47 protein-coding genes and 1 pseudogene (2 of these 48 cut by a window edge) are annotated in these 57,545 nt (G+C 68.9%); 8 read left to right on the top strand and 40 right to left on the bottom strand.

Translation table 11 applies throughout. The annotated features are described in order from the left end of the window. The 9 genes in view from DZG09_RS15780 to DZG09_RS15740 are tightly spaced (at most 56 nt apart) and all read right to left on the bottom strand, a layout consistent with a single transcriptional unit that may run on beyond the window. Positions 1-311, bottom strand: the beginning of a protein-coding gene (locus DZG09_RS15780) for an SDR family oxidoreductase (protein WP_119698712.1). 463 nt of this gene lie to the left of the window's left edge; 311 of the gene's 774 nt are visible here — the first part of the coding sequence; its start codon is at positions 309-311; its stop codon lies off the left edge, out of view. Further along, positions 308-1,630 carry an aspartate aminotransferase family protein gene (locus DZG09_RS15775; RefSeq protein WP_119698711.1) on the bottom strand — a complete coding sequence of 441 codons (1,323 nt, stop codon included), beginning with the start codon at positions 1,628-1,630 and terminating at the stop codon, positions 308-310. Before DZG09_RS15775 ends, DZG09_RS15780 begins: the two co-directional genes overlap by 4 nt. Beyond that, entirely contained in the window at positions 1,627-2,772 is a 1,146-nt protein-coding gene (locus DZG09_RS15770) for an ABC transporter substrate-binding protein (protein WP_119698710.1), read from the bottom strand. Before DZG09_RS15770 ends, DZG09_RS15775 begins: the two co-directional genes overlap by 4 nt. Before the next feature lie 56 nt (positions 2,773-2,828). Then, positions 2,829-3,614: an ABC transporter permease gene (locus DZG09_RS15765; RefSeq protein ID WP_119698709.1), complete on the bottom strand. Its 786-nt coding sequence runs from the start codon at positions 3,612-3,614 to the stop codon at positions 2,829-2,831. Continuing rightward, positions 3,611-4,426 (bottom strand): ABC transporter ATP-binding protein, encoded by an 816-nt coding sequence (locus DZG09_RS15760; RefSeq protein ID WP_205529214.1) that lies wholly within the window; start codon positions 4,424-4,426, stop codon positions 3,611-3,613. Before DZG09_RS15760 ends, DZG09_RS15765 begins: the two co-directional genes overlap by 4 nt. 2 nt (positions 4,427-4,428) lie before the next feature. Further along, a complete protein-coding gene (locus DZG09_RS15755) occupies positions 4,429-5,385 on the bottom strand; it encodes an ABC transporter permease (RefSeq protein WP_119698707.1) in 957 nt (318 codons plus the stop codon). Next, positions 5,382-6,398, bottom strand: a complete 1,017-nt coding sequence (locus DZG09_RS15750) for a TIGR03842 family LLM class F420-dependent oxidoreductase (protein ID WP_119698706.1) — start codon at positions 6,396-6,398, stop codon at positions 5,382-5,384. The genes DZG09_RS15755 and DZG09_RS15750 overlap by 4 nt, the downstream gene beginning before the upstream one ends. A gap of 11 nt (positions 6,399-6,409) precedes the next feature. Further along, positions 6,410-7,846, bottom strand: a complete 1,437-nt coding sequence (gene hydA / locus DZG09_RS15745; protein ID WP_119698705.1) for a dihydropyrimidinase — start codon at positions 7,844-7,846, stop codon at positions 6,410-6,412. A gap of 22 nt (positions 7,847-7,868) precedes the next feature. Beyond that, positions 7,869-8,717, bottom strand: a complete 849-nt coding sequence (locus DZG09_RS15740) for a nitrilase-related carbon-nitrogen hydrolase (RefSeq protein ID WP_119698704.1) — start codon at positions 8,715-8,717, stop codon at positions 7,869-7,871. Between the two features lie 187 nt (positions 8,718-8,904). Here DZG09_RS15740 and DZG09_RS15735 point away from each other — a divergent pair, with 187 nt between their 5' ends. Beyond that, positions 8,905-10,275 carry an aminotransferase-like domain-containing protein gene (locus DZG09_RS15735; RefSeq protein WP_240424105.1) on the top strand — a complete coding sequence of 457 codons (1,371 nt, stop codon included), beginning with the start codon at positions 8,905-8,907 and terminating at the stop codon, positions 10,273-10,275. Between the two features lie 32 nt (positions 10,276-10,307). On the opposite strand, the gene DZG09_RS15730 is transcribed toward DZG09_RS15735, so the two are convergent. Beyond that, on the bottom strand, positions 10,308-11,549 hold the full coding sequence (locus tag DZG09_RS15730) for a cell division protein PerM (protein ID WP_119698702.1): 1,242 nt from the start codon (positions 11,547-11,549) through the stop codon (positions 10,308-10,310). A 111-nt stretch (positions 11,550-11,660) separates the two neighbouring features. Next, positions 11,661-13,127: an HNH endonuclease gene (locus DZG09_RS15725; RefSeq protein ID WP_119698701.1), complete on the bottom strand. Its 1,467-nt coding sequence runs from the start codon at positions 13,125-13,127 to the stop codon at positions 11,661-11,663. A gap of 74 nt (positions 13,128-13,201) precedes the next feature. Here DZG09_RS15725 and DZG09_RS17120 point away from each other — a divergent pair. Continuing rightward, positions 13,202-13,936, top strand: a pseudogene (locus DZG09_RS17120) (AarF/ABC1/UbiB kinase family protein); the annotation flags it as partial. A 92-nt stretch (positions 13,937-14,028) separates the two neighbouring features. On the opposite strand, the gene DZG09_RS16945 reads toward DZG09_RS17120, so the two are convergent. The 16 genes from DZG09_RS16945 to DZG09_RS15640 all read right to left on the bottom strand — a co-directional run bounded on the left by DZG09_RS16945 (position 14,029) and on the right by DZG09_RS15640 (position 37,993). Then, positions 14,029-15,123, bottom strand: a complete 1,095-nt coding sequence (locus DZG09_RS16945; protein WP_119698700.1) for a nitroreductase family protein — start codon at positions 15,121-15,123, stop codon at positions 14,029-14,031. Further along, on the bottom strand, positions 15,120-17,051 hold the full coding sequence (locus DZG09_RS16795; RefSeq protein ID WP_205529207.1) for a GNAT family N-acetyltransferase: 1,932 nt from the start codon (positions 17,049-17,051) through the stop codon (positions 15,120-15,122). Before DZG09_RS16795 ends, DZG09_RS16945 begins: the two co-directional genes overlap by 4 nt. 1 nt (position 17,052) lies before the next feature. Then, complete coding sequence (locus DZG09_RS15705; RefSeq protein WP_119698699.1) at positions 17,053-18,615, bottom strand: phenylacetate--CoA ligase family protein; 1,563 nt, start codon at positions 18,613-18,615, stop codon at positions 17,053-17,055. A 156-nt stretch (positions 18,616-18,771) separates the two neighbouring features. Next, the gene (sucD, locus tag DZG09_RS15700) at positions 18,772-19,674 is read right to left on the bottom strand and encodes a succinate--CoA ligase subunit alpha (protein ID WP_119698698.1); all 903 of its coding nucleotides are present in this window, start codon (positions 19,672-19,674) and stop codon (positions 18,772-18,774) included. A 28-nt stretch (positions 19,675-19,702) separates the two neighbouring features. Further along, positions 19,703-20,869, bottom strand: coding sequence for an ADP-forming succinate--CoA ligase subunit beta (sucC, locus tag DZG09_RS15695; RefSeq protein WP_119698697.1), 1,167 nt, complete (start codon positions 20,867-20,869; stop codon positions 19,703-19,705). A 297-nt stretch (positions 20,870-21,166) separates the two neighbouring features. Beyond that, on the bottom strand, positions 21,167-22,213 hold the full coding sequence (locus DZG09_RS15690; protein ID WP_119698696.1) for an ABC transporter permease: 1,047 nt from the start codon (positions 22,211-22,213) through the stop codon (positions 21,167-21,169). Beyond that, a complete protein-coding gene (locus DZG09_RS15685; protein ID WP_119698695.1) occupies positions 22,210-23,268 on the bottom strand; it encodes an ABC transporter permease in 1,059 nt (352 codons plus the stop codon). Before DZG09_RS15685 ends, DZG09_RS15690 begins: the two co-directional genes overlap by 4 nt. Further along, positions 23,265-24,830, bottom strand: a complete 1,566-nt coding sequence (locus DZG09_RS15680; protein ID WP_119698694.1) for a sugar ABC transporter ATP-binding protein — start codon at positions 24,828-24,830, stop codon at positions 23,265-23,267. Before DZG09_RS15680 ends, DZG09_RS15685 begins: the two co-directional genes overlap by 4 nt. A 102-nt stretch (positions 24,831-24,932) precedes the next feature. Next, on the bottom strand, positions 24,933-25,931 hold the full coding sequence (locus DZG09_RS15675) for an ABC transporter substrate-binding protein (protein WP_119698693.1): 999 nt from the start codon (positions 25,929-25,931) through the stop codon (positions 24,933-24,935). A gap of 160 nt (positions 25,932-26,091) precedes the next feature. Continuing rightward, a complete protein-coding gene (locus DZG09_RS15670; protein ID WP_119698692.1) occupies positions 26,092-27,639 on the bottom strand; it encodes a sugar ABC transporter ATP-binding protein in 1,548 nt (515 codons plus the stop codon). Then, complete coding sequence (locus tag DZG09_RS15665) at positions 27,636-28,658, bottom strand: LacI family DNA-binding transcriptional regulator (protein WP_119698691.1); 1,023 nt, start codon at positions 28,656-28,658, stop codon at positions 27,636-27,638. Before DZG09_RS15665 ends, DZG09_RS15670 begins: the two co-directional genes overlap by 4 nt. Before the next feature lie 175 nt (positions 28,659-28,833). Continuing rightward, positions 28,834-31,794 (bottom strand): immunoglobulin-like domain-containing protein, encoded by a 2,961-nt coding sequence (locus DZG09_RS15660; protein WP_162893361.1) that lies wholly within the window; start codon positions 31,792-31,794, stop codon positions 28,834-28,836. A gap of 172 nt (positions 31,795-31,966) precedes the next feature. Then, the gene (locus DZG09_RS15655) at positions 31,967-34,864 is read right to left on the bottom strand and encodes a LamG-like jellyroll fold domain-containing protein (RefSeq protein WP_162893360.1); all 2,898 of its coding nucleotides are present in this window, start codon (positions 34,862-34,864) and stop codon (positions 31,967-31,969) included. A gap of 82 nt (positions 34,865-34,946) precedes the next feature. Beyond that, positions 34,947-36,422, bottom strand: coding sequence for a hypothetical protein (locus DZG09_RS15650; RefSeq protein WP_119698688.1), 1,476 nt, complete (start codon positions 36,420-36,422; stop codon positions 34,947-34,949). 86 nt (positions 36,423-36,508) lie between these two features. Beyond that, positions 36,509-37,144, bottom strand: a complete 636-nt coding sequence (locus tag DZG09_RS15645) for a hypothetical protein (RefSeq protein ID WP_205529206.1) — start codon at positions 37,142-37,144, stop codon at positions 36,509-36,511. 651 nt (positions 37,145-37,795) lie between these two features. Then, positions 37,796-37,993 (bottom strand): hypothetical protein, encoded by a 198-nt coding sequence (locus tag DZG09_RS15640; protein ID WP_119698686.1) that lies wholly within the window; start codon positions 37,991-37,993, stop codon positions 37,796-37,798. A 284-nt stretch (positions 37,994-38,277) separates the two neighbouring features. Between DZG09_RS15640 and DZG09_RS16690 the strand changes: the two genes are divergently transcribed. Further along, positions 38,278-38,421 (top strand): hypothetical protein, encoded by a 144-nt coding sequence (locus DZG09_RS16690; protein WP_162893358.1) that lies wholly within the window; start codon positions 38,278-38,280, stop codon positions 38,419-38,421. Positions 38,422-38,609: 188 nt separating this feature from the next. Further along, complete coding sequence (locus DZG09_RS15635; RefSeq protein WP_119698685.1) at positions 38,610-39,566, top strand: hypothetical protein; 957 nt, start codon at positions 38,610-38,612, stop codon at positions 39,564-39,566. Between the two features lie 279 nt (positions 39,567-39,845). Here DZG09_RS15635 and DZG09_RS15630 read toward each other — a convergent pair whose 3' ends face one another. From DZG09_RS15630 to DZG09_RS15610, 5 genes are all read right to left on the bottom strand, one after another. Further along, complete coding sequence (locus DZG09_RS15630) at positions 39,846-40,760, bottom strand: aldose 1-epimerase family protein (RefSeq protein WP_119698684.1); 915 nt, start codon at positions 40,758-40,760, stop codon at positions 39,846-39,848. Then, complete coding sequence (araA, locus tag DZG09_RS15625; RefSeq protein WP_119698683.1) at positions 40,760-42,283, bottom strand: L-arabinose isomerase; 1,524 nt, start codon at positions 42,281-42,283, stop codon at positions 40,760-40,762. The genes DZG09_RS15630 and araA overlap by 1 nt, the downstream gene beginning before the upstream one ends. Beyond that, the gene (locus DZG09_RS15620) at positions 42,280-43,881 is read right to left on the bottom strand and encodes a xylulokinase (protein ID WP_119698682.1); all 1,602 of its coding nucleotides are present in this window, start codon (positions 43,879-43,881) and stop codon (positions 42,280-42,282) included. Before DZG09_RS15620 ends, araA begins: the two co-directional genes overlap by 4 nt. Further along, positions 43,878-44,597 (bottom strand): L-ribulose-5-phosphate 4-epimerase, encoded by a 720-nt coding sequence (locus DZG09_RS15615; protein ID WP_119698681.1) that lies wholly within the window; start codon positions 44,595-44,597, stop codon positions 43,878-43,880. Before DZG09_RS15615 ends, DZG09_RS15620 begins: the two co-directional genes overlap by 4 nt. 280 nt (positions 44,598-44,877) lie before the next feature. Continuing rightward, positions 44,878-45,057 (bottom strand): hypothetical protein, encoded by a 180-nt coding sequence (locus DZG09_RS15610; protein WP_162893357.1) that lies wholly within the window; start codon positions 45,055-45,057, stop codon positions 44,878-44,880. Positions 45,058-45,281: 224 nt separating this feature from the next. On the opposite strand from DZG09_RS15610, the gene DZG09_RS15605 reads away from it, so the two are divergent. From DZG09_RS15605 to DZG09_RS15595, 3 genes are read left to right on the top strand one after another with little or no spacing between them, the layout of a single operon-like run. Next, positions 45,282-46,508: an acyl-CoA dehydrogenase family protein gene (locus DZG09_RS15605; protein ID WP_119698679.1), complete on the top strand. Its 1,227-nt coding sequence runs from the start codon at positions 45,282-45,284 to the stop codon at positions 46,506-46,508. Positions 46,509-46,558: 50 nt separating this feature from the next. Then, positions 46,559-48,010: a phytoene desaturase family protein gene (locus DZG09_RS15600; RefSeq protein ID WP_119698678.1), complete on the top strand. Its 1,452-nt coding sequence runs from the start codon at positions 46,559-46,561 to the stop codon at positions 48,008-48,010. 55 nt (positions 48,011-48,065) lie between these two features. Continuing rightward, the gene (locus DZG09_RS15595; RefSeq protein WP_119698677.1) at positions 48,066-49,124 is read left to right on the top strand and encodes an ATP-dependent DNA ligase; all 1,059 of its coding nucleotides are present in this window, start codon (positions 48,066-48,068) and stop codon (positions 49,122-49,124) included. A gap of 21 nt (positions 49,125-49,145) precedes the next feature. On the opposite strand, the gene ligD is transcribed toward DZG09_RS15595, so the two are convergent. The 3 genes from ligD to fdhA all read right to left on the bottom strand — a co-directional run bounded on the left by ligD (position 49,146) and on the right by fdhA (position 52,000). After that, complete coding sequence (gene ligD / locus DZG09_RS15590) at positions 49,146-50,150, bottom strand: non-homologous end-joining DNA ligase (RefSeq protein WP_119698676.1); 1,005 nt, start codon at positions 50,148-50,150, stop codon at positions 49,146-49,148. 198 nt (positions 50,151-50,348) lie between these two features. Further along, positions 50,349-50,753, bottom strand: a complete 405-nt coding sequence (locus DZG09_RS15585) for a GlcG/HbpS family heme-binding protein (RefSeq protein WP_119698675.1) — start codon at positions 50,751-50,753, stop codon at positions 50,349-50,351. A gap of 26 nt (positions 50,754-50,779) precedes the next feature. Next, complete coding sequence (fdhA, locus tag DZG09_RS15580) at positions 50,780-52,000, bottom strand: formaldehyde dehydrogenase, glutathione-independent (protein ID WP_119698674.1); 1,221 nt, start codon at positions 51,998-52,000, stop codon at positions 50,780-50,782. Between the two features lie 122 nt (positions 52,001-52,122). On the opposite strand from fdhA, the gene DZG09_RS15575 reads away from it, so the two are divergent. Then, positions 52,123-53,385, top strand: coding sequence for a helix-turn-helix transcriptional regulator (locus DZG09_RS15575; protein ID WP_119698673.1), 1,263 nt, complete (start codon positions 52,123-52,125; stop codon positions 53,383-53,385). Positions 53,386-53,493: 108 nt separating this feature from the next. Here the strand turns inward: DZG09_RS15575 and DZG09_RS15570 are convergent, their stop codons facing one another. The 5 genes from DZG09_RS15570 to DZG09_RS15550 all read right to left on the bottom strand — a co-directional run. Then, the gene (locus DZG09_RS15570) at positions 53,494-54,636 is read right to left on the bottom strand and encodes an SseB family protein (RefSeq protein WP_119698672.1); all 1,143 of its coding nucleotides are present in this window, start codon (positions 54,634-54,636) and stop codon (positions 53,494-53,496) included. 46 nt (positions 54,637-54,682) lie between these two features. Next, positions 54,683-55,354 carry a methionine ABC transporter permease gene (locus DZG09_RS15565; protein ID WP_119698671.1) on the bottom strand — a complete coding sequence of 224 codons (672 nt, stop codon included), beginning with the start codon at positions 55,352-55,354 and terminating at the stop codon, positions 54,683-54,685. Beyond that, complete coding sequence (locus DZG09_RS15560) at positions 55,351-56,382, bottom strand: methionine ABC transporter ATP-binding protein (protein WP_119698670.1); 1,032 nt, start codon at positions 56,380-56,382, stop codon at positions 55,351-55,353. The genes DZG09_RS15565 and DZG09_RS15560 overlap by 4 nt, the downstream gene beginning before the upstream one ends. 70 nt (positions 56,383-56,452) lie before the next feature. Continuing rightward, on the bottom strand, positions 56,453-57,364 hold the full coding sequence (locus tag DZG09_RS15555; RefSeq protein WP_119698669.1) for a MetQ/NlpA family ABC transporter substrate-binding protein: 912 nt from the start codon (positions 57,362-57,364) through the stop codon (positions 56,453-56,455). Positions 57,365-57,508: 144 nt separating this feature from the next. Continuing rightward, positions 57,509-57,545: the final stretch of an ATP-dependent helicase gene (locus DZG09_RS15550; RefSeq protein ID WP_119698668.1), read on the bottom strand. It continues 2,372 nt past the right edge of the window; the window shows 37 of its 2,409 coding nt (coding positions 2,373-2,409); its start codon lies off the right edge, out of view — the gene reads right to left on this strand; its stop codon occupies positions 57,509-57,511.

Here is a 57,545-nt window from a genome sequence, read left to right as displayed (position 1 = left end):
GTCTCGACGGGTTCGAGGCCGAAGGCGTTGCCCGCGTTGTTGACGAGCGCGTTGAGCCCGCCCGAGGCGACGATGTGGTCGCGCAGGGCGTCGATGGCGGCCGGATCCGTCTGATCGGCGACGAAGGTATCGCATCCGGTCTCCGTCGCTAGCGCCTCGAGCCGGTCGGCGCGGCGCCCCGTGGCGATCACCTGCCAGCCCTCGGCGCGAAGGCGGCGCACGGTCGCCGCGCCGATTCCGCTCGTGGCTCCGGTGACGAGCGCGCGCAGCTGGTCGGTGTGGGTGGTCTCCGTCACGTGAGGTCCTTTCATACGATCTCGCGCAGGGCGTCGTCCAGCGCGGTGAGGAAGGTGCTGATCTCATCCTGCCGGACGTTGCACGGCGGCACGACGTGGACGCGATTCTCCTGGACGAAGGGGAGGATGCCGCGATCGAGAAGCAGCGCCTTGAGCTCGGCCATGGCCGCGGCGGGAAGCGGGTCGCGGGTCGCTCGATCCGCGACGAGCTCGACCGCCCAGAACACGCCGAGTCCTCGCACCTCGCCGATCACGTCGTGCGCATCGGCGAGCGCCGCCAGTCCTGGACCGATGACGTGCTCTCCGATGTCCCGCGCCCCGTCGACGATCCCCTCCTCCGACATGGCGTCGATGGCCGCGACGATCGACGCCGCCGCGAGCGGATGCCCCGAATAGGTGAGCCCGCCGGGGAAGACCGTGTCGTCGAAGTGCGCAGCCACCTCTGGCGACGGCAGCACCCCGCCGACCGGCACGTAACCGGAGTTGACGCCCTTGGCGAAGGTGACGATGTCGGGCACGATCCCGTCCGGGTTGACGCGCTCGCCCTGCCAGGAGAACCACTCGCCCGTCCGGCCGAAGCCGCTCATCACGTCGTCGACGATGAGCAGGATGCCGTGGCGGTCGCACAGTTCGCGCACTCCCGTGAGGTATCCGCGCGGCGGCACGAGGACCCCTGCCGTGCCGGGCACGCCCTCGAGCAGGATCGCCGCGATGGAGCCAGGGCCCTCCGCGGCGATGACCCGCTCGAGATGGTGCAGCGCGCGTTCGCACTCCTGCTCCTCCGAGGCCGACCAGAACTCCGAACGATATGCGTACGGACCGAAGAAGTGCACGTGGCCGCGGGAGTATTCGTTGGGCAGGCGCCGCCAGTCGCCGGTCGCCGCGATGGCGGCGCCCGTGTTGCCGTGATAGCTGCGGTAGCGGCTCAGCACCTTGTCGCGCCCCGTGACGACCCTGGCCATCCGGATCGCGTTCTCGTTGGCATCGGCGCCGCCGTTGGTGAAGAACACCTTCTCGAAGCCGCTGCCGGCCCGCGCGAGGATGCGCTGCGCGGCTTCCCCCCGCGTCAGGTTCGCCGTGGCCGGGCCGATCGTGGCCAGCTGCGCCGCCTGACGCTGGATCGCCTCGACGACTCTGGGATGGCCGTGGCCGATGTTCACGTTGACGAGCTGGCTGGAGAAGTCGAGGTAGCGGCGCCCCTCGTAGTCCCACACCTCGGTGCCGCTGCCGCCGGCGATCACCATGGGCGAGAGCCCTCGCTGCGCCGACCAGGAGTGAAAGACGCCGCGGTCGAGTTCGAGTGCGCGCGAGGTGAGCTCGACCGCGCCGGTCACTCGCCGCCCTCCGTGGGAACGACCTCTACGGGCTCGAAGGACTCGCCGCGCACGTCGACGCCCTCGTCCTCCAGGCCGGAGATCGCCTCGTCGATGTAATCGTTCGAGTACGCCCCGGCCGGCGGTTCCGCCGTGATCAGGTGCGCACCCTGTTCGTTGACCGCGCTCAGCGCGCCGTCGACCGTGCGGTCCCACGCCGCCTCGTCGATGTGGCCGATGCCGTTCTCGGCCGGCCAGATGAGCTTGTTGGTCTCGTTCGCCATCCACAGCTCGTGGGTCGGCGGCCATGCGGATCCGGCTTCCACCGTGAGCTCCGCCGCTTCTTCGACGTTGTCGCGGGCGTACGCCCAGCCCTTGATCACGGCGCGCAGGAACTTCACTGTGGTGTCGGCGTACTTCTCATCGCTCTCCAGCCGCTCCGTGTCAGCCCAGATCGCATCCTGCAGCATGGCGCCTGCCGTCTCTTCGTACGAGACGACGGTGAAGTCGTCCGGCTGATAGAGTTCGCCGGTGTCGGGATCCACCGTCTCGAGCAGCAGCGCGTACTCGTTGTACGTCATCGCCTGGGCCGCATCGATGTCGCCGGAGAGGAAAGCGTTCATGTCGAAGCTCTGCGTGATGACCTCCACGCTGGAGGCGTCGAGCCCCTCGGCCGCCATGGCGGCGAAGATCTCCCATTCGTTGCCGAAGCCCCACGAGCCGATGCGCTTGCCCTCGAAGTCGGCCACCGATTCGATTCCGGAGTCCGCCCACGCGATCTGCAGTGTGCCGGAGCGCTGGAAGATCTGCGCCACGTTCGTCACGTCGGCGCCCTGCTCGATCGAGCCGAGCACTTTGGGCACCCAGGCGATCGCGTAGTCGGCGTCGCCGTTCACGAGGGCATCCTGCGGCACGATGTCGCCGCCGGACTCGACGATCTCCACGTCGAGCCCCTCGTCTGCGAAGAAACCCTGGTCCAGCGCGGCATAGTAGCCGGAGAACTGCGCCTGGGCGAGCCACTGCAGCTGCAGTGTGACGGGGGTGAGTTCGCCGTCGGATTCGGCGGATGATGGCCCTCCCGCGCCGGAGCAGGAGGAGAGGGCGAGTGCGGCGGCGCCGATTGAGGCGCCGGCTGCGAGGCGGAGAGCGGAGCTGCGGTTCATGGTGTGTGTCCTTTCCGGGACGGTTCCAGATGCTTCGGGACGAACGGAATGTGGGATCAGCCGGCGCGGTGCCGGGAGGCGAGCCGCTCGAGGCCCGCTGTGACGAGGTAGAACGCGACTCCGAGCAGAATCGCGCCGATCACGAACGCCCAGCTGCGGGCGTAGGCGCTCTGTGCCGCGTACGTCGAGATGAGCCCGCCGAGGCCCCCTCGCGGCCCACCGAAGTACTCGGCGACGAGCGCCGAGATCACGGCGAGCGAGCTCGCGATGCGCAGGCCGGTCGAGATGTGCGGCAGCGCTGTGGGAAGGGTCACGGTGCGCAGCGTCTGCCATCCGGTTGCGGCGTACACCCGCATCAGGTCACGGTGCACCGGCAGCGCCTGGCGCAGGCCCCGCAGAGTGCCGAGGAACACGGGAGTGAAGGCCGCGACGCCCGCGATCACCTGGCGGCCGATCTGGCTGTCCGCGCCGAACATGGTGTTCAGCACGGGGGCGAGGGCGACGATCGGCACGACAGCGAGTGCGGCGACTATCGGGGCGAGCATGCCGTCGACGGGTCTGGCGGCCTGCGCGAGCGCGGCCAGGAGCACGGCGACGGCAGACCCGACCGCGAGCCCGAAGAACGCATTCAGCCCCGTCACCGCGGCGCCGGACGCGATCGCGGGCAGGAAGGCGGAGAACTCGCCGGCGATCGCGGCGGGGCCGGGCAGCAGGTACTCCTCGACGATGCCTGCTCCCACGAGCAGCTGCCACACCGTCAGCCCCACCGCGCCGAGGGCGACGGGGGCGACGACGACGGCCCATGCCTCATGCCTGCGACCTGTCGCAATCGCGGCGCTCATCGCGTCTCCGTCCCCCGCACGACGGCCTCGCCGCCGTGCAGCGACTCGCGCACGACGGTGATCATGTCGAAGTAGCGCTCGTCCTCGCGCAGCAGGTCGGTGCGGGACGACGTGTCGTCGAGACGCATCGCTATGATCTCGCTGATCCGGCCGGGCCGCGGCGACATCACCACGACGCGGTCGGAGAGATACACCGCCTCGGGGATCGAATGCGTCACGAACACGACCGCGGCACCGGTCTCGGCGCAGATGCGCAGCAGCTCCGATTGCATCCGCTCGCGCGTCATCTCGTCGAGCGCGCCGAAGGGCTCGTCCATCAGCAGCAGCCGAGGGCTCTCGGCGAGCGAACGGGCGATCGCCACGCGCTGCTGCATGCCGCCGGAGAGCTGATCCGGATGCCGTCCGGCGAAGTCTGCCAGGCCCACCATGTCGAGCAGCTCGGCTGCGCGCTGTCTCCGGCTGCGAGTGCTCCAGCCGTGCAGCTGCAGCGGGAGCGCGACGTTCTCCGCCACCGTGCGCCACGGCAGCAGACCGGCCTGCTGGAACGCGATGCCGTAGTCCTGGTCGGCACGCGCCCGAGAAGCGGGCTTCCCGAACACGCTGACGGTGCCGGACGTCGGCCGGTCGAGGTCGGCGATCAGCCGCATCAGCGTGGACTTGCCGCATCCCGAAGGTCCGATCAGCGAGACGAACTCGCCGGGAGCCACGGTGAGGTCGACGTCGCTGAGTGCGTGCACCTCGCCGGTGCGTGTGGCGAAGATCTTGTCGGCGCCGGAGACCGTGACGGCGTCGGCGCTGCTGGTGTCGTTCATGGTCATGCGGATGAGACCTCCACGCGTCGGTAGTCCTTGAGAAGCCATCCGGTCGCGGCAAGCGAACCGGCGGCGAGGAGTCCAAGGGCGACGGCACCGAAGATCGGTGCCCATGCCTTGGGCGGGTCAGACGAGGCCTGGCCTGCGAACTGGATGATCATCCGCCCGATGCCGCCCCGCGACCCCGTCGACACCTCGGCCACGACGGCGCCGATGATCGCGTTCGCCGCGGCGAGGCGAAGGGCTGTGAGCAGGTGCGGCACCGCCGCGGGCAGCCGCAGCCTGACGAACACTCTCCACCAGCCGGCTGCGTAGGTGCGCATGAGTTCGACGTGCACTCGATCGGGCGATTCGAATCCGGCCAGAGCGCCGACCGCCACAGGGAAGAAGGCCAGGTAGCTCGCGATGAGCGCAACGCTCATCCAGTCCTGCCATTCGAACGCACCGATCGTGAGCTGCGAGCCCCACGAGCGGACCATCGGGGCGAAAGCGATCAGCGGGACCGTCTGGCTCAGCACGATCCACGGCAGCAGCGCCCAGCGACCGACGCGGAACGCCAGCATCAGCAGGGCGAAGCCGAGCCCGACGATGACGCCGACGACGAAGCCGACGGCCGAGGTGCCGCCGGTGACCAGCGAAGCCTGGGCCACAGCGAGCCAGAGCGGCTCCGACGTGCTCGACCTGGTCTCACCCGAGAACAGCCGTGCGATCATCTCCGCCACGTGCGGCATCGCCAGGTCGCTCGCCCGAGGCAGCAGCCGCAGTTCTCCGAGCACGAACCCGTCCACTGGCCCGACGAGGCGGTACAGCTCCCAGATCGCCACCAGCACCGCGATGCCGACGACACCCCACAGCCACGGCGCGAACCGCCTCGGTCGCGGGGTGCGCCGCTGCGGCGCCACCTGCTGCTGCCCCGCTGACTCCGGCGCCGCGCGTCGCTGCTCGAGCACCGCGGTCATGAGGTGGCCGTGACCCTCTCGCGCATCGCCGGGATGATCTTCTCGCCGTAGGCCCGCAGCGTCTCCTCCTTGCCGTCGTGCTGGAGATACCCTGCGAACTGGTCGACGCCGATCTCGCGCAGCTGTTCGATCTTCGCGATGTGCTCATCCGGAGTGCCGAGCACGCAGAACCGGTCGACGATCTCATCCGGAACGAAGTCGACGTGGTCGTTGCCCGCCCGCCCGTGCGAGTTGTAGTCGTATCCCGTGCGGCCGGCGACATAGTCGGTGAGCGCCTGCGGCATCGCTCCGTCCCCGCCGTACCGGCGCACCACTTCGGCGACGTGATTGCCCACCATGCCGCCGAACCAGCGCGTCTGCTCGCGCATGTGCGCCAGGTCGTCGCCGACGTAGAACGGCGCGGCCACGCAGAACCGGATGGCGTCCGGGTCGCGGCCGGCTTTCTCCGCCGCTTCGCGCACGGCACCGATCATCCACTTCGCAATGTCGACATCGGCCAGCTGCAGGATGTAGCCATCGGCGACTTCGCCGGTCAGCTGCAGCGCCTTGGGTCCGTATGCCGCAACCCACATCTCCAACTCGCTGCCGGTCGACCAGGGGAAGCGCAGGGTCGCCCCGTTGTGCTCGACGGGGCGCGAGTTGGCCAGTTCCCTGATGACGTGGATCGCTTCGCGCAGCTCGGCCAGGCTCGACGGGCGCCCCTTCAGCGTGCGCACGGCGCTGTCGCCGCGGCCGATGCCGCACACCGTGCGGTTGCCGAAGGCGTCGTTCAGCGTGGCATACAGCGATGCCGTCACGGTCCAGTCGCGGGTGGCGGGGTTGGTCACGAAGGGACCGACCTTGACCTTCCGCGTTGCGGCGAGGATCTGGCTGTACACGACGTACGGCTCCTGCCAGAGCAGGTGCGAGTCGAAGGTCCACACGTGGCTGAATCCGTAGTTCTCGGCCTTGACCGCGAGTTCGACGACGCGGGATGCGGGCGGATCGTTCTGCAGGACGACTCCGAAGTCCATGGCGTGCTCCTTCAGCTCAGGTACTGGGTCAGGCCGCGCTTGATGTAGGAGCCGTGCCCCTTGCGACCGATATAGCCGGTGTCATCGACGATCACGGAGCCTCGCGACATCACGAGGTCGACGTGCCCGTCGATCTCGAAGCCCTCCCAGGCGGAGTAGTCGATGTTCATGTGGTGCGCCTTGCCCATTCCGATCGACGTGTGCCCGTTCGGGTCGTACACGACGATGTCGGCGTCGGCGCCCGGCTGGATCACCCCCTTGCGGCCGTACATCCCGAACATCCGCGCCGGTGTGGTCGAGGTGATCTCGACCCAGCGCTCGAGCGTGATGCGCCCGTCGACGACGCCCTGGTACATCAGATCCATCCGGTTCTCGACGCTGCCCATCCCGTTCGGAATGGCGGCGAAGCTGTCACGGCCGAGCTCCTTCTGCTCCTTCATGCAGAACGGGCAGTGGTCGGTCGAGACCATCTGGATGTCGTTGGTGCGCAGGCTCTGCCACATCGCGTCGTGATGGCCGTCGTGGTGCGAGCGGATCGGCGTCGAGCAGACGTACTTGGCGCCCTCGAAGTCGCCCCACTGCTCGCTCCTGGCCGCAAGATGCTCCTCGAGCGAGAGGTAGAGGTACTGCGGGCACGTCTCACCGAACACGTTCATGCCTCTGTCACGAGCGGCAGCGATCTGCTCGACGGCCTGTTTGGCGCTCACGTGCACGACGTACAGCGGTGCGCCGGTGAGGTGCGAGATCATGATCACCCGGTGCGTGGCCTCTGCCTCCGTCTGCCATGGGCGGGTGAGGCCGTGCCACTGCGGCGACGTGTGCCCCGCCTCGAGCGCCTGCTGCTGCAGCACGTCGATGATCGAGCCGTTCTCCGCGTGCATCATCATCATGGCGCCGTTCTGGGCGCCCTTCTGGAAGGCGCGGAAGATCTGTCCGTCATCCGAGAGGAAGACGCCCTTGTAGGCGGTGAACAGCTTGAAGCTGGTCACGCCCTCCGTGATCAGCTCGTCCATCGCGGTGAGGGAGTCGTCCTGCACGTCGGAGAGGATCTGGTGGAAGCCGTAGTCGACGGCGCACCGGCCTGCGGCCTTCTCCTGCCACAGCTGGTGCTGGTCGAGAATGTTCTGGCCGGGGTGCTGCACCGCGAAGTCCACGATCGTGGTGGTGCCTCCCCACGCCGCGGCGCGGGTTCCCGTCTCGAAGGTATCGGAGGCGAAGGTGCCGCCGAACGGCATCTCCATGTGCGTGTGGGCGTCGACGCCTCCTGGGATGACGTACTTGCCCGTGGCGTCGACGACGCGGTCGACCGAGCCGGTCAGGTCGCTGCCGAGCAGTTCCGATCCGGGTGCGAGCACGGCGACGATGCGCTCGCCGTCGACCAGCACGTCGGCAGGGGTCCGGCCCGTCGCACTGACGACGGTGCCTCCGGTGATCAGTGTCGTTGTCATGCTGCTCCTCTCGTGCCGGCAGTCAGGGCGCGGTGATGGCCGCGTAGGAATCGGGGCGGCGGTCGCGGTAGAACTGCCAGCTGTCGCGGGCCGTCCGAATGAGCGACAGGTCGAGATCCCTGATGAGCAGCTGCTCCTCGGTCTCCGAGCCGTAGTCGCCGACGATGTTGCCGCGGGGGTCGCAGAACTGGCTCTTCCCGTAGAAGGTGACCGCCTCATCGCCGTATTCGTTGTCCTCGCGGCCGACCCGGTTCGCCGCGGCGACGAAGTACTGATTGTTCGCCGCAGCAGCCGGCTGCTCGAGCTCCCAGAGCCGGTTCGACAAGCCGGGTTTGGTGGCGTTCGGGTTGAACACGATCTCCGCGCCGTTCAGGCCGAGCTCCCGCCAGCCCTCGGGGAAGTGCCTGTCGTAGCAGATGTACATGCCGATCCGACCGACCGCGGTGTCGAACACCGGATAGCCGAGGTTGCCTGGACGGAAGTAGAACTTCTCCCAGAACTTCTCCACGTGCGGGATGTGGTGCTTGCGGTAGGTGCCGAGAACGCTGCCGTCAGCGTCGACGAGCACGCTGGAGTTGTAGTACACCCCGGTCATCGCCATCTCGTAGACGGGCAGCACCATCACCATGCCGAGCTCCTTCGCGAGCGCGGCGAAGCGCTGCACTATGGGGCCGTCAGCGGGTTCGGCGTAGTCGTAGTACTTCGCATCCTGTGTGATGCCGAAGTACGGCCCGTAGAACAGCTCCTGGAAGCAGATCACCTGAGCGCCCTGCGAGGCGGCGTCGCGGGCGAACTGCTCGTGCCTGTCGAGCATCGAAGCCTTGTCGCCCGTCCAGGTCGTCTGGGTGATGGCTGCTCGGACCTCTGTCATGTCGTCTCCTCTGAGTGCGGGCAGGTGCGCGGCTGCTGTGCGGGAGTGCGTTCCGCCTCGTGTTGATTGCGTTATCGTCACGCCTGAACATTTCGCCCAAATTTCTCTTTCTTCCCGGCACGTAAATTCGTCTCCGCCCGTCGCCGTTTCGAGCACCCAGCGGCTTCCGGCACGACATGATCGATATGTGACCTCCATCACGAGCGCCGGCGCGCTGGCCGCCCGCATCGATGGCACGACGCCGTCGGACATCGCCAGTGCGCTTGCCGTGCTGGTGGCTGACGGCACTCTCGCGCCAGGCGACCGGCTGCCGACGGTGCGCGAGATGGCGATGTCGCTGCGCGTGAGCCCCGCAACGGTCTCGACCGCGTGGCAGGCGCTCTCCGGCGCTGGCACGATCATCTCGCGGGGGCGGGCCGGCTCGTTCGTGTGCGACACGACCCGCCGCGACACCGCCCCGCACACCAGACGATTGGCCGGCCACATCGAGGCGACGAGGCTCGATCTCTCACGCGGCACGCCCGATCCGCGCCTGCTGCCGCATCTCGCGAGAGCGTTCGCACGCGCCGCGCCCCACGCGGCGACCGCAAGCTACCACGAAGACCCGGTGCTGCCGCGGCTGAGACGGCTTCTCGAGGAGCAGTGGCCGGCACCGGAGCACAGTCTCACCGTGGTGAGCGGCGCCCTCGACGGCATCGACAGAACACTGCAGCAGGTGACGCGGTTCGGCGATCGGATCGTGATCGAGCAGCCGACGTTCCCACCGCTGTACGACCTCATCGATGCGCACGATCTCGTCGCCGTTCCCGTCCCGATCGACGCGGAGGGGATTCTCCCTGAGGCGCTGGCGGAGGCACTCTCCTCTCGCCCCCGCGTGATCCTGCTGCAGCCGAGGGCGCACAACCCGACGGGTGCGTCGATGACTCCGGCCAGAGCGGCCCAGCTCGCCGAGGTGATCCGAGCATCACCGCGCGGCGGCGACGTCATCGTGATCGAGGACGACCACTCCGGCGCCATCGCGCGGGCTGAAGAGGCCACCATCGCGAGGCATCTGCCGGATCGAACGGTGCTCATCCGGTCGTTCTCGAAGTCCCACGGCCCCGACCTGCGGGTCGCCGCTCTGGGCGGCCCGGCATCCGTCGTATCCCAGGTGGAGACGCGGCGCAGCCTCGGCCCGTGGTGGGTGCCGAGGCTGATTCAGCACGTGCTGACGGAGCTGCTCACAGACGGCGAGTCGGTTGCGGAGGTGTCCCGTGCGCGCGCGGCGTACGCCTCCCGGCAGCGGCGCTTCGCGCAGGCGCTGCGGGCACGGCTGGGCGAGCGCGCCGGGGTCGGAGCGTCCGACGGCATCAACGCCTGGCTCCCGGTCGACGATGAGCGCGCCGCCCTCGTCAGCCTCGCCGCCGCCGGCATCCGGGTCGCCGCGGGGAGCACCTTCTACCCTGAACAGGCGGCAGCGGAGGACGGACGCGACCGCATCAGGGTCACGGTCGGCATGATCTCAGGCGACGTCGACGAGGTCGCACAGGCCGTGGCCCGCGCGACACCTGCCGACTGACGGCGAGGCTGCGCCCGGCTGCTCGCGGGGAGTCAGTCTTCGGTGACGTCGCGCCGCGCGCGGGGGCTGAGCAGCACGATCGCCGTGCCCAGCAGCACCTCGAGCCCCACGGCGAGCGCGACGGGGCCCGCGGACGGTCCGACGTCGACGAGGCGACCGGGGCCCATCGATCCGGATGCCATCACCGCCAGCAGCGCGGCGGCGCCGGCAGTGAGCACCGCAACCGAGGCGGCGAGCGCGATGCGCGGCAGGTACGGCTCGGTGTCGTCGCCGAGCATGCCCTCAGCGCGCCATTCCTGTGCCAGCATGCCGCGCAGCGACAGTGCGGCGAGCGCGCCGACGGCTACGGGGGCGAGCATCACCAGCAGCAGGAACGGAGAGCCCTGCTCCGGCAGCAGGCCGAGCAGCGGCAGGCTCGGCACGACGCCGAGATCGACGTTCGACGGCGCGACGGCGGTCGCGGTGCCGACCGAGAAACCGGGCCCCGCCATCCAGGAGATCGCCCACACCAGCAGCGTCGGCAGGTACGCCAGGTGCGCGACCGTGAGGCCCGTCGCCCCGACGGCGTCGACCTGCGCGGCTTCGAACAGCGTGATCATCTCGCCGCCGCGGGTGATCACCGAGGCCAGCAGCGCGATGCCGCCGAGTCCGATGAGGCCGACGAGCGCGATCGCCGTGCCGCGCACCGCCAGCGCCGGAACGGCGCGCCATGCAGGCGAGAGTGCGTCGACGCGGTCGTGCAGCTCGTCGATCAGGCTATCGTCGCCGTCGCCCCACGCCGTGGTGACTGCACCGACGAGCGCACCCCCGAGATAGAGCGCCGTCGGGAGGAGAATCGCCTGCCACGAGGCGACCGATGCGATGGGAGTGCCGGATGTCATCAGCACAACGGTGGCGACGGCGCATGTGACGACGGTGCCGGAGACGACGCCCACCATCCACGCGCCGGCGCGTGCGGCACGGCGGCCGGAGCGAGCGGCGAACAGCAGCACGAAGCCGGCCAGCGCGAGCGGCGCGAGCGAAACGACGAACTCGGCGGCGTCGGGGGCCACACCGGACGACGATACGAAGACGTCGTCGAGGCTCAGGTGCACCGGCACCAGGTTGCCGAGCTGCCAGATGCGGGCGCCCGTCGGCCAGAGAGAGGCCCAGTCCGCGCCCGAGAACGCGGTGAACCAGCCCAGCACGAGGGGAACGAGAACGACACCGAGGCCGATGACCGCCGCGACGACGGCATCGACCGCGGCGAGAACGGTGACGAGGAGGCGATTCATGATCGGACTCGAGAATACGTCGCCAGACGCTCGCGGCCGCTGCGCGCACGCCGATGGCGGGTGCGGATGTCCTGTGAACCGCCTGCGGCCGCGCGATCGGGCGCGGACGCGCTACGCGGCCAGGCCGAAATGCGCGCTCATCCCGCGGCGCGGCGTCTGAGCTCGGTCGAGCCACGGCGGCGGCACGAACCACACTTCTCCCCCGGTGCCTGAACCACGCACGTCGATGCTCCAGCCGTCGTCGTGCACGCGATGATGGCATCCGGTGCACAGCAGCACCCCGTCGGAGAGGTCCGTTCTGCCGCGATCGCGCCCCCACCACTCGATGTGGTGCACCGAGCACATGCTGGGCGCTGCTCCGCAGAAGGCGCAGCCTCCGTCGCGCTCGGCGATGGCGAGCTTCTGAGCGGGAGTGAACAGCCGCTTCGCCCTGCCCCAGTCGAGAACCTCGCTCTGCGAGCCGAGCACGGCCGGGATGACCTGCGCATCGATGGCGATGCGGCGGGCCGCCGCGGCCGATACGGGCCGGTCGAGGCCGTCGATGGTGGCCCTGCCCGTGCGGTTCTCGAGTTCGGAGAGCGTCATCCGCACGATCACCGTGGTGGTCGGCCCCGTCGCGACCTGCTCGCAGCCGAGCGCGTGCCTGCAGATGTCGACGAACGCGTCGGCCTGCATCTGCTTGCGCGTGCGGGCATCGACGAGGGGCGCGATGTCAGCACCGTCGCCGAGCGCGGCGCAGTCACATGTGGTTGTGCTCTGGGGCGCGTCGCCTGGCACCGACCCCTCGCGCGAGCCGTTGCCCTGGCATACGTGCCCCGTCTCCTGCTCCTGGGTGCTCGCCGCCCGCCCGCGCGTGCGCATCGTGTTGGTCACCATGCCGTCGATCAGCGCTTTCACGGGCGCACCGGAGACCGGGTCGAGCGACCCCTTCAGGCTGATCGAGCCGTCACGCTCCTCGCGCACGATGAGGAACCGGTCATCGCGGAGCCTGTCTTCTGCAGGCTCCAGCCCGTCAGGATCGAGATGCGCCTCGGCACGCACGATCAGCTTGCGCACCTGATCGGGCGTCAGCCCCGGCGCAAGCTCGACCAGCTGCTTCTCCGCTTCGTCGATCATCTGCCGCGACGCACGCAGTTCGACGGCGTCGAGCATCTTGGAGATGTCGTCCGCCACCGTCACGCCGATTCGCCCCGACGCGAGCGCATCGGCGACGTACGGATGCTTGGCCGGGAGCTCCTCGCCGGAGAGCGCCTGCTTCGGCTTCGTCGCCTCACCCACACGGATGAGCTTCAACGACTCCCCGATGCTCCCGCCGCCGGTCGTCGCGATCAGCGATGCCGGAGTGGAGTATCCCTGCTTCTTCGCCAGGGAGTCACTGCCCAGTTCCCGCCTCGACTGCCGCGCGACCTCGGCGGCGACCGGCGCCTGCGCTGCATCGATCTGCCTGCGAAGCGCACCGTAGGCAGCGCTCACGGCGATGAGCTCAGCGGGGCTGAGCGCCTCGACCGATCGCCCACCACCGGCAGAGCGGAGCGCGTCGAGCGCTTCCTCGACTCCTGCCAGCGGGTTCGTGTCCATACGTATACTCTACTCGATCGGATCACGTATGTATAGAACAAACTTCCTATGTTCTCCTCGGTAATGAACCGCCGATGCGCGCTCTGAGCGATCCCGATCGGTCACCCGAACAGAGAGAGACGAGCATGCAGAATGCCGACATTCGATTCTTTGTTCCAACTGGAGTGTGGGGCCGCTCCCCCGACACGATCCTGCAGTCGTTCGCGTCGGAGCCTCTGACCGCGGCGTCGCTCGCCCAGGTCCACGCTGCGGTGCTCTCGGACGGCACCGACGTCGTCGTCAAGGTGCGTCGTCCGGGGGCTGCGGCGGATGTGCGGGTCGACTGCGACATCCTGGGCCGCTTCGCCGAACGGGCTCAGCGTCGGTGGGCGTGGGCCCGCGCGATGGACGTCGAGGCGCTGGCGACTGGACTCTCCGGTTCGCTGCTCGAGGAGCTCGACTACCGCCGGGAGGCGGACAACACCAGAACCGTTCGCGCGACGACCGCGCGACACCCCCTCATCGAGGTGCCGCAGACCGTCGACGATCTCTCCGGCGAGGCCGTCATGGTGACGACCAGGCTGAGCGGCGTGGCGATGGCAGAGGGACGGGACGCCCTCACGGAGGCGAAGCGGACGGAACTCGCCGAGGCCCTGATCTCCTGGGTGCTGAAGAGCGTATTCGTCGACGGGGTCTTCCACGCCGACCTGCATCCGGGCAACATCATGCTCCTGGACGATCAGCGGATCGGCATCCTCGACCTGGGGGCCGTCGGCGTGCTCGGCACCGAGCGGCGCCAGCTGCTGGCGCTGCTGCTGTTCGCCGTGCTGGGCGACGACGATGTGGCCGCGACGACGTCGCTGACGATGGTGTTCTCGGTCGGACCCGGCCGAGTGCTCCGCTGCGGCTCAGTGTGCACGGATCACGTCGATCCGTGGACAGGCAGCCGGGGTGAGCGGGGCGGCGTTCCGGATGGGACTCCCGCCGCGAACACCGCCAGCGCGACATCTGCGACTCGAAGCCCGAGTCCGCGCCGGAGCGCGGCGTGCGCGCGGGGCGCATCGATGACCTGCGAAGCGGGGGCGACTGCGACGCCTGCGCGATGGGCGACCAGCCACGCACGCATCTGCGCACGGCCAGCCGCGATCATCCGGTCGGCAGGCAGTCCAGTCGGGTGCGCCGCTGAGCCTGCCACGCCGTGCGCACCGAAGCGTCGCCCGTCCGCGACGAGCACGAACAGGCCGGGGTGCGAACGGTTCAGGATCGCGGCGACGGGCGCCGCGCGCGCCTCCAGAGTGAGCGCGTTCTCGAGCACCGCCCTGCCCGCTCCCGACCGCGTGAGCGCTCCGGCGAGCGCGGCAGCGGCAGCAGGGAGCATCAGCGTCGGGCCGGTGAGACCGTCGCGGTCGAACCGCGGATCGCTCGGTGTGAACCGGATCCAGTCGACGGCCTCTTCGGTGACGGCTCGGCGTCCGAGCGTGCCGGCATCGCCGAGCGCCACCAGGCGCGGCGCACGCTTTCCCGGCACGCGCACGAGCCTCAGCCAAGGCTCCCCCAGCGCCGCCCCCATTCCTGCGTCACCCGCGATCGGTGCGAGCCGGCCGCGGTGGACCGAGCGCCCCTGCACGTCGTAGCTCGTGAAGGGAACGTGCTGATCCGAGTCATCCGGCACCGCCGCGGGGTCGATCGCCGGCTCCCCGCCCGCGGCGAGCCGCAGCCGGATGAGCGGACTGCGCGGTGCCGTGGTGGGATCCGCTGAGAACGCCGCCAGCCCGTCATCGCTGCGGATGTCGAGCCCGACACCGGCCTCGCGAGCCGCGATCGCCGCGGCCTCCACCCAGCAGCCGAGCCCGAGCAGCGCGTCTCTGCCGGTGGGGTCGCCGGCCTTCAGCAGGCGCTCGTCGTGCAGCCCGAGGTCGATGCCGTCGCGCACTCGTTCCACCCGCCACGGCTGCGTGTTGTGAGCACTGGGTGCGCGTGCGGCGATCCGGATGATCCGCTCGATGACGTCGTTCATCGTGATTCCCCGTCCGTGGTGCCTTTCCGCGGCTCTCCCCCGCCGTCGTCCTGCCCGGCGACGCCGACGGGCCGCCGGTAGAACGTGTACCCGTGCAGCGGTTGCCCGCCGAAGCGTTCGAACTGGCGCGCGGACGCGGGGTTCTCCCGTCCGACGTACGTCGAGCGCAGGGTGCGGTAGCCGCCGTCGCGCAGACCGTGCTGCAGCTGCCGGCTCAGCAGCGTCATGATGCCGCGGCCCTGCGCACCGGGGTGCGTGCCCTGGATGATCAGGATGGCGTCGCGGAGGCGCCTCCGCCGCGCGAGCAGGCGCAGCAGCGTGACGGGTCCGAGCGCGCCACCGGAACGCTGCAGCTCCTCGGTGATGTCGGGGATGACGACGACGAACGCGACCGCCCGACCGGCGTCATCGCGCGCGAGCAGGAGCAGGCGCTCGTCGAGCAGCTGCGCGAGGCCGTCGGTGGCGGCCGCCATCTCGTCGGGGGTGATCTGGGTGTAGTACGGCAGCTGTGCGAACGAGGCGTTGACCAGTTCGCGCAGCTCCGGCAGGAGCGTGCGCATGTCTCTTCTGCGCGCCTGCTCGATCGTGATGCCCGCCTCGGCGAGTTCTGCCTCGCTCGGCGGCGCGGGATCGCCGTTGCCCGCCACGTCGACGCGCCAGGTGTCGCCCTCGTACCACCTGTCGAACCCCGCCCCTTCGTACACTCGCGGCACCCACTCCGGGTTCCACGCCGAGTCGACGAAGCCGCGCCTGTCGAATCCGGAGGTGACGACGCCGCCCGCCTGGTTCGGCAGCAGCGAGACCGGGCCGATCAGCTCACGCGCACCGGCATCGCGCGCCCGCCGCTCCAGCTCGGGCAGCAATGCGGCGAGCGCTTCGCGACCCGTGCGCTCGTCTCGGCCGAGATCGGTCGCGCCGAACAACAGCACGCTCGTGCCGAGCTTCGCGTCGAACCTCGCGTCGGTGTGCACCGTCGTGCGCGCGATCACCCGGCCCGAGGCATCGCGCACCAGCAGCAGCTCGACCGGTTCGGGGTGCGGGCCGGAGCCCCTCCACCAGGAGGCGAGGGTCGATCGCAGCAGCGGCACGTCGAGTGCTCGCTCCCCCTCCAGGCGGGAACGCCGCGGCTGCTCGACGAACTCGCGGAATCGGCGGCGCGAGCCGACGGTCTCCACGCTCGCGCCATGCAGGTCGGCGGCATCCGGCTCTTGGGCCGGAACAGGGGCGTAGAACCGGATGAACCCTGCGCTCGCCCAGCGGTTCGATGCGGTCAGCCACACCATCAGCTCGCGGTGCTCCGGCCCTCGCGACATCGCCAGCATGGCGTCCTCGCTGTCGAAGAAGGCGATGGTTCCCAGCGAGAACGGCCAGGTCCAGTAGACGCGATGCCCACGATGACCGCGCATGCGCACCATCCGGGCGACCAGGCGCACCCATCGCCGCGAGAACGCCAGCCACGACAGCGGCGAGGTGTATCTCGTCTCGCCGAAGAACAGCGCACCCGCCTCCATCGGCCCCGGCCTGTCATCGGCTTCGGAACGGGCTCCGCGCCGCTGGGCCCGCGTCGGCTTCGCCGCGATGCCGCCAGGTCGGTGCACCGCGGGAGCCTGCCTGCCGTTCGCCCGCTCGGCCGAGGTCGGAGTGAAGCGCTCGATCGTCGCGAGCTCGCCGACTGCCGTGTAGGTGCCGTTCGCGTAGCCGTGCGGCGCTGCGCGCCACAGCGTCGCGCCCTGCGTGCGCCGAGCGAAGCGGCGCGCGTCGTCGAAGGAGCCGAACATCGTCATCCGGAGCCTTCTCGATCCGTCGCGGATCGCGAACTGCTTGCCGCGGCCGTCGCGCCTGCGCGCTCTGCGCTCGGTCGCCGGGGCGAGCACCATGCCGTCGTACCTGGAGTGCGATGGTGCGTGCGAGAAGTCGTCGGTGCGCATGTCAGTGGTCGGTCAGGTAGACGTTCTTGATCTTCTTCTCGCCTCCGGCGAAGGGCCCTGTGCCGAAGTCGTGCACCTCGACCCTGATGTCGCGGGCGGAGGCGTCCTCCTCGAAGGACTGCGCGATGTCGCGCGACGCTGATGCGAGGTGGGTGAGCACGCCCTCCGCAGAGCGCTCTGCGAGCTCCGCGCGCTCGGCCTCGGCGAGCTCCGCCCCCTCTCGCAGCTGCAGGTGCACGATCGGGCGCGTCTCGTGGTCGGCGACCTCGATCAGAGCGAGTTTGAAGGACTCGATCGACGCGGCGTGCGGGTTGTCTGCATAGAGGCCGTTCTCCACGTCGAGCGGATAGATGTTCGCGCCCATGTACGAGATCGTCGAGTCCTTCCTCCCATACAGCAGCAGGAACGGCAGCGACAGTCGCTGCGTCGCGTGGGCCCGGTCGAACTGCGCCAGCAGCTTCGGATAGCCGGCCACGATCCCCCGCATCTGGGGGAACGACATCAGCGCGGCCTCGTCGCCGATGTCATAGCGCAGCTTCGGCGCCATGATCGCGGTCGAGTTCAGCGTCGTCACGAGCGAGCCGTCGACGGTCTCGAGGTAGGTGTCGAGCGGGTTGTACTGGAAGATCATCGGCGAGCGCGCCTCGCCCTCACCGAGCACCTCACGGCGCAGTCCGTCGTGCTCGCCGATCGTGCGCCGCAGCCAGACCGACAGGTCGCTCTCGCCGCCCATCCCGATCGTGAGGTCGCTGGCCCCGTAGCCGGAGTAGACCCTGCCGAACCGCTCCTGCAGGTAGTCGCGCAGACCCTCGGTGAGAGCCTCGCCGCCGACGAAGCCATTGATGTTCCAGCGATCCCAGTCCCAGCCCTCGGCGTCGAGGCGGTCACGCAGGTGCTTCAGGAACGGCGGGTAGGCGGCGACCATGTAGGTGTAGCGCGGCCCGAAATGCCGGATCGTATCGACGATCTTGTCGAGGTCGGGGCCGGTGTTCTTCACCATCGCCACCCGCGCCATCGCGATGCCCGTGTTCGTTCCCGTCGCCCACGCGCCCATCGAGAACGCGTTGATGCAGAACAGCCGCTTCGTGCCGAACAGGCTCGTCACGTACCCTGCGACGTTGCGGTGCACCGTGCTCAGCTCGCGCTTCGAGCGCATCCAGTTGAACGGGGTGCCGCTGGAGCCGCTCGACTCGTCGACGACCGTCCCCGCGACCTCGATGCGCCCCGCCCAGCACCGCTCGTGCTCCTGGTAGGCGGCGACGTAGCGCTTCTTGTCGGTCGGCGCGTAGCGAGCCAGATCCCACCAGCGGAATCGGAACCCGTTCTTCAGCTGGAAGTCGCGATAAGCGGGAACGTCGAGGAAGCCGTACTGGCACATCATCCAGGCGTGCAGCTTCGCGAAACGACCGAGGAACGGCCGATAGTTCCTGGCGGCGAGGCGCCACAGCGCCGGATGCACGCGGTACAGCGAGTAGACCGACGTGAGCAGCGCGGCCACCACGCGCAGCAGCATCTGCCGAAGCAGATTCGGCCTGCCTGAACCTCCGGGAATCGGTACCGTCATGGCTCCCCCTCGATGCTCGTGGGGTCAGCCTATCGACGGCACGCGACATCCACGCGGGCAGAGGTGCCCATCCGGTGCCACCACACGCCAACTGCAGCGCCACGGCGCACGCGAAAGCCCCCGGCGCCGAAGCACCGGGGGCTTGAGACTCGCTCGTTACAGCGACCTCATGATCTCGCGCATCAGCTCCGCGGTCTCGCTCGGCGTCTTGCCGACCTTGACTCCCGCAGCCTCAAGAGCCTCCTTCTTCGCGGCGGCGGTGCCGGCCGAGCCGGACACGATCGCACCGGCGTGGCCCATCGTCTTGCCCTCGGGGGCGGTGAAGCCCGCGACGTAGCCGACGACCGGCTTGGTGACGTGCTTCTTGATGAACTCCGCCGCACGCTCCTCGGCGTCGCCGCCGATCTCACCGATCATCACGATCGCCTTGGTGTCTGGGTCGTTCTCGAAGGCCTCGAGCGCGTCGATGTGCGTGGTGCCGATGACCGGGTCGCCGCCGATGCCGATGGCGGTCGAGAAGCCGAAGTCGTTCAGCTCGAACATCATCTGGTACGTCAGCGTGCCCGACTTCGACACCAGACCGATCGGACCGGCGTCGGTGATGTTCGCCGGCGTGATGCCCGCGAGCGCCTCGCCCGGCGTGATGATGCCGGGGCAGTTCGGACCGATGATGCGGGTCTTGCTGCCCTTGCTCTTCGCGTACGCCCACGCTTCGGCGCTGTCGCCGACCGGGATGCCCTCGGTGATGACGACCAGCAGCGGGATCTCGGCGTCGATGGCCTCGATCATCGCGTCCTTGGCGAAGCGCGGCGGCACGAAGGCCACCGACACGTCGGCGCCGGTCTTCTCGATCGCCTCGGCGACCGAGCCGAACACGGGCAGCTCGACCTCGCCCTCATGCGGCTTCTCGTGGGTGACGGTGGTGCCGGCCTTGCGCGCATTCACGCCGCCGACGATGTTCGTGCCCGCCTTCAGCATCAGAGCGGTGTGCTTGGTGCCCTCGCCGCCGGTGATGCCCTGGACGATGACCTTGGAATCCTTGTTCAGGTAGATCGACATTTCTTTGTCCCTATTCCGTCTCTTCGTCTCAGGCGTTCGCGAGCTCGGCGGCCTTGTCGGCGCCCTCGTCCATGCCGGCCGCAAGGGTGACGAGCGGGTGGTTCGCATCCGCGAGGATCGCGCGCCCTTCCTCGACCTGGTTGCCGTCGAGGCGCACGACGATCGGCTTGGTCGCCGTGTCGCCGAGGATCTCGAGTGCCTTCACGATGCCGTCGGCGACCGCGACGCAGCTCGTGATGCCGCCGAAGACGTTCACGAACACGCTCTTGACCTGTTCGTCGCCGAGGATGACGTCGAGCCCGCTTGCCATCACCTGCGCGTTCGCGCCGCCGCCGATGTCGAGGAAGTTCGCCGGCTTCACGCCGCCGTGGTTCTCGCCTGCGTAGGCCGTGACGTCGAGGGTCGACATGACCAGACCCGCGCCGTTGCCGATGATGCCGACCTGGCCGTCGAGCTTGACGTAGTTGAGACCGTTGGCCTTGGCCTTCGCCTCGAGCGGATCGGCCGCGCCCTTGTCCTCGAGCTCGTCGTGCTCGGGGTGGCGGACCTCGCTGCCGTTCTCGTCGAGCGACACCTTGCCGTCGAGGGCGATGATGTCTCCTGCGCCCGTGCGTACGAGCGGGTTCACCTCGACGAGGGTCGCATCTTCGTGCTTGTAGACGTCGTAGAGCTTGACGAAGGCGTCGGCGACCTTCGAGACGAGCTCGTCGGGGAAGTTCGCGGCCTTCGCGATCTCGATCGCCTTGGTCCTGTTGATGCCGACGAGCGGGTCGACCTCGACGCGCGCAAGCGCCTCGGGCTTCTCGACCGCGAGCTGCTCGATCTCCACGCCGCCCTCGACGCTCGCCATCGCGAGGTACGAGCGGTTCGCACGGTCGAGGAGCACCGAGAAGTAGAACTCCTCGGCGATGTCGGCGCCCTGCGCGACCATGACGCGCTTGACGACGTGGCCCTTGATGTCGAGGCCGAGGATCGCCTTCGCGGCCTCGTACGCCTCATCCGGCGTCTTGGCGACCTTCACGCCGCCTGCCTTGCCGCGACCGCCGACCTTTACCTGAGCCTTGACGACCACGACGCCGCCGATCTTCTCAGCCGCTGCCTTCACCTCCTCGGGGGTGTCGGCGACGATGCCGGCGAGCACCGGCACCTCGTACTTCTCGAAAAGGTCTCGAGCCTGGTACTCGTAGAGATCCACGTTGCTTTTCCTTAGGTGGGCGAACGGGTTTGCAGAGGCGTGGAAAACGTCTCGACGTCGAGAAAACTCGACCGGTGCCAGCGTACTACCGGGCCGCGACACTCCCGAATCGGATCCGGCGCGACGGCCTCCTGTGCGCCGAACTGCGCTTCCGCCCCGTGCGCGGTCGTCCCCGTGTGCAGGAGTGCCAGAAGGGACCGGATGCGGCGCACATCCCCACACGGGACGATCGGGAACGCCGAGGCGCGCCGACCCTGTTGGGGCGGCGCGCCTCGGCGCGGAGGGAGCGGCGGAGAGCTACTCGCGTTGTCGGGCGAGGACGGCACGCTGCAGCAGCACGAACACCAGCAGGATGCCGCCGGTGATGATCGTGGTGGCCTCGGGCGGGATGCCGCCGTCACGGGTGATCAGCACGTTCATCAGGCCGAGCACGAGAGCTCCGATCACCGAGCCGAGCACGAAGCCAGCGCCTCCCGTGAGCAGCGTGCCGCCGATGACGGCCGCGGCGATCGCATCGAGCTCCCAGCCGAGGCCCGTGATGTTCTGGGCGCTGCCGAGGCGTGCCGTGTAGAGCACAGCGGCGAGCCCGGCGAGCGTGCCGCTGATCACGTACACCCACAGCTTCGTCATCGCAACGGGCAGGCCCATCAGCTGGGCCGAGTTCTCGGATCCGCCGATCGCATACACCGTGCGACCGGTGCGCGTGCGATGCAGGATGAAGAACGCGACCACGACCACCAGCGCCGCAACGATCACGCCCGGCGTGATGACGAGGTCGTTCACCTTCGGGCCGTCGATGATCTTGATCTTCTCCGACAGCAGCCGCGCCGCCGAGTCGTCACCGAGACGCACCGGTTCCGTGCTCAGGATCGACGCGAGGCCGCGTCCCAGGAACATCATCGCCAACGTCGCGATGAACGGCTGCACGTTGAAGTACTGGATCAGAACGCCCGAGACCAGGCCGAACCCCGTACCGATCAGCACCATCAGGATCATCGCGACCCATGGGTTCCAGCCTGCGTTCATCAGCATCACGCCAGAGACGCTGCTGAAGGCGACCACGGCGCCCACCGAGAGATCGATGCCTCCCGTGATGATCACGAATGTCAGCCCGACGGCGAGCACGATGAGGTGCGAGTTGTTGATCAGCAGGTTCGACAGCGTGCTCGCCTGCAGAATGCGCCCATAGGCGATCTCGCCGTACACGAGCATTGCGATGAAGATCACGACGGCCGCCCCTGTCGGCAGCGCCTCGACGTGGTGCGACAGCCGTTGCATCAGGCCGCGGATACCGGTCGGCTTCGCCTCCGGCGTCGGCGTCGGGGTGGTCAGGAGAGCACTCATGCTGCGACTGCCTCTCGCTTGGCCGGGCGAGCCGCCCGACGCTGACGGAACATGCTTCGCACCCGCTCCGACTGCAGCAGCACGAGCGCGACGATGACGATGGCTTTGAAGGCGGGCGATGCCGACGACGAGACGCCGAGGAAGACGACCGTCTTGTCGAGCGTGGCGATCAGGAGGGCCCCGATCGTCGCACCGGTGATGTTGAACTTGCCGCCGGCGAGGGAGGTCCCCCCGATGACGACCGCGAGGATGGCGTCGAGCTCGAGCAGGTAGCCGGTGCGTGAGACGTCGACCGTCATCACCGTCGCGGTGGCGAAGATCCCGGCGAACCCTGCGAGGGCCCCACCGGCGATGTACACCGTCAGCAGCAGCGCCCGGCGATTGATGCCGGCAAGGCGTGCGGCCTTGGCGTCCATGCCGATCGCCTCGATCATCAGCCCGAGCGCGCTGCGGCGCACGATGAGGCCGACGACGATGACGATCAGCAGAGCGAGCAGGAACACGACGGGAAGGCCCAGCACGTAGCCGTTCGCGAACCAGCGGAACACGTCGTTGCTCGCCGTCGTGTTCTGACCGCCGGTGATCACCTTCGCCAGTCCGCGACCGGCGAGCATCATCACCAGTGTGCTGATGAACGGCTGCAGACCGACCACGGAGACGAGGAACCCGTTCACCGCGCCGAGCAGACCGGCGACCGCGATCGCAAGGCCCAGCGCGAGGAACGCCGATCCCGCCGTGTTCGGCGCGGAGCTGAGGAACTCCATCGCCACCGCTCCGGCGACCGCCATCACAGAGCCGACCGAGAGATCGATGCCCTTCGTTGCGACGACGAGGCACATGCCGACCGCGATCATCATCACGGGCGCCGCGGAGCGCAGGATGTCGATGAGGTTTCCGACCAGGTGGCCGTTCCCGCTCACCGAGACCGCCAGATACGTCGGGTCGTTGACCACGTTGATCAGCAGCAGGAGCACGATGGCGACGATGCCCCAGACGTACGGCCGTTTCAGCACCTGCTTGAGAGCCTCGAGCGACCCACGAGCGTTCTCGCTCATGATGCAACCTCCTCACGAGCGACTGCGCCCGCGTTCTCATTCGCCGAATGCTCCTCGGCGATGATCGTGACGATGTTCTCGGTGGACATGTCCGGTCCGCCGTCGAGCTCCGCAATCTTACGGTGATCCTTGAGCACGACGATACGGTCGCTCTGTCGCACGACCTCCTCGAGCTCGGATGAGATGAACACGACGGAGAGCCCCTCGTCGGCGAGTCCGGATACGTAGTCCATGATCTCGGCCTTCGCACCGATGTCGATGCCGCGCGTCGGCTCGTCGAGGATCAGGACCTCGGGATCCGTCGCGAGCCAGCGCCCCAGCAGCACCTTCTGCTGGTTTCCGCCCGACAGCAGCCGGATGGGTCGCTCGGGATCGGTCGGTCGCACGCCGAGCGCGGAGATGTACTTCTCGACGATCTCGTTCTGCTCGCGCCTGGACAGCGGTCTGGCCCAGCCGCGCTTGGCCTGCACAGCGAGGATCATGTTCTCGCGCACACTGAGGTCGCGGATGATGCCCTCGTCGCGGCGGTTCTCGCTCGCGAACGCGATGCGCTTGGCCAGCGCCTTCGCGGGACTGCGGATCTCGGTCTTGGCGCCGTGCAGGCTGATCGTTCCGGTGTCGTTCCTGTCTGCACCGTAGATGAGCCTGGCGAGCTCGGTGCGGCCGGAGCCGAGCAGGCCGGCCAGCCCCACGATCTCGCCCCGGCGCAGCTCGATGTCGAGCTGCTCGAGCGCGCCCTTGCGGCTGAGCGAGGTCGCCTCGTAGACCGGCACGGTGCCCGTGCGCGGTTCGCGCAGCTCCCCCGCCTCGCTCGCGTTCAGCGCAGCGACGTCCTTGCCGATCATCTCGGCGATCAGATCGGCGCGGGGGAACTCGCTCGTGAGGTGCTCACCGATGAGCTGCCCGTTGCGCAGCACGGTCATCCGGTCGCTGATCGCATAGACCTGGTCCAGGAAGTGGGAGACGAACAGAATGGCGACGCCCTGGTCGCGCAGCTGCCGGATGATTGCGAAGAGCTGATCGACCTCGGCCGCGTCGAGACTGGATGTCGGCTCATCAAGGATGAGCACCTTGCACTCCTCGACCATGGAGCGACTGATCGCCACCAGCTGCTGGATGGCCAGAGGCAGGGTCGACAGCGACTGCTTGGTGTTGAGGTGCCCGAGGCCCAGCCGTGTGAGCACCTCGTGCGCCGCACGGTGAGTGGCGCGCCAGTTCACGCCGAGCGCGCCGCGCACCTCGTTTCCGAGCATCACGTTCTCGCCGATGGAGAGGTTCGTGCAGAGGTTGACCTCCTGGTACACCGTCGCGACCCCTGCGCTCTGCGCGTCGGCCGTGCCGCTGAACCGACGGGTCTCACCCGCGATCCGGATCTCGCCGTCGTCGATCTTATAGACGCCGGTGAGCGCCTTGATCATCGTGGACTTGCCCGCACCGTTCTCACCCATCAGCGTGTGCACCTCGCCGGGGTACAGTCGCAGGCTCACCTCGTCGAGGGCCTTCACCCCGGGGAACGAGATGGAGATGCCCTCCATCTCGACGATCGGAAGTGCTTCCGACATCTTGTGTCTCCACATCTGGTCACTGCGGCCGCGCCGCGAAAGCTTGCCGGGTGCGGGGGCCGCGCACGGCCCCCGCACCCGATCGGGAGAAGAGCTCCCGGATCAGAACTTGCGGTCGGGCAGCGCTTCCTCGGCTGCCTCCGACGAATCGAACGTCGCGGACTCGACGACGATGCTCGGCTCGACCTCTTCGCCTGCGAGCGTCTTCTCGACCACGTCGAGGGCGATCTCGCCGAACAGCGGGTTGTACTCGGCCACGAACGACAGTTCGCCGGCGGCGAGTGCCTCCATACCGTTCTTCGTCGCGTCGATCGATGCGATCTTGACGTCCTCACCCGGCGTCAGACCGGCCTCCGTGACCGCCTGCGCTGCGCCGATGCCCATCTCGTCGTTCTGCGCGAAGATGAACTGCACGTCGTTGTCGTTCGACTTCAGCACCGTCTCGATGACGCTCCTGCCCTCGTCGGTCGTCCAGTTCGCCGTCTGAGCGCCGAGCTTGGTGAAGTCGGAGTTGTCGCCGATCACAGCGTCGAAGCCCTCGTTCCGCTCATTCACGACCGAGACGCCCGCGGGGCCCTCGAGCGTGAAGTAGTTGGCGCCGTCGGGGAACTCGCCCTCCGCCCACTCGGCGACAGCCGAGGAGACCTCGACGTTGTTCGGCGCGATGCGCGTGACGTACAGGTCGGTGTTGTCGGGCTCGATGCCGCGGTCGAGCAGCACGACCGGGATCTCCGCCTCCGCCGCGTACTCGAGCGAGTCCTCCCAGCCGGTGGCCTCCGTGGCCGAGAGCAGGATCAGGTCGACGCCCTCATCGACGAAGGTCGTGAAGCTGTCGATCTGCGACTTCTGGTCGTTGTTGGTCGCCGGTGCGAACTTCAGCTCGTACCCGGCGTCCTCGGTGAACGTCTCCTGGATGTTGTTCTCGTTCGCCTCGCGCCACGCGCCCTCGGGTCCGACCGCGACGAAGCCGATCGTCGCGGTCCCGCCCTCGCCGTCACCGGATGCGCCGTCGTCGCCACCGGAGCAGGCCACGAGACCGATCGAGAGTACGCCGACTGCGGCCAGACCGGCCGTGCGGATGATGTGCTTGCGTGCAGACATGGTTCTCCTCCTTGAGACACCGGAAGCGGGCATCCGGTGATGAGTGGGTCCGGCTTCGGATCCATTGCTGATTGCAGTGACGCTGGCGCGTCGTTCCGTCTATGTTACCGGGAACAATTTGTTCCGGCAACATGTGTTCGACACGATTGGGTCACGGCGATCAGGAGCCCGGGGAGAGCCCTTCCTCTGCGAGGTCGGCGGCGATCATCTCGACGATGGTGTCGACTGTGACGCCGGGCCCGTTGCTCAGCTCACCGATCTTCTCTCGGTCCTTCAGCACCACGATCCGGTCGCTCAGGCGCACGACCTCCTCGAGCTGCGACGAGATGAACACGACGGCGACGCCCTCACCCGCCAGGCGCGTCACCCGCTTCTGGATGTCCAGCTTCGCCGCGATATCGATGCCGCGGGTCGGCTCGTCGAGGATCAGGACGTGCGGCCTGATCGCCAGCAGGCGCGCGAGCATGATCTTCTGCTGCGTACCGCCGGAGAGCTGTTCCACGGGACGATCGAGGTCGTCCATCGGCAGGCGGAGCGCCTCGCCCCAGGTCTCGACGATGTCATGCTGCTCTCCTGGCGAGATCGGATGCGCCCAGCCGCGTGCGGCCTGCAGTGCGAGCATCATGTTCTCCCTGCCGGTGAGAGCGCCGATCAGTCCGTCGCTCCGCACGTCCTCGCTCGACATCGCGATGCCGCGGTGAAGTCCTGTCCCCGGTGTGCGCAGGTCGATGCGCTTCCCGTCGAGCCAGATCTCACCGCTGTCCGCACGTTCGACACCGCTGAGCAGACTGGCCAGCTCCGTGCGGCCCGAGCCGCGCAGTCCTGCGAAGCCGACGATCTCGCCGGGTGACACCGCCAGATCCGTGTGCTCCATCATGCCGCGGCGCCCGAGCGATTCGGCGCGCAGCCTCGCCCGTGCCCCACTGTCGTAGTGGTGAGCGGCACGCTGAGAACGCAGTGCGCGCAGCGCCTCGATGTCGCCGCCGACCATCTTCGAGACGAGATCGGCGCGGTCGACGTCGTCCGTGTGATACTCCGCGACGACGAGACCCTCGCGCAGCACGGTCATCCGGTCGCTCACCGCGAGCACGTGCTCGAGGAAGTGCGAGACGAACAGGATCGCCACGCCCCGGTCGCGCAGCCGCCGCACGATGCTGAGCAGTCGCCCCGCCTCTTCTCCGTCCAGACTCGAGGTCGGTTCATCGAGGATGAGCACGCGCGGCTCGAGCACGAGCGCCCTCGCCACGGCGATCAGCTGCTTCACTGCGGGCGAGAGGTGCGACAGTCGCGTCATCGGGTCGACATCGTCGAGCCCGAGTTTGGCGAGCACGTCGAGCGCGCGCTCGCGGTTGCGCCGCCAACTCAGGCCGAGCAGTTTCCGCTCCTCATTGCCGAGCATGATGTTCTCGGTGACGGTGAGCTGGGGAATCAGGTGCGATTCCTGAAACACCGTCGCGATGCCGGAGGCACGGCTGTGCGCGACGCCCGTCGGCGTCCACGGCTCTCCGGCGATGAGCACTCGCCCGGATCGCATCGGATGGGTGCCGGTCAGCGCGCCGATGAGAGTCGACTTGCCCGCACCGTTCTCGCCCATCACGGCGTGCACCTCTCCGGCGCGAAGCGTGAGGTCGACGCCGTCGAGCACGCGGTTCCCCGCGAACTCGACCGTGACCCCCGACATCTCGACGAGAGGGCGCTGCTCTGTCATCGCCGTTCCTCCCTCGGCGCCGCCGTCGACGAGCGGACGACCAGATCGGTGGGAATGCGAGTCACGTGCGGGATCTCGCGCTCCTCGATCGCGGCGCGCAGCATGTCGACGGCGGAGACACCGAGGCTGTGGAAGTTCTGGTGCACCGTCGTCAGCGGCGGCAGCACGTGCGCGGCGAGACTGATGTCGTCGAAGCCGATCACGCTGATGTCGTCGGGAACCGAGAAGCCCCTGTCGTGCAGCCCGTGCACGAGGCCGACGGCCATGTCGTCGTTCGCGGCGAACACCGCGGTGAACTCCGGCAGCTCGCGCAGGCCCTTCGCGTAGTCGTAGGCGAAGTCGGCCGACCAGTCGCCGACCACGATCGGGCGCTCCCTGATGCCCCACTCCTTGGCGCGCGCGTGGAAGGCGCGCTCGCGCGCACGCGCATCGAGCCAGTCGAGGGGCCCTGCCAGGTGCAGGATGTCGCGGTGGCCGAGCGAGACGAGGTGGTCGACGGCGAGGACGGTGCCCTGCTGCTGGTCGACGGAGATCGTGAGGAACGCCGGGTCCTTGTCGGGTTTGACCACGAGCACGGGAACGCCGATCTGGATCTTCCGGATGGTCGCCAGCGACGACGAGCGGGGTGCGACCACGCACAGCGCGTCGATGCCCTGCGCGGTGAGGTGCGCGATCGCCTCCTGCGGAGTGACCTCGTCGCCGTCGTGCAGTCCGATCGAATTGACCGCGTAGCCCGCCGTGCGTGCGGCGAACTCCACGGAGCGCAGCGTGCTCATCGGCCCGAACGAGACAGCGCTCTCGACGAGGACGCCGATGCGGCGGTTGCGCTGCGTCGCGAGCGCACGGGCGGCCTGGTTCGGCCGGTAGCCGAGTTCCTCGATCACGTCGAGGACGCGATTGCGGGTCGCCTCCTTGATATGCGGGTAGTCATTCATCACCCGCGAGACCGTCATATGAGAGACGCCGGCGAGCTGCGCGACCTGCCGAATATTCGGTTTCTCGGCGCTCGTGCCTGCCACGTTGATCCTCTCTGACGCGTGCCCATCGCACGGTCGTCCCAGATTAGCGACTATCGGCTCGAGGGCCGAGATGTCGGCGCCGCGCGCCCGAGCAGCACAGATCGCGCGTTCGCCGACAAGGATCCGGTGAGATCCTGCCGGCGAACGCGCATTCTGCTGCCTCCAGGGCGACCGGTCAGCCGCAGGCGGACGCCGAGTACGGCGCTGCCGCTTCGGCGTCTCCCGCCGTCACGGTCACCTCGCCCGCGCCGATCTCCGCCTGTCTGGTCGAGAACGCCTTCGTCACGCTCTTCCCCGCCCCGACGGCGACGTCCGAGCGCTCGCCGAACGGCGTCGAGATCGTCGCCGCGATGACGTCCTCACCGGAGTTGGTCACCGTCACGGCCAGCACGTTCCTGCCGACCACGCACCGCGTCGCAGCCGACGCTTCCAGCACGGAGAGGTCCCCGATGGCAACGGGCTCTGCTTCCGAGGTCGCAACCAGTCCGTCTCGGTACCCGTCGTAGGTCGCGCTCACCTGCGCGATGCCGTCCGGAACCTCGATCGACGCCTCGGCGTCCGTCAGCGGGACGGTCTCGGTCCATCCGGAGCCGGAGAACGTCACCGCGCCTGCGACCTCGCCGTCATCGCCTGCGCTGACGCGGGCGGTGGCGGTGCGGCCGTCGACGGTCAGCGTCGTCTCGGAGGCCACGGCCTCGACGTCGCTCCAGCCGTGCATCGCGTCGAGCAGCTGCTGCGGCGCGCTCACGAACGAGCCGTGCCGCGGGCTGGCCGGGAGGCCGTCGGTGCGCGGCTCCCAACCGTCTCGCTGCGAGAGCCGGTCGTTCTGAGTGCTCGAGGCGATCTCCTCGCCGCTCGTCAGGAACGCCCGGTAGCCGCCGGCGCTGTAGTTGTCGACGAGGAAGACGTATCCGTCGCCTGATGCCGTGTTGTTCGGATCACCCTCGTTGAGCTTCGCGATCTGCGGGCCCTCGCCATGATTGCCCGTGACCGGTGTGGTCATGGCGGTGTCGACGAGCTGCCACGACTGGTCCGGGTCGGCACTCCAGCTCGTCTCGGTCGTCGGCGCGGTGAGCACGCTCGAGCGCTCGAGGAAGATGTCCTTGCCCCGCTCCAGGCCGTCAGCGGCTCCCCCGTCCTCGTTCTTCGAGAACCGGTAGTAGTAGTCGCCGATCTTCTCGATCGTCGAGTCGATGCGCGAGAAGCCCGTGTCCTGCCAGGTCGTCGGGGGCGAAGAGAAGTTCACGAAGTCGCGGGTCACGACGGCGAACATGCGTGCGTGCAGGTCGCCCGTGGTGTGCTCGACGTCGTCGTACAGGCGCGAGGCGAAGAACAGCACATACGACTGCAGCTCGTCGTCCCAGTACGCCTCCGGCGCCCAGGTCATCCCGGCCTTCGGCTGGTTGACCGTGATCGCACCGTTGCCGTCGCCGTTGGTGCGCTCCCAGTTCACCAGGTCGGTCGACTCCCAGAAGTTCACCTTGAGACTGCCGTTGCTCTGAGCCTCACCCCATCCGGTGCCGCACCCGATGCACAGGTCGGTTGCGATCATGTAGTACTTGTCGCCGTCGTGCGAGCGCAGGATGTACGGGTCGCGGTGACCGGTGGTGTCCGCTGAGTTGTCCACGACGGGCTGACCGTCATTGACCTCCTCGAAGGTGAAGAAGTCGTTCTCAGTGGTCGCGGCGCTGTAGATGCGCTCGTCGCCGTCGGAACGGAAGTACGCCGCGGCGTAGCCCGCGTTCGGTGCCGTGCGTCCCTTCTCCGCGACCGTCACCGCGTACTCGCGGGTCTCGGTCTGTCCGCCGAGCGTCGCGGTGGCCGTGAGAGTCACGTCGATGTCGCCGGCTCCGTACTCCGCGCGAGTCACGATTCCGCCCCCTGCGTAGGGATCGGCCACACCGATCTCCGGTGCGACGTAGTCGGGGTCGGTGCCTGTGACGACATCCGGATCCGACGACTCCCACACGATGTCGGCGCCCTCAGAAGGCCCGGTCACCACGAGCGGGAGGTGCTCCGTTGTGGTGGTCGCCAGCTCGATCGCGTCGAGATCGGTCGACAGCGAGGGTGCGAGCACGGTGACCTCGAAGGTCAGCGTCGCGCCGGAGCCGGTCTGCGCGGTGAGCGTCACGGCAGTGTCGGTGTCGATGGAGCGCGACACCGTGCCGTCGAGTGCGACGACCTGCTCGTCGGACGACGACCACTCCAGGCTCACGCCGTTCAGCTCGTCCGACAGCGCGAGCGGCTTCGTCACCCGGTCGAGGCCGGTGTTCTCACCGAGCATCGCCCGCTCGATGTCGAGACTGAGCAGCCCCTCGTTCGCGCTCTGCTTCTCCTCGGCGGTCGGCTGCGCCGCCCGCAGCTGTTCGAGGGTGAGGGCGGTGTCCCAGAACTTCGCATCGGTGACGTCGGCCTCGAGAAGCGGGTCGCCCGAGTACAGCGATCGCCCGAGGTAGCCGAGCACGTCGCCGGAAGGCACGATGTCGCTCATCTGGTAGCCGTGCGTCGCGCTCGAGATCTCCTCGCCGTCGAGGTAGAGCGTGAGCGCGTCGCCCGAGCCGACCATCGTGAGCGTGGCGAAGCCGCTGCCGATGCCACCTGCGGCGGGCAGCCGAACTTCGCCGTTGCCGTCGCCGGTCTTGACCCGGATGCCGGAGAGCACCTCATCGGCGTAGCCGCCCTGACCGCTGACCGGGCTGACGAACACGTGGTTGCCCAGCTCGGTCGTGTTCCAGGCGCCGACGCCGTCGCCGAGCACCCATCCGAAGTGGTTGCGCGCGGCGTCGCCCGCCACGGTGAACTCCACCGTGAACTCGTTGTCGTCGCCGGTGACGAGGCCCTGCGGCAGCGAGGCGTAGGCGTCATTCGCGAAGCGGAGCACATCGTCGCCCCCTGCGTCGACGAAGCTCGCATCCGTCGCACCGGTCAGCGTCGCGTCGCGGCCGTTGCCCGACACGTCGATGAGCGATGTGCCGCTGTGCGACATGTCGTAGTGGGCTGTCGGCTCCGGCACGTCGGCGGCCTGCGCGACGGACGCGCCGAGTCCGCCGAGCGGCACGGCGACGGCGCATGCCAGCACGGCGCCGAGCGCACGCTGTCTGCGCTGCCGTGGGTGTGCGGGGGGTCGGGTTCTCATGGTCTTGCTCCCTCGTATGGGTGGTTCAGCAGTGATGGTTGCGGGGCTAGGTTCCTGCGCTCCGCGACTGGGTGAGGCCTGTTCGTCATGTCGCACTCCTTCGTGCCCGCATGCGGGGCGTGTGTGTGGGTGGGGCGGTGCGGCACTCGGCGCCGCCCCACCCCTGGGGGCATCAGCCGCAGCTGGCGGCGGAGTACGTGGCTGTCGCCTCGCCTCCCGCGGACTCGGCCGTGACCGAGCCGGCAGCGATCTCGGCCGAGCGAGTCGAGAACGACTGGCTCGCGCTCGCTCCGGCGGCGACCGTGACGGCGTCCTTCGAGCCGTACGGCGTCGACACCGAAACGGTCGTCGCCTCTGCGCCGCTGTTGCTCACCGTCGTGACGAGGACGTTCCTGCCGAACACGCAGCGCGTTGCCGCCTCGATCTCGATGTCGGCCTCGCGCTCGGTCACGGTCACGGTCGCCTCCACCGGTTGGCGCGAGTCGTCCTGCGCCACACCCACGACGGTGAACGTGCCGACCTCGGCATATGCCGCTTCGGGAATGTCATCCCATACGACCTCGGCGTCCTCCGTGTCTCCGCTCGCCTTCACCAGGTGAGCGACTTCCGGGAGCGCCGGCGCCTGCCCCGCCTGTGTGCTGACGTCGATCGCGTCGACCGAGACCACCGCGAGCTCCGGGGCGAATGCCTCGAGCACGCCGTGGTACTGCTCGCGCGTGACGGGCACGATCGTGCCGTGCCGCGGCATGCCGCCGTCGGCGTTCTGCGGGAACTGCGACTGGGGCATCTCGTCGCCGATGACCTGCCACGCGCCGCCGTCGGTGATGTCGTTCGTCGCCATCGGCACGTAGTGGTTCGGGCCGCCGTGGTAGCCGGGCTGGTCGGCGAACAGGTAGTAGTCGTACCCGTTCACGTCGCCCTCGTTCGCGGGGAACAGCGACGGCCCCTCACTCTGAGTGAATGTGCCGCCGTAGCCGTTGTCCTGCCCGGCGCCGATGCGCACTGCCTGTTCGACCCACTCGTCGTCCGCACCGGTCGTCGACGGGTAGCTGCCTTCGACCGCGGCGAGCAGGTCGGATGAGCGCTCCTGACGCAGCGTCATCGAGTTCTCGTCCTTGTAGACGCGGTAGTAGTCGCCTTCGTGCTCGGCGACCGTGACGTCGATCGAGCCGGCGCCCGCCTGACCGCGGCGATCGACGTCGATCCAGACCTGCGGCTCCGAGAACGCGATGAAGTCGTCGGTTGTGGCGTACATCATCCGGTTGTAGTTCGGCGATGTGCGGTCGGCCGGATCGGTCGTGTCGTACAGGTTCGACGCCCAGTACATGACGAAGGTCTCGCGCTCGTCGTCCCAGTACGCCTCAGGCGCCCATGTGTTGCCCGCATAGTCGGTGCTCACCGTGATGTGGCGCTGATCCGACCAGTTCACCAGGTCATTCGACTCCCATACCTCCACGGCGAGAGAACCGTGCGTCTGCGCGCCCATGAACCCTCCGTCTCGACCGTCGATCTTCAGGTCGGTGGCGATCATGTAGAAGGTGTCGCCGTCGGGCGATCGCAGGATGAACGGGTCGCGCAGTCCCTCTTCACCCAAGTGGGAGGTGAACAGCGGCTCGCCCTCGTTCAGCGTGTTCCAGTCGAGCGCATCGTCGCCCTTCGAAGCCGCGAGACTGATCTCTTCGCCGCCGACGCCCTCGCCGGTGAAGAAGGCCCAGACGTACGCCTCGTCGTTGCCGAGGTCGGCGGGCATCGGCTGCACCGAGACCGTGAACTCGCGCGTGAGCGCGGTCTCGCCTGCGGTGACGGTCGCGACGAGCTCGATCGCCGCGGCGTCGCCGCCCGCGGCGGGACGCCGCACCTCCGCAGAGACGCTGGAGTCGTTCACTCCCTCGGTGATCGTGGCGTGCTCACTGCCGGAGACGATCTCCCACGAGATGTCGGAGCCGTGAGTGCCGATCGTCGGCAGCGAGAAGGTGCCCCGCATGTCGTCGGCGTTCTCGATCGCGAGGGCATCGGCGTCGCGCTGCGCCTTCACATCGTCAGTCACCTCGTTCACCGTCACGGTGACCTCATCCGTCAGGGTCGGATCGCCGACGGCAGCGGCCGTGATCGTGGTCGTGCCGCCGCTGACGGCGCTGACGGCGCCGGACGCGGAGACCGCGGCGACCTGCGCATCGGCGCTCGACCATGTCACGGTGCCTTCGGCGCCCTCTGGCGTGACCTTCGCGGTGAGCTGCGTCTGCTCGCCCTGCCAGAGTTCGACGGCGCCGCTGGTGACATCGTCGCCTGAGACGACGACCGACTCCGGCGCGGGCAGCCCGAGCTGAGTCGAGGTGAGCGCCTCGGAGTAGATCGTGACGTTGTCGAGCAGCCCTGAGAAGTACTCTCCCCCGCCCCAGTTCGCCTTGCCGAGCTGCAGGATGCCGCCGTCACCGAGGATCTCGGTCAGCATCGGCCCCTCGGCGTTGGCATCGACGAGCTGCTGGTCGACGTACAGCTTGGCGCTGTCGCCGTCGAGCACGAGATCGACGTGCTTCCACTCGCCCGTGAGCCCGGTGGCCGCGAGGTTGCCGCTCGAATCGCGCGCCCCCGAGTTGTTGTAGCGCTCGACGGTGACGCCGTCCTCGTCGTCGATGAGGCCGACGTAGCGCTCCTGCTGATAGGTCGGCGGATCAGCGGAGGCAGCGGCGTACACGGTCCAACCGGTGTTCCCGGATGCTGCGGGCAGCGAGTCGTAGGAGATGGTCGCCTGGTCGAGACCTGCCAGGAGCGAGCCGCCGTCCTCACCGGTGACCTCGAGCCAGAAGTCCGACCCGATCTCGGCGGCGGTCCCCTGTCCCTCCTGGCTCGCGACCAGCGACGCAGTGCCGTTCACAGCGGCGGTGGCGCCTCCCGACGCGAACTCGCCGTCCGTGGGCGCCTCGTCGAAGGCGAACTGCGCGAGCGGGGCGGGGAGATCCTCCGCAGCTGCGGCCGGTGCGGCGGCGATCGGCGCGAGGGCGGCCGCGAGCAGCGCGCCTCCCGTGGTCGCACCGACGGCTCTCAGCGAGCGTCTTGAACGTATCGACATTGTCCTCATCGACTTTCTTTCTCGGGTGTGGCCGCGCGCCGTCGGCACGCGGCATAGGGAAGTCCGTGCGCGCCGATCCGTGTCAGCGCACGGTGCGGCGGCGGAAGAAGTGCACGCCGGCGGCGCAGGCGGCGATCCCGGCCGCGCCCAGCGCGATCGTCAGCGAGAGGTCGAGCCCCGTGGTGGGAAGGTCGTCGCCGGAGTCGTCCGCATCCGTGGACGCATCGTCGGTCGTGTCGGTCCCGACGCCTGCGTCCGTCGCGGTGTCGTCGCCGACACCCGGATCGGTCTCGCCGTCGTCTCCCGGTTCCGTCTGGCCGTCCGCACCCGGGTCGACCCCGCCGTCGTCGAGTTCGGTGATGTTCACGTGCACGCTGACGCCGTCCGCGTCATCGTCCGCTTCGGTCGCGGCGACTGCGGCGCCCGGTGCTGAGGCGAATGCGGCGAGCACCAGTGCTGCGAGCATCGCGAGCCGATGCCGCCTCCGCATCCGCATCGGTGCGGAGGCGTCGCCGGATTCCGCCGTGCGTCTGCCTTCTTCGCGCGCCTGCTGCAGCAGCTCCTCCATGCGGCGCCTGCCGCGGCGGCGGTTCCAGGTCAGCGCGGCGATGATGAGAGCAAGGGCCAGCAGTACGAGCAGCTGCGACCACGGCATCGCCCAGGCGCCGAGGTCAACGGTGACCGCATCCGCCTCCGGCGTCGTGCCGTCCATGGCCTCCGCTGCGGGTGTGACGACGAGTTCGCCGGGTGCGTAGAAGGTGGGCCATGTGCCGTCGATGGCGACCGTGACCTCGCGAGTATCGCCTGGCAGCAGGTCGCCGACGGGGTCGCCGTCGGCGGGGAACGCGATCTCGCCCGTTCCGGCCGAGGCGATTCCCGCGACGGTCAGTCTGGTGTTGCCGGCGTTCGTGAGTTCGAAGGTGGCCGTGACCTCACCGGGGCTCAGCGGGTTCCAGGTGCCGTGATAGGTCGCCTCGACACCCGAGACCTCGAGTGCGGGGGTGAGCTCCCCCTTGACGCGCGTGATCAACTTCACGCCGACGCGGCTCTCGACGCCGAGGCTGGCGCCGTCGCCGGATGACTGCGTGGTGATCACGGATGCCGCGACTCCCGCGGGGTGATCGCCCGGTTCTGCCTGTTCCGGCACCGTGATGGTGAACGGCACGACGGAGCTGTCGCCGCCGGCGATCGTCACCTCGTCGGCGATCTCGACCCAGGTGCCTGCATCGACCGACTCCTTGTCTGAGGCGAGCATGTCGAATCGGCCGCTGCGGGTCGTGAAGCCGTCGGCCGCCGAGAGGCTGAAAGCGGCTTCCTCGACACCCAGGTTCTGCACCGAGATGAAGTCGGTCACGCTCTCCCCCGCGTCGAGGGCGTGCTGGATCGAGAAGCGGTCGTCCGACCCCGACTCGTCGGCGGGGGTCACGGCCCATCGCACGGCAGGGGCACCCGGTTCCTCGGCCGCCGAAGCGGCGGTCGGAACGACGGTGGCGGCCACCAGACCCAGCGCGGCCGCGAGCGCGGCGAGGCGCTGGCGAGTCATGACGTTGCGGAACACAGTTCTCCCAGGCGAAGGAATCGGATGCGTCAGGGGTGCGGGGAGCCGGCCGGGAGCGCAACGCCCCCGACCGGTTCACTCGTGGTTCAGTAGGTGTCTTCGAACAGCGACAGCGTCACCGTCGAGGTGTACGAGCCGGCTTCGACGTCGTTCGGGGTCTTCAGCGTGAGGTCGGCGTTGGCCGTCCACTCGCCGTTCGCCGCGGTCGCCTCAGACGAATCGAGCGCGAGCTGCAGCAGCTCCTCGCCGGCGAGACCGACGTTGTTCGGAGTGGTCGGATTGGTGCTCTCGTCGAGAGAAGTCGGCACCTCGTCGCCTGGCGCCACCTCGCCGTTGCCTGCCGTCACCAGCTCGGGAGTCCAGCCGAGATGGTCGGGGGTGATCGATGCCTGACCCGCGTCGCCGACGAAGTCGCTCGCCTGACCGGTGACGTACCAGTACACGCCCTCTGGCACCTCGCTGCGGGTGTCGGTTACGGTGACATCGGGCAGCGCGCCCGTGAACTCGCGGTAGTCGGCTGAGGCTCCCTCGACCTCGGTGAGCGTCTCGCTCTCGGCGGCGACGCTGAGGGAGAGCGCGCCCGCCGCCTGCTCCTCGATCGTGACGTTGACGTCGACACCGTCGGTGCCGACCTCCTCGGCGATGGCCGCGCCGCCCACGCCGACGAGCACCAGGCCGCCCACGACGCCTGCAGCAGTGCGAGCGAGGTGAGACCGGTTCATCCGGATCATCGTTATCTCCGTTCCTCGGCGTCGCCGCCGATTCCTTCTGCGACGCTCAGCCGCCGCTGTATGACCGGCCGGCGACTGCTTGCCGCCGCACCGGATGTTCGAGTGTCGAATCGACTCCGGATCAAGGCAGAGGGCAGCCGCTCACGCGGGGTGCGCTGGTGCGCTCTGGGAAGCATGTGGGGCGCCCTTGCCTTGTGTCGTCCGTCGTCGGGTCGACGTCTTCACCTCGGAACACTAGCGTGTTATGTTACCGGGAACAAGCACGGTTTCCCGGCAGTGTCGCAGAGCCATCGCCGCGGCCTCACCGTGCCGCAGTGGCCCATATCACACGTCCAGCGTGCGGTCGGGCTGGCGCGACAGGCAAAGGAGCTGTTGTGTTCAGAAGCACCACGTCCGGTCCCCTCGGTCGCTCGAACCGGAAGCGGCTGATGGCATCCGGAATCACGCTCACCGCCGCCGCACTCGTCGTCGGATTGCTCCCTCGGGAGCGACCGCCGCGGCACCGGATCAGGGCCTCATCGCGTCGTACGGTTTCGCGCAGACGAGCGGCTCGACCGTACCGAACTCCGCCGAGGGAGATGCCGGGCCGGCCGAGGCCGTCGGCGGACCCGGCGATGTCACGTTCACCGACGCCGAGACGCACTACATCATCGCGACCGACCTGCGCGTGTTCGGCGGCGACTCCGGCACCAGCGCATGCGGTGACTGGTGCCACTGGTCGAGCAACGGCAGCACCAAGCTGAACGTGTGGGAGTCGAAGGATCTCGTCACCTGGAGCGACCTGCGCCAGTTCGACGTGGCGACCACCGCCGACGGGGTCACGCGAGCCGAGCTCGGCATGGCATGGACACCGGAGGCAACCTGGGTTCCCGACTATCGCGGAGCAGGCGAGGGCGCATTCGTCGTGTACTGGTCGTCGAACCTGTACGACGACGCCGAGCACACCGGCGACACGTACAGCCGCGTGATGTGGGGGGGCGACGACCGACTTCACGCAGGAGACCTACGAGTACGGCGACACGCTGGTCGATCAGGGCGCGAACGCGATCGACACCACGATCATCCAGAACGAGGGCACCACCTACCGGATCACGAAGGACAACGGTCTCGGCAATGGCATCTACATGGAGTCGACCACGGCCCGCGACTGGTGGGCCGACGGCACCCACTGGTCTCTGCTGCAGACCGAGATCGGCGCGAGCTGGGCGGGCGACGACCCAGGCGACGCGATGGTCACCGCACCCTACGATGCGGCCGACTGCTCGTAGGTTGCGCTCATAGCTGCACAGTACACGCGTTCGCGAACGCGGATTCCGCGAGATCCTGTTCGCGAACGCGCATTCTGTTGCCGTGCGCGCGCGTGCCCGGCTGCGGATGACGGGCGCCGTACGCTACCGATAGCCGATGACCGCGTCGGCGCCGAAGGCCGTCAGATCGTCGAAGGAGCACGAACAGCATGCACGACGCCGACGAGCTCGCCGCGCTGCGCGCCCGCGCATACGGCAAGGGCGCCGACATCTCCGACGACCCCGCAGCGCTGCGCCGACTGCGGGAGCTGGAAGAGCGGGCGGCGGGGATCCGTGAAGACGGGGCGGGGCACGGCGCGGGAACGGAGGCGAGTGCGGGCTACCCGACCGGCGCCGCACATGGCGTTGCCGAAGACGACGGCTCCACCAGACGGGGTGACCACGCGGACGCCCACTCGCTCCTGGCCGCAGACGGCTCAGCCGGTTCCGCAACGACCACCGTCGACCCCGCCCTCATCGCGCGCAACTGTGCCCGGGATGAGACTAAGCCCAATGGCCGAGACGACATCCGAGACGAGGCATCGCACGCGCGTCCCCCAGACGCCGCAGACGCTCCGGATCATCCTGACGCAGCTTCCGCGGACAGCGCACCGGCTGAGCCTCGCCCGTTCGCGCGCAGACTGGCCGCGCTCTGGGCCGCTTCCGTCGTGGCCGCCAGCATCATCACGGGCATCGCCGTCGTGACAGTCAGCGGCTACGACCCGACCGTGGTCGCCACCCTGCACGAGGCGCCGCAGCTCGGGATACCCGAGGAGCTCGACGGCGTGCAGCTCGGCGGCGGCGACCCCGCGGACGCGGTGCGGTTCGAGGACTACCTCGGCCTGCCAGTCGTCGGGTTCACCATGAGCTTCGAGAGCACCGGTATCTCTACCGGGCCGAACGGCGACTCAACGGAGTTGAGGTGCATAGTGCTGTTCGGCGATGCCGACTTCACGACAGGGGGCTGCTCCGACGGCGGGCTCGATGCCATAGCCGACTTCCCCGCCACACCTGACTTCCCCGAGAAGTTCCTGTCCGTTCACGACGTCGGCACCGCCGTCCGGTTCGTCCAGGAGGGAAACCGCATCGTCGTCCACGCCGGTGGCCCCTCCCAGTACGCCGGCTGATGCCGCACTTTCAACCGATCTGCAGCAGGCACGGACGCCCGATGCACAGCCGTTCGGATTCAGCAGAATGCCACCGCCGGGCAGTCAAAGCGGCGCTTCGCCGCATCGGGGTGAGCGGGGACACGTAGGCCCGCATGCTCAGCACGAGCGACTGATGGCCTCAGGTCAACGCCCAACGACTGCCTGCGTTCTCGCGAGTGCCTATGAAACGTCGTAGGCACTCGCGAGAATCGTAGGCACTCGCGTCACACGCGCGCCAGCGTGCCGCCCCGAGCGCTCTCAGATCGCGCTGATCCGCCAGGAGGCGGCGTGGGCGTCACCCGGTTCCAGCACCACCAGGTCGGTGCCCGAGTTGAACGCGTCGGGAGGGCAGGTCATCGGCTCGACCGCGAGGCCGATACGGTGAGTGGCTGCCGCATCCGGAGTGTCCGCCGTGTGCACCTGCACCCACGGGCAGCGCTCGTCCCAGGCCATCGCGACCCCGGTGCCGCCCGGCGCCTCGAGGCGCACCTCGGCGATCCGGTCCATGCGCTCCAGGCCGGTGAAGGCGTGGTCGATGAACACGGCGTCGATCGCGCGCGGCGTACGGAAGTCCCACTCCGAGTGCGCAGAGATCGGCTCCACCGCCACCGGGCTGAGGCGATCCGGGGTCACCGTGAGCACCTGACTCGCAGGCAGCGTGAGCGTCCAGTCATCGACGCGGCCGTCACCGGCCACGAGGTACGGGTGCGGACCGGTGCCCCACGGCGCGGTGTCCGCGCCGACGTTGCGCGCCGTCACCGTCTGCCGCAGACCGTCGGGCCCGACGCGGTACTCGACCGTCACCTCGATGCGGAACGGATAGCCCGCCTGCGGCTCGATGATCGCGGCGAGCTCGACCCGGTCGCTGTCAGCGAAGCGCTCACTGAAGTCCGCCCAGCACAGCAGCCCGTGCAGCGCCTGGCCGCGCTCCGGCTCGGTCAGCGCGAGCTGGTGCCGTTGACCGCCGAACTCATACGCACCTTCGACGACGCGGTTGGGCCACGGCGCGAGCGTCGTGCCGCGGTAGCCGGGGCGCACCTCGTCGGCTTCGAACGGCACGACCAGGTCGCGCCCCTCGTAGCGCAGCTGCCGCAGCGACGCACCGATGCTCGCGATGACGGCCTCGTACCCCGCCAGGGAGATCCGGATCTGGCGGCCTGAGCGGGGCGTCATCACAGACCCTGGGCCAGGCGGTAGTAGGCCTGGTTCCAGCGCACCTGCTTCTGGAACTCGGTGATGTTCGTGGAATCGTCGATCGCGAGCAGCTCGATCTCGGCCATCTCGGCGAAGTCGCGGAACGCCTCCAGGCCCACGGCCGTCGACATCACGGTGTGGTGGGCGGCCCCCGTGGTGAGCCACGCGGCGGCGGACGTGTTGAAGTCGGGCGCGGGCTTCCACACGGCACGGCCGACCGGCAGGTTCGGCAGCGCCTGGCGCGGCTCGACGTTCTCGACGACGTTCGCCGTGAGGCGGAACCGATCGCGCATGTCGCTCATCGCGACGACGACGGCGGGGCCGGGGTCGGCGGTGAAGACCAGGCGCACCGGGTCGTCTTTGCCGCCGATGCCGAGCGGGTGGACCTCGAGGCTCGGCTTCTGCGTCGTCAGCGACGGCGAGACCTCGAGCATGTGCGCACCGAGGATCAGCTCGTCGCCCGGCGTCATGTCGTAGGTGTAGTCCTCCATCAGGCTCGCACCGCCCGGAAGACCGGCGCCCATCACGTTCGCGATGCGCACCAGGATCGCGGTCTTCCAGTCGCCCTCTGCGCCGAAGCCGTAGCCTTCCGCCATCAGACGCTGCACCGCGAGACCAGGCAGCTGCTTCAGCTCGCCGAGGTCCTCGAAGCTGGTGGTGAAGGCACCGAAGCCGCCTTCCTCAAGGAACGAACGCAGCCCGATCTCGATGGCCGCGCCGTCGCGCAGCGACTGATGGCGCTCACCGCCGCGCCGCAGCTCCGGCGCGATCTCGTAGAGCTCTTCGTACTCGTCGATCAGCGCATCCACCTCGGCGTCGCTCGCGGCGGCGACCGCCTCGGCGAGCTCGTTCACGCCCCAGGTGTTCACCTGCACGCCGAGGCGCAGCTCCGCCTCGGTCTTGTCGCCCTCCGTCACGGCGACGAAGCGCATGTTGTCGCCGAAGCGCGCCAGCTTCAGGCTGCGCGAGGCCGCAAGGCCGGCCGCCGCGCGCTGCCACGTGCCGAGCTCGCGCTGCACGCGGGGGTCACCGGCGTGGCCGACGATCGTCTTGCGCGGCACGCCGAGGCGCGTCTGGATGTAGCCGAACTCGCGGTCGCCGTGCGCGGCCTGGTTCAGGTTCATGAAGTCGAAGTCGATGTCGGCCCACGGCAGCTCGACGTTCGCCTGCGTGTGCAGGTGCGCAAGCGGCTTGCGCAGCGCGTCGAGGCCGGCGATCCACATCTTGGCTGGGCTGAAGGTGTGCATCCATGCCATGACGCCGATCACGCGGTCGTCGGCGTTGGCCTCCAGCGCGATCCGCTTGATCGCCTCGGAGTCTGTCAGCACCGGCTTCCATACCAGCTTCACCGCGACATCCGGCGCCTCGCTCAGCTGAGCCGCGATCTGCTGCGACTGATCGGCGACCTGGGCGAGCGTCTCCGGACCGTACAGGTGCTGACTGCCGGTGAGGAACCACATCTCGTACTCGTCGAGCGTCGTGGACAGCGGGGTGCGAGTCATGCGTCTTCCGTTCGGTTCATTGCCTGCGGGGCCACGGCCTCGATGGCCAGGCCCGCGCGATAGCGGTTGAGGTAGGTGGTGAATCCGGCGACGTCCACCGGATCCGGATCGATCACGCTGAGTTCCGCGGAGGCGAAGACTTCGTCATCGAGGTACTTCTCGAGCGGCATCTGGTCGGCGTGCGCGAGGTAGGAGCCGAGCACGGCGATCCCCCACGCGCCGCCCTCCGCGGCGAGTTCCCCGACCGCCACCGGCGCGCCTAGGGCACCGGCGAGGAAGCGCTGTGCGACGCCGGCCGTGCGGAACAGGCCGCCATGGGCGAACATCCGCTCGAGCATCACCCCCTCGTCGGCGAGCACCTGCATCCCGATCGCGAGCGTGCCGAACACGCCGTAGATCTGCGAGCGCATGACGTTGGCGAGCGAGAGGTCGCTGCCGGATGTGCGCACGAACAGCGGCACGCCCTCGGTGAGACCGGCGACCGGCTCGCCGGCGAGATGGTTGTAGGCGAGGAGGCCGCCGGCGTCCGGCTCTCCGACGAGCGCCTCGCTGAACAGCACCTCGAACACGGCGTCGTCGTCGAGCGAATGGCCGGATGCCGCGGCGAAGCGCGAGAACAGGCCGGCCCATGCGCCCAGCTCGCTGGCGCCGTTGTTGCAGTGCACCATCGCGACGGCGTCGCCTGCGGGAGTGGTGACCAGGTCGAGCTCGTGATGCACGCTCTCGAGCGCCTTCTCGAGCACCACCATCGCGAAGATGCTCGTGCCAGCCGAGACGTTTCCCGTGCGGGGTGCGACGGAGTTCGTCGCCACCATGCCGGTGCCCGCGTCGCCCTCCGGCGGGCACAGCGGAACTCCGGCGCGCAGTGTGCCCGTCGGGTCGAGCAGCACTGCCCCCTCGTCGGTCAGCGAACCCGCCTCGGCGCCCGCAGTGAGCACCTCGGGCAGCAGCGACCCCACGGGAGCCGGCAGCGCCTCACCGGCGCGCGCGTCGTAGGCATCCATCATCCGGGCATCGAAGTCGCAGGTCTCGGAGTCGATGGGGAACATTCCGGATGCGTCGCCGACGCCGAGCACGCGCCGACCTGTCAGGCGCGAGTGCACGTACCCGGCGAGAGTGGTGACGAAGTCGAGGCTCGGCACATGCTCCTCGGCGTCGAGCACGGCCTGGTGCAGGTGCGCGATCGACCAGCGCAGCGGGATGTTCACGCCGAACAGCTCGGTCAGCTCGGTCGCCGCCTCACCCGTGTTGGTGTTGCGCCAGGTGCGGAACGGTGTGAGCAGCTCCCCCGCGGCGTCGAAGGCGAGGTATCCGTGCATCATCGCGGAGACGCCGATCGCCCCGAACGTGTCGGGGCGCACGCCGTGGCGCGTCTCCGCGTCGGCGACCAGGCCGGCGTACGCGGCCTGCAGCCCTGACCACACGTCGTCGAGCGAGTACGTCCACAGCCCGTTCTCGAGTCGATTCTCCCAGGCGTGGCCGCCCGTGGCGAGCACCTCGGTGGCATCCGAGCCGATCAGGCACGCCTTGATGCGCGTCGAGCCGAGCTCGATGCCGAGACTGGTGCGGCCCGTGAGGATGTCCTGCGCGCCGGTCATCGACGAGCGTCCGTGCTCTGCCCGTACACGTTCTGGTAGCGGTTGTAGAGGCTGTCGATGGACTCCTGCGGAATCGGCACCAACTCGCCCGCCTCGCGGGCGTAGTGCACGGTGCGCGCGACGTCCTCGACCATCACGGCCGCCTTCACGGCGTCCTTGGCGTTCACACCGATGGTGAACGGGCCGTGGTTCTGCATCAGCACGGCGCGCGAGCGGTGGCCGCGCAGCGTCTCGACGACGCCGCGGCCGATCGAGTCGTCGCCGATGATCGCGAACGGGCCGATCGGGATCGGACCACCGAACTCGTCGGCCATCGCCGTGATGACGCACGGGATCTCCTCGGCGCGCGCCGCCCACGCAACGGCAAAGGTCGAGTGCGTGTGCACCACGCCGCCGACGTCCGGCATGTGGCGGTACACGTAGGCGTGCGCCGCGGTGTCGCTGGAGGGCGCGCGCTCGCTGCCGGGCGCACCGGGGATCGCATTGCCGTCCAGATCGCAGAGGATCATGTTCTCGGGCGCCAGGTCGTCATAGCTGATGCCGCTGGGCTTGATGACGAGCAGATCCGCTCCGGGTACACGGCTCGAGATGTTGCCTCCGGTCCACACGACGAGTCCGTAGCGCACGAGTTCGGCGTGCAGCGCCGAGACTTCAGCGCGGGCGGTGCGGATGGCCTCTTCGATCTCTGGGGCAAATGTGGGGGCGGCGTCGCTCACGTAAAACCTCACTGCTGTACGTCCGGATCTTGTGACCGGTAACAAAATGCTACGAGGGGCCTTCGACCCCGTCAAGGCGAGCGGAGCCCGCCTCGCCTCAGCCTACCCAGCACCCGCTGTTCGCTCCAGTGTGCCGAATCGCGGCCCCAGGCCCCGCCTCGCACTCGGATGTGCCCATCTGCGGCCCCGTCGAGCGGGAGGCGCGATCTCTCACACCGGAGCCGCCGACACAGCAGAACGCACCCGGCGCGGGGCCGGGTGCGTTCTGGAAGCGGGCGATTCAGCGCTGGTGCGTGGCGCCGGATCGCGCGTGGATCGGCAGCGCCATCGACAGGCACACGCAGATGATGCCGAGCGCGAAGACGAGCGCGGACACGAAGCCGACCGTGATGAACGGCATGAAGGCCACGCCGAACAGCGCGATTCCGCCGACGAACAAGACAATGCTGAGCAGGAACATCTCGCGCCCTTTCTGAAGCTTGCGCTCCACCTTAACGGAGACGGACTCATGTGCCGAATGGACCCGCACCGCGTGCGTCGTTTCGTCTCAGCCTGCGGGCTCGCGCCGCGCCCGCACTGCTGTTGCTGTTCGTCGACATCGGCTGATCGGAGCGACCCCCACCTCGCCTGTCGGAACCCCACAATCGGTTGGAACCGCCGCCTGAACAGCCATAGCGTGACGGCATGACCACTCCGCTGCCAGGCGATCGCACAGAGAAGTACGACGTCACCGCCCCTGCCGACACCGACTACTACGAGGTCTTCTCCGACGTCGCAGGCTCCGATCAGGAGGCGTGGCGCCGCGCTCGCACCCTCGTCGACGAGACGAGCGAGCGGATGCTCGCCGCTTGGGACGCGTCGGAGTATCCGATCGAGGTCGTTCCCCGGATGGGCGAGCTCGATCTGCTGACCGACGGCATCGATCATCCGGGGCTCACACATCTGTCGCCGCTGGCGGCCGGGCTGGTGAACATGGAGCTCTCCCGCGGCGACGGTTCCCTCGGCACGATCCTCGCCGTGCAGGGCGGACTGGCACTGCGCACGCTCGCTCTGTTCGGCAGCGACGAGCAGAAGACCCGCTGGCTGCGACCGCTCGCCGACGGCGCCGTGCTCGGGGCGTTCGCCCTGACCGAGCCGACGCACGGGTCGGATTCGACTTCACTGGAGACGGTTGCGACCCGGGACGGCTCCGGATGGATCATTCGGGGTGCGAAGAAGTGGATCGGCAACGGGGCATCCGGCGGGATCACGTTCGTGTGGGCGCGCGTGGCGTCTCTCGGGGACCCCGACGACGGCGCCGTGCGGTGCTTCCTCGTCGAGCAGGACACCGACGGGTACGAGGCGAGCGTGATCGAGGGCAAGGTCGCACTGCGGGCGATCCACCAGGCGCACATCCGGCTGAACGATGTGCGGGTCTCGGCGGATGCCGTGCTCCCCGGCGCCCACTCGTTCAAGGACACCTCGACCGTGCTGTTCGCCACGCGATCCGGTGTGGCGTGGTCGGCGCTGGGGCACGCAACAGCCTGCTATGAAGCAGCGCTGGCGTACGCGTCGGCCCGGGAGCAGTTCGGCAAGCCGCTGGCGAGGTTCCAGATGGTGCAGCAGCGGCTCACCGAGATGCTCGCGCAGCTGACCTCGATGCAGCTCTACTGCCGGCGCCTGGCCGACATCGAAGCGGCGGGACAGCTGCGGCCCACGCAGGCGTCGCTGGCGAAGTTCCACAACACCCGCACGGCGCGCGACATCGCCCGCACTGCCCGCGACATGCTCGGCGGCAACGGCATCCTGCTCGAGAACCGTGTCATCCAGCACCTGGCCGACGTCGAAGCCATCCACACCTACGAGGGCACCGAGAGCGTCCAAGCACTACTGATCGGCCGTGACATCACCGGCGTCGGCGCCTTCGCGTAGCGCCATGTGCCCTCAGGCGGCGGGACCGGTGGACCTGCGACAATGGGCAGGTGCGAGCAACGGTCATCGGGAGCGGTCCGAACGGGTTGGCTGCGGCTGTGGCCCTTGCCCGCGGCGGATACGAGGTCACGGTGCTCGAGGCCGCCGATCACGCGGGCGGCGGAGTCGCGACGACCGAGATGACGCTGCCGGGCTTCCGACACGACGTCTGCTCGGCGGTGCACCCGATCGCGCTGACCTCTCCGTTCTTCCGCGCCGCGGGCCTGATGGACACGGTCGACTGGATCGTGCCCGACATCTCGTACGCGCAGGCGATCACACCCGGCCGCTCGGCGGTCGCGTGGCGCGACATCGAGCGCACCGCAGCGGGCCTCGGCACCGACGGCACCGCGTGGCTCCGGATGCTCAGCCCGCTCGCGAAGCGGATCGGCGGCGTCGTGGACTTCACCGGCAGCAACATGGTGCGCATACCTCGCGACCTGCTCACCACCATCCGGTTCGCCCTGCGCATGCTGCCTGCAGGCACACCGCTCGGCCGCGGCGTGCTGCGCACCGAGGAGGCGCAGTCGCTGCTGACCGGCGTGCTCGCTCACGCCAACACACCCCTGCCCTCGCTGGCAGGTGCGGCAGCCGGGCTGATGCTCGCCGCGCACGGCCACGCCGAGACCGGATGGGGCTACCCGGCAGGCGGAGCGCAGTCGATCGCCGATGCCCTCATCGCCGACCTCACCGCGCACGGCGGCCGCGTCGTCACGGGCGAGCACGTGCGCGACCTGGCGTCCCTCGACTGGGGGGATCCCGCGTCGGGCGACGTGCTGATGCTCGACACATCGCCGAAGCTGGCACTGACACATCCGGATGTGCCGTCGTCGTACGCACGCGCGCTGGATCGCTACAGATACGGGCCGGCCGCCGCGAAGGTCGACTTCGCACTCGACGGCCCCGTTCCGTGGGCCGACGAGGCCCTGACGCTCTCCCCCACCGTGCACGTGGGCGGCACGCGCGCCGAGACGGAGGCGAGCGAGAACGCCGTCGCGCGCGGTCGCATCAGCGATGCGCCGTACGTGCTGGCGGTGCAGCCGTCGGTGCTCGACGCGACCAGGGCGCCGGAGGGCAAGCAGGTGCTGTGGGCGTACATCCACGTGCCGAATGAATCCCCCGTCGACCCGACCGAGCTGATCACCGCGCAGATCGAGCGCTTCGCTCCCGGCTTCCGCGACCGCGTGCTCGCCTCGCATGCGGTGCCGGCGAACGCCCGAGAGGCGGAGAACCCGTCGGCCCTCGGCGGCGACGTGCTCGGCGGCGCGTTCACGCTGATGCAGGCGTTCCGCCGCCCCGTGATCTCACCCACACCGTGGCGCACGCCGATGCGCGGTGTCTATCTCGCCTCGGCGTCGGCCCCGCCCGGCCCCGGAGTGAACGGCATGGCCGGCTGGTACGCCGCCCGCACGGCGCTGCGCGACCGCGGCCTGCCGTCGACCCTGGCGCACGTCTTCGCCTGACCCGCGCACACGCGGGGTCTGGACCCGCGCCAGGGCGGCGGGCAGGATGGGCGGCATGACGCATGCCATCCCGCAGCCGATGCTGGCGAAGGCCGTTCCGGATGTCCCGGATCCGGAGAAGACGGACGGCGGTCTGCTGTACGAGCCGAAGTGGGACGGTTTCCGCGTGCTCGCCTCGTGGGACGGCGAGTCGGTCGAGCTCGGCTCGCGCGGAGCGAAGCCGCTCACCCGATACTTCCCCGAACTCACCGACGCCCTGCCGCGACTGCTCCCCCGCCCCTGCCTCATCGACGGGGAGATCGTCGTCGCCGAAGGGGGACGACTGAGCTGGGAGGCGCTGAGCCAGCGCATCCATCCGGCCGCCAGCCGGATCGCGAAGCTGTCGGCCGAGACGCCTGCGATGATCGTCGCCTTCGACCTGCTGCGCGACGGCGACGACGATCTCATGGGCGCTCCCTTCCGCGAGCGTCGAGCACGCTTGGAAGCACTGTTCGCCGGCGTACCGTCACCCGTGCACCTCACCCGCGCCACCACCGATCCGGAGCGTGCTCGCGAGTGGTTCACACGCTTCGAGGGTGCGGGGCTCGACGGCGTCGTCGCCAAGCCGCTCGCCGATGCGTATGCGCCGGGCAAGCGCGCCCTGTTCAAGGTGAAGCACTCGCGCACGGCCGACGTGGTCGCGCTCGGCTACCGCGTGCACAAGAGCGGCGCCGGCGTCGGCTCGCTGCTGGTGGGCCTCTACGACGCCGATGGCGAGCTCCGGAACGTGGGTGGGGTCTCGGCGTTCAGCAACGCGCGCCGGGCGGAGCTGCTCGACGAGCTGGAACCGCTCGTCGACCGCGACGACGCGGGCGACGCCGTCCGCGGCGAGACCGATCGCAACCGGTTCTCCTCCGGCAAGGACGTCTCGTTCGTGCGCCTCCGGCCCGAGCGCGTGCTCGAGGTGAAGTACGACCAGCTGGAGGGGCAGCGGTTCCGGCACACCGTGCAGTTCCTGCGCTGGCGCGAGGACCGCGAGCCGAGCTCATGCACGTACGAGCAGCTGGAGGAGCCGGTGTCGTACGCGCTGTCGGATGTGCTGACCGCACCAGTCGAGACGGAAGATCCGGCCTGACGCCGAGCGTCGGGGCGCGACCTACTTCTTCGCGCGCGACGGCTGCACGCGCGGGGGCTCTCCCGGCATCTTCGGGAAGTCGGGAGGGAAGGGCAGCTCACCGAGCCCGTCGTCGAGATCGCGCTGCCACCACTGAAGCAGAGTGTCGATGCGGCCGGGGCGCTCGGCGAAGCCGGCCCAGGGGTCGCCCACCTCCCGCAGCCGCTCGGTGACGGCCCGGATGGTGAAGGCGTGCGGGTCCAGGCCATCGAGCTCGTCCCAGCCCACCGGGGTCGAGACCGTGGCCTGGGGCAGCGGACGCGGGCTGTAGGCGCCGGCCATGGTGCGGTCGCGGTTCGCCTGGTTGTAATCGACGAAGACACGATCGCCGCGCTCTTCCTTCCACCAGTTCGTCGTGACCCGATCCGGCATCCGCCGTTCCAGCTCCCGCCCTGCGGCGATCACGGCGTGACGGACGTCGAGGAACTCCCACTCCGGATCTATCGGGCAGAAGGCGTGGATGCCTCGGTTGCCGCTGGTCTTGACCCACAGCTCCAGCCCTGCCTCGGCCAGCACCTCGCGCATGCCGTGTGCGGCATATATGACGTCGGCGAAGTCGTTCCCCGGCTGCGGATCCAGGTCGATGCGCAGTTCGACGGGGTGATCGGTGTCTGATGCGAGCGATGCCCAGGGGTGGAACACCACGGTGTTCATCTGCGCCGCCCACACGACGGCGGCCGGCTCGGTGAGCACGAGCTGACGGTGCCGCCTTCCGCTGTTGTACGTCACGGGGACTGACTCGACGTAGTCGGGCGCACCCTTGGGCGGGTTCTTCGAGAAGAAGCTGTCGCCGTCGACGGAGGCGGGGAAGCGCTCCAGCGACACAGGTCGGTTGCCGTTGTGCGCGAGGAAGGGATCGGCGACCGCGACCAGGTACTCCGCGAGTCCGCGCTTGGTGATCCCGACCTCCGGCCAGATCTCCCGGCCGGGGCTCGACAGCGAGATCTCTCGTCCGCCCACCTCGAAGAGGATCCGTTCCGAAGCCATGCCCCGAGCGTATGCCGCCCGCCCGCCCAGCGGAACCCGTCTCCTCCCTCGCACCAGGCCCACCCGTGGCCCGTAGCAGGCTCGCGAGATGCGCACTTTTCGCCGAGATGAGCCGCTCTGGACGCGATCTCGGACGAGAAGTGCGCTTCTCGGCGACAGACGTACACGCCGCGATGCGCGTGCCCGGGCCCGGCGGAGTCAGAGCGCCGCGACGGCGGCCTCCGCGACCGACTGGTCCTGTTCGCCGGTGCCGCCGCTGACGCCGACCGCGCCGACGACGGCGCCGTCACGAATGAGCGGGATGCCGCCGGCGAAGATGGCGACGCCGCGGCCGTGGGCGTTGGTGGTGTGGATGCCGAAGAACTGCTGCGTCGGCTGCGCGTTGTCGCCGAGGTCCTTCGTCGAGATGTCGAATGCCTTCGACGTCCACGCCTTGCTCATCGAGATCTCGATGCTGCCGATCCACGCGCCGTCCTGCCGAACGTGGGCGACGAGGTTGCCACCGGCGTCGACGACGGCGATGTTCATCGGCTGACCGATCTCATCGGCCTTGGCCTCGCCTGCGACGATGATGCGTCGAGCGTCCTCCAGATTCACGGACATGTCGTTCCTCTCCTGAGTGCCGCGCATCACGCGGCGTCGATGTAGCCGTTGGGGTCGAGCACGTACTTCTTGGCAGCGCCGCCGTCGAACTCTGCGTAGCCGCGCGGAGCGTCGTCGAGCGAGATCGGCGTCGCGTTCACCGCCTTCGCGATCTGCACCTTCTCATGCAGGATCGCCTGCATCAGCTGCCGGTTGTACTTCATCACCGGGCACTGCCCCGTCGCGAACGACAGCGACTTCGCCCAGCCGAGTCCGAGCCGGAGAGACAGCGATCCCTCCTTCGCCGCCTCGTCGACGCCGCCCGGATCACCCGTCACATACAGTCCGGGGATGCCGAGGGCACCTCCCGCCGCTGTGATGTCCATCAGCGAGTTCAGCACGGTCGCCGGGGCCTCGTGCGAGGCGTCGGCCCCGTGCCCGCGCGCTTCGAAGCCGACGGCGTCGACGCCCGCATCCACTTCCGGCACGCCGAGGATCTGCTCGATCTGGTCCCGTGGATCGCCCTTCGACACGTCGACGGTCTCACACCCGATCCCCTGCGCCTGCGCCAGGCGATCGGCGTTGAGGTCGCCCACGATCACCGCCGCCGCGCCGAGCAGCTGCGCACCGACTGCTGCAGCGATGCCGACGGGACCGGCGCCCGCGATGTACACGGTCGAACCGGGGCGGACGCCCGCGGAGTACGCGCCGTGAAACCCGGTCGGGAAGATGTCGCTCAGCATGGTCAGGTCGAGGATCTTCTCCAGCGCCTGATCCCGGTCGGGGAACCGCAGCAGGTTCCAGTCCGCATACGGCACGAGAACGTATTCGGCCTGCCCGCCGACCCATCCGCCCATGTCGACGTACCCGTATGCCGAACCCGGACGATCCGGGTTCACGTTCAGACAGATGCCGGTCTTGCCCTCCTTGCAGTTGCGGCACCGTCCGCACGCGATGTTGAACGGCACCGAGACGATGTCGCCCACCGAGACGAACTCCACGTCGGGGCCGATCTCCACGACCTCCCCCGTGATCTCGTGGCCGAGCACAAGACCGGCGGGCGCGGTCGTGCGGCCGCGGACCATGTGCTGATCCGATCCGCAGATATTCGTCGACACGGTGCGCAGAATCGCTCCGTGCGGTACCTTCCTGCCGACGTTGGCGGGGTTCACGCCCGGCCCGTCCTTCAACTCGAACTCGGGATACGCGGTGTCGATGACCTCGACCTCTCCCGGCCCCTTGTACGCAACGGCCTTGTTCCCCGGCATGTTCGCGCTCCCGTTCCGCGGCGTCGTCGCCGCTGTGAGTGAGTCTTCCCTGTCCGAACGGACGGGTGAATCACCCGCCCGGGCCGTTCCGCCCGCCCGTTCGAGTGGGTACGCTCGGGAACATGCCCGATGGCGGAGCAGATTGCACGAGAGACACCCTGCAGGAGCTCTCGGAGACGGTGACGGCGCCCTCTGCCGCGCTGCCCGATCGGTTGTCTCACCTGTTGGCTCCGTTCGCCCCGCACGACGCGCTCGTGATCCTCACGGCCGATGTCGACGGCGGGCACCAGCGCGGTGCCGGCGATGAGTCGTTCGTCCGCGGCGTCTCCTACCTCGATCTCGACGACCGTCGGCGCGCGATCCGCCCCGGCAGCACCCAGCGCGACGAGCTCGACGTCGCCGGACGCACGGTGCAGATCCTGCTGGCCGTCTCCCGAAACGGCGCGGTGCTGGTGCTCGCCGGAGCGCGTCCCGATGCGCACGGCGAGGCCACCGTGCTCGATCTCTGGAACATCGTGAGCCTGCGGATCCAGGAGCTCGCCGATCACGCACCTCCCGACTACCTCCGCCACGCCAGATACTCCTCGGGCGAGCGCATGGAAGCACTCGCCGAGCTCGGAGCCGAGTACTCGACGACGCTCGAGACGGTGCTCGCCTCGCTCAGATCCTCCAGGCTCGACAACGGCGCAGCGCGCCAGGCGGCCACGGCGATCGCCACCGAAGGCCTGGTGCATCTGCGCACCGCCAGCGATCGTGCCCGCACGGCGACCGAGGAGCCCGTGACGACGGCGTTCGATCGGCTGCGGGATGATCTCAGACCGCTGATGCGCTACCGCGACATCGACGTGCAGTTCGTCGATCCACCGGTAGACGGACGTCCGCTGCCGAGCGAGGTCGCCCACGGCGCACGGGCCGTCGTGCGAGGCGCGATCCTGGTCATGATCGATGACCCGGATGTCTCACGCGTGCGCGCGCAGTGGGACTGCGACGGCACCAATCTGATCATCGGGCTGCGCGACGACGGCGACGGTGCGCTGTCATCGGATTCGAGCCGACTGCGTCTGATCACGGATCGCGTGCACGCGCTGCGCGGTCGGATCGATGTCGACATGACGCCCGGATGGGGAACCGAGATCTCCGTCGTTGTTCCGCTGGACCCACCGCACGCGGGTGGGATGCGCCCCACCACGTGGTCGCTCGGCGAGCGCGAGAACGACGTACTGGCGCGGATCGCATCCGGCGCCCACAACCGCGAGATCGCGGCCGACCTCGGCATCAGCGAGAACACGGTGAAGTTCCATATCGCCAACCTCTATCGGAAGATGGGCGTGTCGAACCGCGCCGAGGCGACCGCGACCTATCTGTCAGAGATGCGCTTCGCCTGACACCGGCCCGCGAGTTGCGCACCTATTCGACGTCCGGGCGTCGAGAACGGCGCATCTCGACGAGATGTGCGCATCTCGGCAGCGGGGTGCGGCGTCACCGCGCCGCGGTCACTCCGCGATGGCGATGACCGGGGCGAGCTCGTCGCGGGTGAGGGTCATCAGGGGGCCGGCCGGGTCGATCAGCAGGCCGCCCAGCTGCGGGTGGTCCTTCAGCATCTTGGCGATCTTGTCGACGGCGAGCGGCATGGCCTTCTCCGGACGTCCGAGCGCGACGACCTCGAGCGGGTGAGAGAAGACCTGAAGCAGGCGCGTGCCGTCTGCCAGCCGTGCCTCGGCGATGCCGTATTTCTTCTGCTCGCCCTCCTCGGCGTCGTTGTTCACTTCGCCGACGGCGACCCACACCGGCGGCTTCTGCGCGAGCACCTCCGAGATCTTCCCCGGGGTGTCGGCATCGCGCGGCTGCGCCAGCAGCGATTTGAGACGCAGCTCCGAATCGGCCTGATCGAATGCCTTCTCCACGACATCGCGGGGCAGCACGGCGCGGCGCTGCTTCGAGTAGTTGTCGACGATGATGCCGGCGAAGGTTCCGCTGAGCAGGTGCCGGACGAGCGCAGGCGTCGGCTGTGCGACGGCCGAGGTCTGCGTGTCGCCGTCGGCCTTCACCGCATCGCGCAGCGCCGCACCGGAGCTGAACACCATCATGTAGTCCTTGTCGCCGGCCTTCGCGACGCCGAAAGTGACCTGTCCGCCCTCCGAGAGGGTCTTGCGGGCGTCGCCCTGAACGCGCAGATAGAGGTGGCCCTGCAGCATCTGCCGGATGACGCCCATCACCTGGGCGCCGGTCGGCTTCTCCGGCAGCGCGGCGAGCGCGTCGCGCACGAGTGCGTTGTCGCGCAGCCCGGGAACCGTCTCGAGCTGGGTGGGAGGAGCAGCGGGGGCGCCTGGCAGCGGCGGGCGTACGGCCGGCTGCTCGGTCGGGGCCGGCTCGCGCTCCTGCGCGGGAGCGGCCTCTCCGCCCGTCGAACCGAGTCCCTGGAACGACGTCATCGAGATGTTCACCGACGGGGCGTCGTCAGCCGAAGCACCGGCGTCTGCATCAGCGCGGTCGGCATCCTGATCCGGTTCGACGACCTCGCCGCCGGGAGCCGACTCCGGCTCTGTCACCGATCGCTGATCCGGCTCCGGAAGCTCTCCGACCTCGTCTCCTTTCGGATCGCGGTCGTTCTTCTTCTTGCGCGAGAACAGGCCCATGCCTCCACCCTACGCGGGTACCGGACTGCCTGCCCCGGCGATCCGGTCAGCGCCGCAGGATCCGCCGCGCGAGCGTGTTGCCGACCGCTTGGACGATCTGCGTGACGATCACGATCGAGACGAGGGCGGCGATGATCACGATCCAATCGTTCTGCCGCTGCCCGTAGGCGATCGCATAGTTGCCCACACCGGTGCCGCCGATCATGCCGGCCACGGCAGACATATCGATGATCGCAATCGTCGCGAAGGTGTAGCCGAGGATGAGCGGGCCGAGCCCTTCAGGCAGAATGACGGTCAGGATGATCCGCCACGGCCCCGCGCCCATCGCGCGCGCAGCTTCGATCACCCCCGGATCGACCGTGACGAGGTTCTGCTCCACGATCCGCGCCACCCCGAAGGTCGCCGCGACGGAGATGGCGAAGATCGCCGCCGAGTTGCCGATGCCGGTGCCGATGATCTCGCGCGCGAGCGGCTGCAGCGCGGCGAGCAGAATGATGAACGGTATGGGACGGAACGTGTTCACGAGCACGTTCATCACGCCGAAGACGATCGGCTGGGGCAGCAGGCCGCCGCGCCGGGTGACCGTCAGCGATACTCCGATCGCCAACCCGACGATCCCGCCGATGATCAGCGCTGAGCCGACCAGCCACAACGTGATCCCGGTCTGTTCGAGCAGATCAGGCAGGATGTCGTCGAGACTTTCGAGGATGTCGCTCATACCGGCACCTCGGAGATCGTCACGCCCGCTCCGACACCGGCAAGGGTCTTGCGCACCAGCTGCTCGTCACCGCGCACCGCGATCGTGAGCAGCCCGTAGACACGGCCCTGGATGTCGTCGACCCCACCGTGCACGAGGTTGAAGTCGACCCCGGCGCGGGCGAGCTCCGCGAACACACGGGCGTCGGACAGCCCGTCGTCCGTGAACGCGATCGTGAACAGCCGCCCCTCGTGCCGAGCACGCAGCTCGGCGAGGCCGTCGCCCTGTGGAAGGGCTCGGACGACGGTTCCCACGAAACGCGCGGCGGTGTCGGTGCGCGGGTGTGTGAACACGTCGTAGGTGTCGCCCGTCTCGATGACTCTGCCGCTTTCCATCACCGCGACGCGATTGGCGATGCGGGCGATGACGTCCATCTCGTGTGTGATGACGACGATCGTGATGCCGAACTCGCGGTTCACCCGGGTGAGCAGCTCGAGTACGTCGTCGGTGGTCTCCGGATCGAGCGCGCTGGTGGCCTCATCGGCGAGCAGAATCGACGGGTTCGCCGCAAGCGCTCTGGCGATGCCCACCCGCTGCTGCTGCCCCCCGGACAGCTGCTCGGGATAGGCATCGGCCTTATCGGCGAGTCCGACGAAGTCGAGCAGTTCGCCCACCCGCCTGCGGCGCGCCGCACGTGAGAAGCCCGCCACCTCGAGCGGATAGGCGATGTTGCGGCGCACCGTGCGCGAGCGCAGCAGGTTGAACCGCTGGAAGATCATCCCGATCCCCTGACGCAGCTCGCGCAGGCGGCGCTTCGGAGCAGAGGCGATGTCGGTGCCGTCGATGTCGATCGATCCGGATGTCACCGGCTCGAGCCCGTTGATCAGGCGCACGAGCGTGGACTTGCCCGCGCCGGAGTGCCCGATGATCCCGAACACATCGCCGCGCTCGATCTCGATCGAGACGCCGTCGACGGCGGCGATCCGCTCCCCGCCGCGCTGCTGCGGCGGGTACGCCTTCGACACGTCTGTCAGCGTGATGTGCGGCATGTCTCCCTCATGTCTCCGAACAGCGCGACGCGCGGGTGGTGTCGGGCCACCCGCGCAAGGCACGCGTCGATCATCCGGCTGCGCGGATGTCCTCCTCGACGTCGGCCAGCGACGCCTGCAGCTCGTCCTTCGGCGTGGTCGCGACGACGGCGGTGCCGCCGCTGACCTCGATCACACCGTCGATGACCTCCTGGCTGGACTGGTAGATGTCCACGAGCTGGTTCAGCACCTCGTCGTCCGCGTCGTCCGCGCGGGCCGCGAAGATGTTCACATACGGCAGCGCCGACGCGTCTGCCGGGTCGTCCGCGGCGATCGCGTCCTCGCTGGTGAGATCCGCGGCGTCGAGGAAGTCGTTGTTGATGATCGCGGCGGCCGCATCCGGCAGCGAGGGCGCGATCAGTGCGGCGTCGAGCGCCTTGACCTCGACGCTCGATTCGTCCGCGATGATGTCGTCGAGCGTCGAGGACGGGCTGCCGCCGCCCTCGAGGGCGATCAGACCCGCCGACTGCAGTACGAGCAGCCCTCTGGCCTGGTTCGTGGTGTCGTTCGGCACCAGCACCGTCTCGCCGTCCGGGATGTCGGCGACGTCATCGTAGCTGCTCGAATACAGGCCGAGGGGGTAGGTGACGGTCGCGCCGATCGGCTGCAGATCCTCATCGTTGGCCACGTTGTAGTCGGCGAGGTAGATGATGTGCTGGAACTGGTTGATGTCGAGCTCGCCCTGCGTCAACGCGGGATTCGGCTGCGTGTACTCGGTGAAGTCGACGATCTCGACCGAGATGCCCTCGTCCTCGGCCGCGGCGACGTAGTCATCCCAGTACGGGTTGCTCGCACCGACGACGCCGATCCGCACCGGGTCCGACGCGCTGCCGCGCTCATCCGAGGCGCCCTCTTCGGACCCGGCGTTCGACGCGCAGCCGGCCATCATGGCAAGCGCTCCGACGGCGGCGAGGGATGTCAGTGCGCGGGTGCGGAAAGCCATGGCTGCTCCTTGCTTGATCGGTCGGGCCGGCGTCTGCCGGTGATCGCCCGTTCCGGATGCACCGGTGGGCCAGGACACGACAGTAGGCAACGCCGTGCCGCGACGACGAGTCGGACGACACAAAGTGCAACGTCGCCGAGCGCGTCAGATCTTCTCGAACGGCGCCACTTTGATCAGCAGC

Origin of the sequence: Microbacterium halotolerans, assembly GCF_003569805.1 — a bacterium.
Lineage (GTDB): Bacteria > Actinomycetota > Actinomycetes > Actinomycetales > Microbacteriaceae > Microbacterium > Microbacterium halotolerans.
The sequence above is the reverse complement of the archived record's forward strand: the minus strand, read 5'-3'. Positions and strand labels throughout refer to the sequence as shown.

Excerpts from the sequence above, each read along its gene's own strand:
- DZG09_RS15685 (WP_119698695.1), bottom strand. The coding sequence starts at position 23,268 with ATGAGCGAGAACGCTCGTGGGTCGCTCGAGGCTCTCAAGCAGGTGCTG.
- DZG09_RS16795 (WP_205529207.1), bottom strand. The coding sequence starts at position 17,051 with ATGCGCACCGACGACTTCTCGCACGCACCATCGCACTCCAGGTACGAC.
- sucD (WP_119698698.1), bottom strand. The coding sequence starts at position 19,674 with ATGTCGATCTACCTGAACAAGGATTCCAAGGTCATCGTCCAGGGCATC.
- DZG09_RS15610 (WP_162893357.1), bottom strand. The coding sequence starts at position 45,057 with ATGTTCCTGCTCAGCATTGTCTTGTTCGTCGGCGGAATCGCGCTGTTC.
- DZG09_RS15595 (WP_119698677.1), top strand. The coding sequence starts at position 48,066 with ATGACGCATGCCATCCCGCAGCCGATGCTGGCGAAGGCCGTTCCGGAT.
- DZG09_RS16945 (WP_119698700.1), bottom strand. The coding sequence starts at position 15,123 with ATGAACGACGTCATCGAGCGGATCATCCGGATCGCCGCACGCGCACCC.
- DZG09_RS15635 (WP_119698685.1), top strand. The coding sequence starts at position 38,610 with ATGCACGACGCCGACGAGCTCGCCGCGCTGCGCGCCCGCGCATACGGC.
- DZG09_RS15645 (WP_205529206.1), bottom strand. The coding sequence starts at position 37,144 with ATGAACCGGTCTCACCTCGCTCGCACTGCTGCAGGCGTCGTGGGCGGC.
- fdhA (WP_119698674.1), bottom strand. The coding sequence starts at position 52,000 with ATGCCGGGGAACAAGGCCGTTGCGTACAAGGGGCCGGGAGAGGTCGAG.
- DZG09_RS15640 (WP_119698686.1), bottom strand. The coding sequence starts at position 37,993 with ATGCCGAGCTCGGCTCGCGTGACCCCGTCGGCGGTGGTCGCCACGTCG.
- DZG09_RS15605 (WP_119698679.1), top strand. The coding sequence starts at position 45,282 with ATGACCACTCCGCTGCCAGGCGATCGCACAGAGAAGTACGACGTCACC.
- DZG09_RS15675 (WP_119698693.1), bottom strand. The coding sequence starts at position 25,931 with ATGTCTGCACGCAAGCACATCATCCGCACGGCCGGTCTGGCCGCAGTC.
- DZG09_RS16690 (WP_162893358.1), top strand. The coding sequence starts at position 38,278 with ATGGAGTCGACCACGGCCCGCGACTGGTGGGCCGACGGCACCCACTGG.
- DZG09_RS15565 (WP_119698671.1), bottom strand. The coding sequence starts at position 55,354 with ATGAGCGACATCCTCGAAAGTCTCGACGACATCCTGCCTGATCTGCTC.
- DZG09_RS15570 (WP_119698672.1), bottom strand. The coding sequence starts at position 54,636 with ATGGGCCTGTTCTCGCGCAAGAAGAAGAACGACCGCGATCCGAAAGGA.
- DZG09_RS15620 (WP_119698682.1), bottom strand. The coding sequence starts at position 43,881 with ATGACCGGCGCGCAGGACATCCTCACGGGCCGCACCAGTCTCGGCATC.
- hydA (WP_119698705.1), bottom strand. The coding sequence starts at position 7,846 with ATGACAACGACACTGATCACCGGAGGCACCGTCGTCAGTGCGACGGGC.
- DZG09_RS15765 (WP_119698709.1), bottom strand. The coding sequence starts at position 3,614 with ATGAGCGCCGCGATTGCGACAGGTCGCAGGCATGAGGCATGGGCCGTC.
- DZG09_RS15555 (WP_119698669.1), bottom strand. The coding sequence starts at position 57,364 with ATGGCTTTCCGCACCCGCGCACTGACATCCCTCGCCGCCGTCGGAGCG.
- DZG09_RS15770 (WP_119698710.1), bottom strand. The coding sequence starts at position 2,772 with ATGAACCGCAGCTCCGCTCTCCGCCTCGCAGCCGGCGCCTCAATCGGC.
- DZG09_RS15655 (WP_162893360.1), bottom strand. The coding sequence starts at position 34,864 with ATGTCGATACGTTCAAGACGCTCGCTGAGAGCCGTCGGTGCGACCACG.
- DZG09_RS15750 (WP_119698706.1), bottom strand. The coding sequence starts at position 6,398 with ATGGACTTCGGAGTCGTCCTGCAGAACGATCCGCCCGCATCCCGCGTC.
- DZG09_RS15660 (WP_162893361.1), bottom strand. The coding sequence starts at position 31,794 with ATGAGAACCCGACCCCCCGCACACCCACGGCAGCGCAGACAGCGTGCG.
- DZG09_RS15755 (WP_119698707.1), bottom strand. The coding sequence starts at position 5,385 with ATGACCGCGGTGCTCGAGCAGCGACGCGCGGCGCCGGAGTCAGCGGGG.
- DZG09_RS15760 (WP_205529214.1), bottom strand. The coding sequence starts at position 4,426 with ATGAACGACACCAGCAGCGCCGACGCCGTCACGGTCTCCGGCGCCGAC.
- araA (WP_119698683.1), bottom strand. The coding sequence starts at position 42,283 with ATGACTCGCACCCCGCTGTCCACGACGCTCGACGAGTACGAGATGTGG.
- DZG09_RS15725 (WP_119698701.1), bottom strand. The coding sequence starts at position 13,127 with ATGGACACGAACCCGCTGGCAGGAGTCGAGGAAGCGCTCGACGCGCTC.
- DZG09_RS15730 (WP_119698702.1), bottom strand. The coding sequence starts at position 11,549 with ATGAATCGCCTCCTCGTCACCGTTCTCGCCGCGGTCGATGCCGTCGTC.
- DZG09_RS15705 (WP_119698699.1), bottom strand. The coding sequence starts at position 18,615 with ATGACGGTACCGATTCCCGGAGGTTCAGGCAGGCCGAATCTGCTTCGG.
- DZG09_RS15670 (WP_119698692.1), bottom strand. The coding sequence starts at position 27,639 with ATGACAGAGCAGCGCCCTCTCGTCGAGATGTCGGGGGTCACGGTCGAG.
- DZG09_RS15560 (WP_119698670.1), bottom strand. The coding sequence starts at position 56,382 with ATGCCGCACATCACGCTGACAGACGTGTCGAAGGCGTACCCGCCGCAG.
- DZG09_RS15585 (WP_119698675.1), bottom strand. The coding sequence starts at position 50,753 with ATGTCCGTGAATCTGGAGGACGCTCGACGCATCATCGTCGCAGGCGAG.
- DZG09_RS15575 (WP_119698673.1), top strand. The coding sequence starts at position 52,123 with ATGCCCGATGGCGGAGCAGATTGCACGAGAGACACCCTGCAGGAGCTC.
- DZG09_RS15740 (WP_119698704.1), bottom strand. The coding sequence starts at position 8,717 with ATGACAGAGGTCCGAGCAGCCATCACCCAGACGACCTGGACGGGCGAC.
- ligD (WP_119698676.1), bottom strand. The coding sequence starts at position 50,150 with ATGGCTTCGGAACGGATCCTCTTCGAGGTGGGCGGACGAGAGATCTCG.
- DZG09_RS15690 (WP_119698696.1), bottom strand. The coding sequence starts at position 22,213 with ATGAGTGCTCTCCTGACCACCCCGACGCCGACGCCGGAGGCGAAGCCG.
- DZG09_RS15680 (WP_119698694.1), bottom strand. The coding sequence starts at position 24,830 with ATGTCGGAAGCACTTCCGATCGTCGAGATGGAGGGCATCTCCATCTCG.
- DZG09_RS15630 (WP_119698684.1), bottom strand. The coding sequence starts at position 40,760 with ATGACGCCCCGCTCAGGCCGCCAGATCCGGATCTCCCTGGCGGGGTAC.